General features: G+C 39.2%; 41 protein-coding genes and 3 pseudogenes (1 of these 44 only partly in view). 33 read left to right on the plus strand and 11 right to left on the minus strand.

Going from position 1 to position 57,671, the window contains the following annotated elements:
- Positions 1-1,055, minus strand: partial view of a phage tail tape measure protein gene (locus NMK50_RS07505; RefSeq protein ID WP_254769896.1) — the 5' portion only. The gene continues 913 nt to the left of window position 1, outside the view; only the first 1,055 of its 1,968 coding nucleotides appear in the window; the start codon lies at positions 1,053-1,055; its stop codon lies off the left edge, out of view.
- A gap of 24 nt (positions 1,056-1,079) precedes the next feature.
- Between NMK50_RS07505 and NMK50_RS10635 the strand changes: the two genes are divergently transcribed.
- Both NMK50_RS10635 and NMK50_RS07515 read left to right on the plus strand, forming a co-directional pair.
- Positions 1,080-1,337 carry a hypothetical protein gene (locus NMK50_RS10635; RefSeq protein ID WP_374112168.1) on the plus strand — a complete coding sequence of 86 codons (258 nt, stop codon included), beginning with the start codon at positions 1,080-1,082 and terminating at the stop codon, positions 1,335-1,337.
- A 639-nt stretch (positions 1,338-1,976) separates the two neighbouring features.
- Entirely contained in the window at positions 1,977-6,314 is a 4,338-nt protein-coding gene (locus NMK50_RS07515; protein WP_254769953.1) for an autotransporter outer membrane beta-barrel domain-containing protein, read from the plus strand.
- Between the two features lie 421 nt (positions 6,315-6,735).
- Here NMK50_RS07515 and NMK50_RS10440 read toward each other — a convergent pair.
- A pseudogene (locus NMK50_RS10440) lies at positions 6,736-6,930 on the minus strand (Arm DNA-binding domain-containing protein); the annotation flags it as partial.
- Between the two features lie 1,133 nt (positions 6,931-8,063).
- Here NMK50_RS10440 and NMK50_RS07520 point away from each other — a divergent pair.
- The 4 genes from NMK50_RS07520 (at position 8,064) to NMK50_RS07545 (ending at position 16,305) form a co-directional block, all read left to right on the plus strand.
- Complete coding sequence (locus tag NMK50_RS07520) at positions 8,064-10,370, plus strand: autotransporter family protein (RefSeq protein ID WP_254769954.1); 2,307 nt, start codon at positions 8,064-8,066, stop codon at positions 10,368-10,370.
- Positions 10,371-11,190: 820 nt separating this feature from the next.
- A complete protein-coding gene (locus tag NMK50_RS07525) occupies positions 11,191-11,517 on the plus strand; it encodes a hypothetical protein (RefSeq protein ID WP_254769955.1) in 327 nt (108 codons plus the stop codon).
- A 986-nt stretch (positions 11,518-12,503) separates the two neighbouring features.
- A complete protein-coding gene (locus tag NMK50_RS07530; protein WP_254769956.1) occupies positions 12,504-13,019 on the plus strand; it encodes an autotransporter outer membrane beta-barrel domain-containing protein in 516 nt (171 codons plus the stop codon).
- 184 nt (positions 13,020-13,203) lie between these two features.
- Positions 13,204-16,305, plus strand: coding sequence for an autotransporter family protein (locus tag NMK50_RS07545; protein WP_441296307.1), 3,102 nt, complete (start codon positions 13,204-13,206; stop codon positions 16,303-16,305).
- A gap of 392 nt (positions 16,306-16,697) precedes the next feature.
- Here the strand turns inward: NMK50_RS07545 and NMK50_RS07550 are convergent, their stop codons facing one another.
- The 3 genes from NMK50_RS07550 to parA form a co-directional block, all read right to left on the minus strand.
- Positions 16,698-17,099 (minus strand): flagellar protein FlgN, encoded by a 402-nt coding sequence (locus NMK50_RS07550; protein WP_254769960.1) that lies wholly within the window; start codon positions 17,097-17,099, stop codon positions 16,698-16,700.
- A 2,284-nt stretch (positions 17,100-19,383) separates the two neighbouring features.
- Positions 19,384-19,614, minus strand: a complete 231-nt coding sequence (locus tag NMK50_RS07555; RefSeq protein WP_254769961.1) for a plasmid partition protein ParG — start codon at positions 19,612-19,614, stop codon at positions 19,384-19,386.
- Positions 19,611-20,240, minus strand: coding sequence for a ParA family partition ATPase (gene parA / locus NMK50_RS07560; protein ID WP_254769962.1), 630 nt, complete (start codon positions 20,238-20,240; stop codon positions 19,611-19,613). The genes NMK50_RS07555 and parA overlap by 4 nt, the downstream gene beginning before the upstream one ends.
- A gap of 938 nt (positions 20,241-21,178) precedes the next feature.
- On the opposite strand from parA, the gene NMK50_RS07565 reads away from it, so the two are divergent.
- Positions 21,179-21,508, plus strand: a complete 330-nt coding sequence (locus NMK50_RS07565) for a protein tyrosine phosphatase family protein (RefSeq protein WP_254769963.1) — start codon at positions 21,179-21,181, stop codon at positions 21,506-21,508.
- Positions 21,509-21,744: 236 nt separating this feature from the next.
- On the opposite strand, the gene NMK50_RS07570 is transcribed toward NMK50_RS07565, so the two are convergent.
- The 6 genes and pseudogenes from NMK50_RS07570 to NMK50_RS07595 all read right to left on the minus strand — a co-directional run bounded on the left by NMK50_RS07570 (position 21,745) and on the right by NMK50_RS07595 (position 26,971).
- Positions 21,745-22,746 carry a bifunctional riboflavin kinase/FAD synthetase gene (locus tag NMK50_RS07570; RefSeq protein ID WP_254769964.1) on the minus strand — a complete coding sequence of 334 codons (1,002 nt, stop codon included), beginning with the start codon at positions 22,744-22,746 and terminating at the stop codon, positions 21,745-21,747.
- Positions 22,746-23,591 (minus strand): TIGR01459 family HAD-type hydrolase, encoded by an 846-nt coding sequence (locus tag NMK50_RS07575; RefSeq protein WP_254769965.1) that lies wholly within the window; start codon positions 23,589-23,591, stop codon positions 22,746-22,748. The genes NMK50_RS07570 and NMK50_RS07575 overlap by 1 nt, the downstream gene beginning before the upstream one ends.
- Positions 23,592-24,713: 1,122 nt before the next feature.
- Positions 24,714-25,183: pseudogene (locus tag NMK50_RS07580) on the minus strand (Arm DNA-binding domain-containing protein); the annotation flags it as partial.
- Positions 25,184-25,514: 331 nt separating this feature from the next.
- Entirely contained in the window at positions 25,515-25,709 is a 195-nt protein-coding gene (locus NMK50_RS07585) for a hypothetical protein (protein ID WP_254769966.1), read from the minus strand.
- Positions 25,699-25,929, minus strand: a complete 231-nt coding sequence (locus NMK50_RS07590; protein WP_254769967.1) for a hypothetical protein — start codon at positions 25,927-25,929, stop codon at positions 25,699-25,701. Before NMK50_RS07590 ends, NMK50_RS07585 begins: the two co-directional genes overlap by 11 nt.
- Positions 25,930-26,215: 286 nt before the next feature.
- Positions 26,216-26,971, minus strand: coding sequence for a hypothetical protein (locus tag NMK50_RS07595; protein ID WP_254769968.1), 756 nt, complete (start codon positions 26,969-26,971; stop codon positions 26,216-26,218).
- A gap of 304 nt (positions 26,972-27,275) precedes the next feature.
- Here NMK50_RS07595 and NMK50_RS07600 point away from each other — a divergent pair, with 304 nt between their 5' ends.
- The 26 genes and pseudogenes from NMK50_RS07600 (at position 27,276) to NMK50_RS07720 (ending at position 57,589) form a co-directional block, all read left to right on the plus strand.
- Positions 27,276-27,599 carry a TrbC/VirB2 family protein gene (locus tag NMK50_RS07600; RefSeq protein ID WP_254769969.1) on the plus strand — a complete coding sequence of 108 codons (324 nt, stop codon included), beginning with the start codon at positions 27,276-27,278 and terminating at the stop codon, positions 27,597-27,599.
- On the plus strand, positions 27,600-27,911 hold the full coding sequence (locus tag NMK50_RS07605) for a VirB3 family type IV secretion system protein (protein WP_254769970.1): 312 nt from the start codon (positions 27,600-27,602) through the stop codon (positions 27,909-27,911).
- Positions 27,912-27,916: 5 nt separating this feature from the next.
- On the plus strand, positions 27,917-30,271 hold the full coding sequence (locus NMK50_RS07610; protein WP_254771217.1) for a VirB4 family type IV secretion/conjugal transfer ATPase: 2,355 nt from the start codon (positions 27,917-27,919) through the stop codon (positions 30,269-30,271).
- Complete coding sequence (locus tag NMK50_RS07615) at positions 30,268-30,774, plus strand: type IV secretion system protein VirB5 (RefSeq protein ID WP_254769971.1); 507 nt, start codon at positions 30,268-30,270, stop codon at positions 30,772-30,774. Before NMK50_RS07610 ends, NMK50_RS07615 begins: the two co-directional genes overlap by 4 nt.
- Positions 30,761-31,729 (plus strand): TrbL/VirB6 family protein, encoded by a 969-nt coding sequence (locus NMK50_RS07620; protein ID WP_254769972.1) that lies wholly within the window; start codon positions 30,761-30,763, stop codon positions 31,727-31,729. Before NMK50_RS07615 ends, NMK50_RS07620 begins: the two co-directional genes overlap by 14 nt.
- Before the next feature lie 208 nt (positions 31,730-31,937).
- Positions 31,938-32,249: a type IV secretion system protein VirB7 gene (locus NMK50_RS07625; protein WP_254769973.1), complete on the plus strand. Its 312-nt coding sequence runs from the start codon at positions 31,938-31,940 to the stop codon at positions 32,247-32,249.
- Positions 32,239-32,907: a VirB8 family type IV secretion system protein gene (locus tag NMK50_RS07630; RefSeq protein ID WP_254769975.1), complete on the plus strand. Its 669-nt coding sequence runs from the start codon at positions 32,239-32,241 to the stop codon at positions 32,905-32,907. Before NMK50_RS07625 ends, NMK50_RS07630 begins: the two co-directional genes overlap by 11 nt.
- On the plus strand, positions 32,904-33,770 hold the full coding sequence (gene virB9, locus NMK50_RS07635; RefSeq protein ID WP_254769976.1) for a P-type conjugative transfer protein VirB9: 867 nt from the start codon (positions 32,904-32,906) through the stop codon (positions 33,768-33,770). Before NMK50_RS07630 ends, virB9 begins: the two co-directional genes overlap by 4 nt.
- Positions 33,763-34,887, plus strand: coding sequence for a type IV secretion system protein VirB10 (gene virB10, locus NMK50_RS07640; RefSeq protein ID WP_254769977.1), 1,125 nt, complete (start codon positions 33,763-33,765; stop codon positions 34,885-34,887). The genes virB9 and virB10 overlap by 8 nt, the downstream gene beginning before the upstream one ends.
- 23 nt (positions 34,888-34,910) lie before the next feature.
- Positions 34,911-35,978, plus strand: a complete 1,068-nt coding sequence (gene virB11 / locus NMK50_RS07645; protein ID WP_254769978.1) for a P-type DNA transfer ATPase VirB11 — start codon at positions 34,911-34,913, stop codon at positions 35,976-35,978.
- 71 nt (positions 35,979-36,049) lie between these two features.
- The gene (locus NMK50_RS07650) at positions 36,050-36,256 is read left to right on the plus strand and encodes an antitoxin VbhA family protein (protein ID WP_254769979.1); all 207 of its coding nucleotides are present in this window, start codon (positions 36,050-36,052) and stop codon (positions 36,254-36,256) included.
- Positions 36,257-36,266: 10 nt separating this feature from the next.
- Positions 36,267-37,901 carry a BID domain-containing T4SS effector gene (locus tag NMK50_RS07655; protein WP_254769980.1) on the plus strand — a complete coding sequence of 545 codons (1,635 nt, stop codon included), beginning with the start codon at positions 36,267-36,269 and terminating at the stop codon, positions 37,899-37,901.
- A gap of 392 nt (positions 37,902-38,293) precedes the next feature.
- On the plus strand, positions 38,294-39,922 hold the full coding sequence (locus tag NMK50_RS07660; protein WP_254769981.1) for a BID domain-containing T4SS effector: 1,629 nt from the start codon (positions 38,294-38,296) through the stop codon (positions 39,920-39,922).
- A 160-nt stretch (positions 39,923-40,082) separates the two neighbouring features.
- On the plus strand, positions 40,083-42,002 hold the full coding sequence (gene traG / locus NMK50_RS07665) for a Ti-type conjugative transfer system protein TraG (RefSeq protein ID WP_254769982.1): 1,920 nt from the start codon (positions 40,083-40,085) through the stop codon (positions 42,000-42,002).
- A gap of 106 nt (positions 42,003-42,108) precedes the next feature.
- Positions 42,109-42,468, plus strand: coding sequence for a hypothetical protein (locus tag NMK50_RS07670; protein WP_254769983.1), 360 nt, complete (start codon positions 42,109-42,111; stop codon positions 42,466-42,468).
- 117 nt (positions 42,469-42,585) lie between these two features.
- Positions 42,586-44,184 (plus strand): BID domain-containing T4SS effector, encoded by a 1,599-nt coding sequence (locus tag NMK50_RS07675; RefSeq protein WP_254769984.1) that lies wholly within the window; start codon positions 42,586-42,588, stop codon positions 44,182-44,184.
- Positions 44,185-44,493: 309 nt separating this feature from the next.
- Complete coding sequence (locus tag NMK50_RS07680; RefSeq protein ID WP_254769985.1) at positions 44,494-45,585, plus strand: BID domain-containing T4SS effector; 1,092 nt, start codon at positions 44,494-44,496, stop codon at positions 45,583-45,585.
- A gap of 327 nt (positions 45,586-45,912) precedes the next feature.
- Positions 45,913-46,155, plus strand: a complete 243-nt coding sequence (locus tag NMK50_RS07685; RefSeq protein ID WP_254769986.1) for a hypothetical protein — start codon at positions 45,913-45,915, stop codon at positions 46,153-46,155.
- Between the two features lie 50 nt (positions 46,156-46,205).
- A complete protein-coding gene (locus NMK50_RS07690; RefSeq protein WP_254769987.1) occupies positions 46,206-47,528 on the plus strand; it encodes a BID domain-containing T4SS effector in 1,323 nt (440 codons plus the stop codon).
- A gap of 295 nt (positions 47,529-47,823) precedes the next feature.
- Positions 47,824-50,583, plus strand: a complete 2,760-nt coding sequence (locus NMK50_RS07695) for a BID domain-containing T4SS effector (protein WP_254769988.1) — start codon at positions 47,824-47,826, stop codon at positions 50,581-50,583.
- Between the two features lie 491 nt (positions 50,584-51,074).
- Positions 51,075-52,645, plus strand: a pseudogene (gene murJ, locus NMK50_RS07700) (murein biosynthesis integral membrane protein MurJ).
- Between the two features lie 77 nt (positions 52,646-52,722).
- Complete coding sequence (gene trpS, locus NMK50_RS07705) at positions 52,723-53,793, plus strand: tryptophan--tRNA ligase (RefSeq protein WP_254769989.1); 1,071 nt, start codon at positions 52,723-52,725, stop codon at positions 53,791-53,793.
- A gap of 41 nt (positions 53,794-53,834) precedes the next feature.
- Positions 53,835-54,326 carry a universal stress protein gene (locus NMK50_RS07710; protein WP_254769990.1) on the plus strand — a complete coding sequence of 164 codons (492 nt, stop codon included), beginning with the start codon at positions 53,835-53,837 and terminating at the stop codon, positions 54,324-54,326.
- Positions 54,327-54,391: 65 nt separating this feature from the next.
- Positions 54,392-54,970: a NifU family protein gene (locus NMK50_RS07715; RefSeq protein ID WP_254769991.1), complete on the plus strand. Its 579-nt coding sequence runs from the start codon at positions 54,392-54,394 to the stop codon at positions 54,968-54,970.
- Positions 54,971-55,926: 956 nt separating this feature from the next.
- The gene (speD, locus tag NMK50_RS10640) at positions 55,927-56,184 is read left to right on the plus strand and encodes an S-adenosylmethionine decarboxylase (RefSeq protein WP_374112221.1); all 258 of its coding nucleotides are present in this window, start codon (positions 55,927-55,929) and stop codon (positions 56,182-56,184) included.
- A gap of 160 nt (positions 56,185-56,344) precedes the next feature.
- Positions 56,345-57,589: a coproporphyrinogen-III oxidase family protein gene (locus NMK50_RS07720; RefSeq protein ID WP_254769992.1), complete on the plus strand. Its 1,245-nt coding sequence runs from the start codon at positions 56,345-56,347 to the stop codon at positions 57,587-57,589.
- Positions 57,590-57,671 lie beyond the last annotated feature (82 nt).

A 57,671-nucleotide genomic window follows, 5' to 3' on the forward strand; every position in this document is an offset into this window, starting at 1 on the left:
AGCGTGCTCCCACCAAGAGTTGCTGCCATAAGTCCCAAAGAGCGCCATGAAGCGATTAAGCTTTGCCAATTGGTTTTAAGGGCACGACTCACACCGCCAATTTTGATCAAAGAGCCCATCAACTGAAGCAAACCAAGGCGTGTGCCAGCCATGGTAAAGCGCAACACCCGCAGAGCAATATTAAAAGCCATCAGGGTGCTAATCGTTTTGACAATCGCACTGGTTAAGGCGGGATGGGCATTGGCCCATGCCATCAAACCATTGATAAAATTGCCAACACTTTCCATCAAATTGTTGACATGGGGCAACAACACGTTGCCAATGGTAATGCCCAAAGCCACGATGCGGTTTTGCAAAAGTTCAAATTGCCGGATGGCACCGGTTGCTTGTTTATCTGCTTCTTGTTCTACGGAGCCTTTAAAAACTTTGGGGTCTTTAACAAATTCGAGCGCTTGGCTTAACAATTCTGGATTGCCAACCAATTTGGCAAAGTCACCGGTAAAATCACGCCCAGCAATGGCAATCAGGGAACGCATACCCTGTTCGGATTTGGCTAAAACATCAAAAAAGCGCACTAATGTGCCGGTTGCATCTTTGTCGAGGTCTTGGAGAAACTTTCGCCGTGACAGCCCGATAAAAGCATTGGCTTTTGCCCGTTGGAGGGCATGACTTACCGCACGGCCGGTAGCAAGAGGATCACGCGCCCCATTGACATGCACCGTGACATTTTGATGGTGATAAACGGATGCGCTCTGCTTGCTTTTGTCCGTTGCCTGCGTTGTCACAGGGCTGGTTTGCGGGTGACCTGTAAATTGTACAATCGGCTGCAAAGCTGTTTTGCCACCAAGCCAACTGGGCAAATGAAACATGTTGGAGATATCAATCGAACCAATCCATCCTTTGATGCGACCGGATAAAGATTTAAAAAAATCAGCCAACTTTGTGATGGAGGACAGAAAGCCATCGACAATCCCATTGGCTAGATCCTCTCCGGCCTGTTCCATACCCACCTTGGCTTCTTCTGAGAGCTTTTCGCGGGCAAAAAAACTGCCCAACCAGCTCCAAAAGCTGGAGAGACTTTGCTTAAACCCCTCCCAGACATTACCAAACCACTCGCCAACAGCGCTAAGCTCCTGTTTGAACTTTTGCCAATGTTCAGAGAAGTCAAAAGCAGCAGCAAGGATGTTTTTCCATCTTGTAATGGTTGCGGTAAAGGAGGCTTAATTTTCTCCAATTATCAACCAGTAGAAACCAAACAGCCAACGGAGATTTTCAAAGCAGAAGCCCTTGCCTCAATCATTGTTTTTTTCTCAGGTCTTGGCTTTTTTCGTAGGTGAAGGTTCTATCCCATAACTTGCAGCATCTTATTGGTGAAGATTGAGAGCCCTAAGCAATACCTCTTTTTAAATGCCATCAAGACATCAACCGCTTATCAAAAAACAGGCACTTATGGGAAACGGAGGAAATGTTGGTATACATAAAAATCACCGATAGGAGAACAAACGTGATGCGCTCTATTGCCCCCCAACACCTGAAAAGAGCAAAACCAGACAGATTTAGGAATCTTGTGATTAAATAACCCAACAACACCGGCAACAGTGCTGAAGATACTCTCTATCGCTCAATTTGATAAAATATCAAATTGCAAGAAAATTTAAATACAATTTAAGTATTATGTCATACTCTTTTAGCTGGAGATGTCTTCTCATTTTTACAACGAAAGTCTTTTAAAAATAACAAATTATAAACACGTATTTATAAAATTATAATAGTTATTTAATGTATTTTATAATTACTGTATTTTATTTATTAGATACCACTCTTATAATATAATCTTAATACTCAATTTGACAAATTAAAATAAATTCATTAACTGTTTCATTAAATGTAGTTAATTTTTATTTCAAGAGCCATTGTTATTCTTCCTGATAAGTTATAAGCGGAAAAAACATTGGGGGCTTATAAGCAAGGAAAACATGATGTCTAAAAAAACCCTTTTATCTTGCACTGCTGTAGCAGCGATTGTGCTTTTTGGTGCTCATAACAATGCACAAGCTGGATATATCTGTGTAGCTGGTATGATTGGTGGTCCTTGTGGGAACGACATTATAGACGGAGGTCCTGATTATGAATGGATAGGAGCAGAGAACGGTTATCACGTAATTGTTAAACATCTAACAATACGCAGTAGCGAAAATCCACACGAATACCAAGAATACGGCATTGTAACAGTTAATACAATGGATCCAGACAATAGCAAGGACAAAGATAAAAGCTTTGTTGATATATCGGATTCAACCATTATAAGTAAAACAACTGCTGTGAGAGTACAGAACTACGGTTCAATCATAATGAATACTGTAGACGTTACTGCTTCTGAAATAGGTTTAGTTTTTATCAATAGCAACAAAGATGAAAACCAAATACAAAATGTGAAAATATCAAGCGGTGAAAATGCCTCCCCTATGGAAAAAGCAATAATGCTTTTAAAAGGAAGTAAAATCGCTTTAAAAGATGTAACCGTTACTCAAGCACAGGTAGGTGTAGAAGTAACCGATACTTCTAAAGTAACGATATCTGGAGGATCATTTAACGCAAAATATCAAGCAATATACGCTGATAAAGGCTCTACAGTTACTTTAAATGATAATGTTAAAGTAACATCTGATAATTATGGACTCCATGTAAATGGTGACCAATCTCAAATCACAATGACGGGAGGCGAAGTCACCGGAAAACAAAATGCATTGTTAGCAGAAGAAGGTGGGCATATTGATGTCGCGAATGTTGTTTTGAAAACAGATGGCAACGGAATCGGGACAGAATCCGACGGCACAGGAAGTGCCATTGTCTTGCATAATAATGCAACCATTAAAGAGGCTAGAATCGGCCTATATGCACAAGCAGGTGGCACAATTAGCATGAATGGGGGAACCATTACCGTCTCCCAGATAGGAGCTTCTTTTGAGAACAGCAAAAATGATCAAAACAAGCTAGAAAATGTCGTGATAGCAAGCAGCAGTGATGATAAACCAATAATCACAGGCGTAAGTGCTGATAAAAAAAGCACGATTGCTTTAAAAAACATCACCGTTCAAAACGCAGAAAAGGCGCTCTTTGCTCATGATCATTCCCAAATAACACTAACGGGCGGCGGCTCCTTTGGCGGTGAGGTACTAGCTAAGCAAGGCAGCACAATTGCTTTAAATGATAATGTGACAGTGACATCTGAAAATAATGGGCTTCATGCCGATGGTGAAAAGTCTCAAATCAACATGACGGAAGGAGAAGTCACCGGGAAAAAAGCTGCATTGTTGGCAGAAAATAGCGGATATATTGATGTCACAGATATCACTCTCACCGCATATAACGAAGGAACAGGTGTAAGTGCCATTGGTCCTAACAGCATGATTAATTTGCATGAGAAGGCAACCATTAAAGAGGCTAAAATCGGACTTGAAGCAAAAGACAATGGTGTCATTCAAATGACAGGTGGGTCTATCACTGTTTCCCAGATAGGAGCTTCTTTTGAGAACAGCAAAAATGATCAAAACAAGCTAGAAAATGTCGTGATAGCAAGCAGCAGTGATGATAAACCAATAATCACAGGCGTAAGTGCTGATAAAAAAAGCACGGTTGCTTTAAAAAACATCACCGTTCAAAACGCAGAAAAGGCGCTCTTTGCTCATGATCATTCCCAAATAACCCTAATGGGCGGCGGCTTCTTTGGCGGTGAGATACTAGCTAAGCAAGACAGCACAATTGCTTTAAATGACAATGTGACAGTGACATCTGAAAATAATGGACTTCATGCCGATGGTGAAAAGTCTCAAATCACCATGACAGGAGGAGAAGTCACCGGGAAAAAAGCTGCATTGTTGGCAGAAAATAGCGGATATATTGATGTCACAAATGTTGTTCTCAAAACAGGGGATGAAGGAACAGGTGCAAGTGCCATTGGTCCTAACAGCATGATTAATTTGCATGAGAAGGCAACCATTAAAGAGGCTAGAATCGGACTTGAAGCAAAAGACAATGGTGTCATTCAAATGACAGGTGGGTCTATCACTGTCTCCCAGATAGGAGCTTCTTTTGAGAACAGCAAAAATGATCAAAACAAGCTAGAAAATGTCGTGATAGCAAGCAGCAGCGATGATAAACCAATAATCACAGGCGTAAGTGCTGATAAAAAAAGCACCGTTGCTTTAAAAAACATCACCGTTCAAAACGCAGAAAAGGCGCTCTTTGCTCATGATCATTCCCAAATAACCCTAACGGGCGGCGGGTCCCTTGGCGGTGAGATACTAGCTAAGCAAGACAGCACAATTGCTTTAAATAACAATGTGACAGTGACATCTGAAAATAATGGGCTCCATGCCGATGGTGAAAAATCTCAAATCACCATGACAGGAGGAACTATAAAAGCAAAAGAAGCTGCCTTTGTCACAAAAGATGGCGGATATATTGATGTCACAGATATTTCTGCGAAAGCACAGCACAATGGGATACGCTTTGATGGCTCCAAAAACGATCAGACTTCAGAAATTAACCTGACCAATACAGATCTTCTCGTCGAAGATGGAACGGGTATTGTTGCCAACAATTCGTCAAATGCTAAACTCAATCTCAAAGATTCAAAAATTAATGCCGATCAGTTGTTCGTGGGGAAAACCCATGATACACTAAAATCTGATCAAATCTTTACACTCACCGCTCAAAACTCTCTCTTACAGGGGGGAGCAAGAAATGATGAAAATGGCAGAACAACTTTTGATCTTAAAAACAACACAACGTGGTTCGTAAAAACCAGTACACAAGAAAAAGATGATGAGGGCAATCTGTTTGATATTGCTCAAAGAGCACGTTCTGATGTGTCTGTTCTTCATCTCAACGACAGTAAGATTATTTTTCAAAAACCAACAGAAAACCATTATCATACATTGCATATAGGTTCTGGAAAACCAGAAACACAAGCAGTCTATAATGCTACAGGAGACGCAGAAATTTACTTCAATGCCGAATGGAGTGATGGTGCAGCAATAGCCGATCAAAAAACCGATAGGCTGCTCATTCATGGCGATGTATCAGGAACAACAACAATTTATGTCACGGGAAATTTAAAGGGAGGAATTACAGCAAGCGACTTTAACCCTTCCAATACAAGCGGGGTTTCGCTTATTCAAGTTTCTGGAAATACCGATGAAAATTCCTTCAAATTAACCAGTGGTGATATCCAAACAATGGGTTCACCTTATAAATATAGGCTTGCCGCTTATGGACCAACATCCAGCTATGGTGTAGCAAATGAAACCCAAAACCTGTTAGGAGAAAATGATCATTTCTGGGATTTCCGTTTACAAAGATTTCTCTTGCCACAAGTCTCTAGCTATTTAGCCATGCCTAATGCTCTCTTCTACGCTGGTTTTATCGATATGGCGAAACAAAGCACTCTGTTAGCTGATCTGCGAACAACAGGATTGGCAAGAGAGGAGGAGAAAAAGAACAAAGGCTTCTTCTTGTCTTCATATGGAAGTATCGCAACTTTATCATCTCAATATGATTATGAAACAAACATCCGCTATGCTGCAACACAAGCAGGTTTTACTGCTTCAACACAATATGGGAAAAATGCAACCCTCTATTGGGGGCTTATTGGAACCTATGGGCAATTATCCCTCACCCCAAAGGATATAGAAGATGCAGACAAGAGTACGCTCAACAAATGGTCAATCACAGCTTACGGCAGTATAGAGCGTAACTGCGGTTTCTATATCGATACACTCTTCTCTTATGGAATCTGGAAAGGAAATATCGCCACGGCTCTTGCAAAAAACACCACGAAAGTTGATGATATAAAAATGCTCATTGCCTCAACAACAATTGGTCAAAAATTGACAACGCATATTAAAGATCTTACGTTTGAACCCCAAGCACAGCTTGTTTACCAGCGTCTTATCTTTAACACCTTTACTGATGCCGACAACCTTAAAGTGGATATCGGCGAACCGCACCAATGGTTGCTGAGAATTGGGGGACGTTTAACAAAAACCATTGTTGACACCCAAAAAGAGCGTGCTCTTTCCTTTTATGGGAAACTAAACTTACTTCAAACCTTTGGTGACGATCATACCATACAAATTAGCGATACTTTTCCCCTTGATCCAGTGGGACCTGCGATTGAAGGTGGGCTTGGCATCAATGTAAAATTGTCTCGCAGTTTAGCACTCCATGGTGATATAAATTATCGAAAAAAACTACAAAAAACCGGCATATCCGGAACAAACTTTTCTGGAGGTATCCGCTATCAGTTTTAAACCAAAGCGAGTAGTTTTAAGATAACACTATAAACTTTAAGACAAAGTGGCTCAGGTTTCGGTGGCTCAGGTTTCGGTGGTCTAGGCTCCGGTGATTCAGGTTCCAGTGGCCCAAGTTTCGGTGGTCCAGGCTCCGGTGGCCCAGGTTCCGGTGGCTCAGGTTCCGGTGGTCCAGGCTCCGGTGGCTCAAGTTCCGGGGGGGCAGGCTCCGGTGGCTCAAGTTCCGGGGGGGCAGGCTCCGACTGTAAATCTTAAAACAAGGCTGTAAATTGAATATGGGGCTGTAAAAACAAGCATCCTCTATCCTTCGTTTTCATCCCCTCTCCTGTAAACAGAAGAGCCACGTTTTTTGGCGCTTCTGTTGAAGAGGCATTAAGGAAATTATCTTTACTCGTCGATAAAAAGAAAAGGTAGCATAACACGCTGCCTTTAAAGAGATATCTCTCAGTGCACCCAAGCCCATTTCACAATGCCACCCGTGAATAGTATAGCGTAAAATCCACGAACCACCACCATATCTTTACGTTTATCAAGGTACAAGCCGGCCCTATCATATTCTTTACCGCCCCCCAATGTTGCAAGACACCTTGGTATTGAGACGATTCTTTAAAGGCATTTTTACACCTTTCTTCTCTCTCTTTTATCCACGCGATAATCTCACTTGTAATGTGCAAGGGGATGGTTTTGATTGATCCAACATAAGCAGGTGTGGAATGTTTTGCAATGAGAGAACCTTAGAATATTCGAGGTTCTCATTCAATAGGTGAAACAATGAATTATCGTTATCAATCAAAAAACTACAAAAAACCGGCATATCCGGAACAAACTTTTCTGGAGGTATCCGCTATCAGTTTTAAACCAAAGCGAGTAGTTTTAAGATAACACTATAAACTTTAAGACAAAGTGGCTCAGGTTTCGGTGGTTCAGGTTCCGAGGGGCAGGCTCCGGTGGCCCAAGTTCCGGTGGCCCAAGTTTCGGTGGCTCAGGTTCCGGTGGCCCAAGTTTCGGTAGCTCAGGTTCCGGTGGCCCAAGTTTCGGTAGCTCAGGTTCCGGTGGCCCAAGTTTCGGTAGCTCAGGTTCCGGTGGCTCAGGTTCCGGTGGCTCAGGTTCCGAGGGGCAGGCTCCGACTGTAAATCTTAAAACAAGGCTGTAAAAACAAGCATCTTGTTATTCTTTATTCTGTACACTTTATCAAAAAGGGCGACAACACTGTATTACCTTTTTCGTTTATAAATCCGAATCCCTCCATCATAGCCCTCTCTCTTTTACCAATAAAAAAGGCAAACTCTTTAAATTCCTTTGTTTTACATTGAATAAAGCACGATATCACTTTCCTTGCTTCTTCATACGCGCCCCTCTTTGACGCATTGCACATTCAAATGATTTTCTCAAAATTTTTGGTTGCTCATTTGGTAGTGGTGCATAAAGCAATTACTTTTATTACCCCAATCCCTTAGCACTTTAACGCCAACAAGCTTTAGGCAGTGTTAAATGTTCTAAAATATCATCTTTATGATCATTCAATCAATGGACACAGATTGATCAAGTGCGTTTTTTAAATACGTTTTTCTACTGGTTTACATAAGCATTTTTAAAATTTTCTGAAGAAGATTTTCAAACGATAGAGAACACACTACAACAACTTGTTTTGTTCTTTACAATAAATACATTATGATATAAATAGCGGTATCTGCACCACTAGGGGAATGAAGTAAACATTAAAGGCATATCAACATTAAGGGCATATTTATGTATAAGAAAAAATTTTTATTGTGTACAATTGCTGGAACATTCCTTTTCTCTCATTTAAATTCGACTTACGCAGATCCTCCCCTTCATGAGATTCCCGCTGTAGATGTTAAAGAGGGAGAGGAAACTTTTAACAACGCTATTATCCTTAGTAGGTATATTGCAGCATACGTTAGTGGGCCACAATCAGTTGCTACGATTACAAAATCAATAATACTATCAGAAATGAATGCGTTAAATGTAGAAAAAGGTGGACGCATTAATGCGAAAGAGATTAATACGTCGTCACTGATACAAGGATTGAGTTTCTCAACTGGTATAATGAATATTGAAGATTCAGTCATAAATGTCAAAGGCAACTACTTAGGATATGGTTTGGTTTTTTCTACTGCGCCAAAGTCTTTTTTAGAGGCAGGGGGGAAGGAATTTAACAAGGCAATTCTTAGCAATACAAAAGTCTTGGTAAGAGATGGTACTGGTATTTTAGGACCATATGCAGATGCTGATATTGAACTTAAAAATTCAGAAATTCGTGCTGATGTATTATTGAGCAATGCTTTTTCAAAAGAAATTACTCCCACTTTTCTTACATTAACAACTGATAATTCCATTTTAGAAGGACGAGTAAGGGGTGTGCAAAAAAACAAAACAGTCTTTACTCTAAAGAATAACAGTCAATGGCACTTAAAGATTAGTCAAAAGGAAATAGGTAGAGGTATTAGCATACTTGACTACAAGCTTCTTGATATTAATCAACGAGCGCAATCTAATATTTCAATACTGAATCTCGACAATAGCTCTATTATATTTAATGCACCAAATGCGCAAACCCAATATCATTACCAAACCTTGACTGTAGGAAGAGGAATACAAGCTGAAGAATCTGAGCCGCAAGAAACTCAGAGCTCTAATGAGGCAACAGTCTATAATGCGACAGGGGATGCAAAAATTTACTTTAATACTAAATGGAGCGATGGAGAACCAAAAGAACAGCAAAAAACTGATCGTCTTTTCGTTTATGGCAATGTGTCAGGTACGACAAAAATCCATTTCACCAGCCTTTCAAAAGATGAGGATATAGAAGCAGCAGAGCATTCTATCCCCATGAATATGCGTGGACTGTCGCTCATTCAAGTTGCTGGAAAAGTCGATGAAAGTGCATTCAAACTTGCAAACGGCTATGTCACAATGGGTGGATTACCTTACAAATATACGCTAAATGCCTATGGACCAACATCGAACCGTGGAAAAGCGAATATTACAGAAAGCTTCTTGCAAGAGGATAAAAATTTCTGGGATTTCCGTTTGCAAAAAGCCACGCTTGATTCTGAAGGAAAAATTAACGCCCTTGTTCCACAAGTAGCAAGTTATTTGGTGATGCCGAGCGCTCTCTTCTCTGCGGGATTTTCTGATGTAAACAATCACAATACATTGTTAGACAATATACGATCCAAAGCAGGTGAAATGCAAAATAACAAAAACAAGGGAATTCATTTCTCTTCTTATGGAAATAAAAACACATTGTCTTCCAACCGCGATCCATTACAATATGGCTATGGTGCTGACATGCACTATGCAGCCTTACAAGCAGGTGTGACATTAGCAGCAATAGAAGATCAAGATATCACCACAAATTTGGGTCTTATGGGGACATATGGTAAATTGGCTTTCACTCCAAAAGATATGGAAGGCGCTGCGAAAAGCACACTGGATAAATGGTCCCTTGCTGCATATGGTAGCTTCCAGCATAAAAATGGCACACATCTCAATGCCTTCTTTTCCTACGGAGCGTTAAAGGGAAATATCACCACCGCTCTTATTGGAAACACCACAAAAGTGGATAATACAAAAACATTGAGCGCATCTGCTACCATTGGACAAAAATTGGCAACGGATGTTGAAGGATTGACTTTCGAGCCACAAGCACAACTTGTTTATCAACGTCTCATGTTTGGCACTCTTTCCGATGTTGATGGTTTTGAAGTCAATATGGGCAATCCTCATCAGTGGTTAGTACGTATTGGTGGGCGTTTAACACAAATGGTCATGTCTACTGAAAAAAACAACACCTTTGCTTTCTATGGCAAACTCAATCTCCTAAAGGCGTTTGGTGATAACACTACGATACAGATTGGTGATACGTTCCACCTCAATACTATGGGATCCTCACTTGAAGGTGGTGTTGGTATTAATGCACATTTATTACAAAATGTTGCACTTCATGCTGATATTAATTACCAACATAAACTCCAAAAAGCCGGCATATCTGGAATGCGTTTCTCTGGTGGAATACAATACCGTTTTTAAAAGATTGTAATATGATTTTTTAAACTATAAAGCAGCGCTGAAATATAACAGCGTTGTTTCTGTTTGACGCATTACAAATAAGCATAATGCGTCAAAAACTATATATTTTTCATCAAAAAGAAGACAATCTTTTGAGAAGAATCTTTAAGAAACCTTTATTTATGCACAACCGCTTGTGCTTTATTTTGTTGTTATTTTAACCTCACGCATATCAGCAACACCTTTGATTTAAGTGCTCAAATGCGCTATTCTCCCGAGGAACTTAAATATCCCCAAAGAAGTTTGAACAACGATCTAACAGCAGCAACCAATAACCATCAAACAACACATTCTTTCTTTTGCTACAGTTGGAAAAAGTCCCTCTTTCAAGGAAGCAATTCAAAATGATTGAGATCTGATGAAAACTCAAATGAACACCTATTACAACGATTTTCGTCTTTATGGATCTTGTGCTCATCACAAGACATTGAAAAAATTTGGCAGTGCATATACAGACGCCTTAGCAAAACAATACAATCATGAGGTTTTGTATAGCATTCCAAGAGCAACAAATAAATAGCTTGAAAAGATGGTGTCTGATAGCATCAGATAATCCAACTCGTATTTCAGTCATAAACTTCGAGAGGGTATGGATAAAGTAGAAAAGATCATGAGCAGCTCTTTTTCAGGGATTGGACGCTATGGAACGCCTGATCGTATGGATGCGTTGCAAAAAGAACAGTGACTTTGTTTCTGCCCGTGCTATAGCAAACCAATATAATCATGATATAGAATACATACTTTTCGCCAATGCAATACTTGCTGAATGCAATAAAAACCAATGAAAAGTGGTAGAGAAGGTCTTATAATAATAAAGCAATGCAGCTACAAATGCTTTACAAAACACAATGAACGTGATGCCGATAACCAAAGACATATTGATGCGGAGTGCAAACAATGGGGAAGGCAAGACAATCGCAGCTGGAATGCACTGCAAAATAAAGCCGACCTACGACACAAAGCAATAGCAGTGAATAACGCTTTACAAGGACAAAACAAGGTGCTTTCCGATACCTTACGAGCAGAAGTAAAAAAGGCTTGGAACAACCGGTACGACAACAAAAATGGAGAGAGAAGGAAAACCTCAAATATCCTTTTCCTCACCTAAAGAGTATCAACCACCTCTCATTGGCTGCAACACAGAAAAAGAACGTACTGTCAATCAATTCCATCCTACTCGTGCACCACAACATGAGGATAAAGAAAATTCATCCTCGATCACAGATCATAAAAGTACTCTATCACCTAAAACAAATAAAAACACGCAACCGAATGTTGACGTCGATCAAAGTTCTATCAACTTATTGATTTTAAAGATAAATAATATTTTCAACTTGTATCATAACTCCGAATATTAAAAGATTCTTCCCTTTCAATGCTGCTTATATTCAATCAATAAAAATAACTTATTTGCACGTTCCAAGCAGTGCTGGTGTGTAGATAAAAAGCGTTAGAAAGGAGTAAACGCTGCTTATAAATCGTTCTAATACAAAAACTGTCGCAACATCAAAAGCTCATACACAGTATGATGGTGCTAGTTTACAACACCCCCTCTTCATCATCGAAAACCACTTTTAAAACTTCACCAGAAGCTTCTATGACTTTGCCCTCAAAGGTTGAAACTGCAAACCCAACCACCGCAAATACTGAAAAATCATCTAAGCTTATGGACGATAAAGAAACCGCAACTTTATCGTATAGTTCTCATGTTTCTGAAGCAAAAACGCTCACACCACAAATGGCACGCTTTTTGGTGATGTCTCATGCGATGTTCGCCGCTGGATTTGCCGATGTAAAGGCGCAAAATATATTGTTAGACAACATACGAATAACAATGTTTGAAGCAAAGGACCCTAAAGAAAAGGGGATTTTTCTATTGACTTATGGCAACAAACTGAAACGATTTGCCAATCCCCATCCATCACAAGAGAGCGCTCATGTGGATATTCGCTATGCAGCCTTACAAGCAGGCATTACATTAGCCGCGAGAGAAAATCAAAATATCACCACAAGTTTTGGTCTTATGGGGGCATACGGGAAACAGGCTTTCATCATAACAGACAGAGAAGGTGCTGAGAAAACGAGCGTTGATAAATGTCCCTTACGGCATATGGAAACATCCAACATGACAGTGGCCTCTATACAAATACATTTCTCTCTTATGGAATTTTCAAGGGCAATATCACCACTGCCTTCATCGGAAAGACTAAAAAAGCAAATGATACAAAAACAGTGCGTGTCTCTGCTAGCGTTGGTCAAAAATTACCAACCAATTTTCAAGGAATAACACTTGAACCACAAGCACAGCTTGTTTATCAACGTCTCTTGCTTGGCACGCTTTCACAAACCGATAACTTGAAAATGAACCGACGCAATCCTTCTCAAGGACTGTTGCGTATTGGTGGACATTTAACACAAAATAAAGGTCATGCCGTGTCCTTTTATAGTAAATTATACGTTATTGAAACTTTTGAACATAAGAAGACCATAGAAATGAGTGAAAGTTCTCCACCGACTGCTATGGGAACTGCAATTGACGGTGGGATGGGTATGGAACGCGTATTTATCGCAAAATATCGCGCTTCATGGCGCTATCAGTTATCAACATAATCTCAAAAAAGCGGGCATATTTGGAATAAATATCTCTGCTGGAATGCGTTATTGTTTTTAAAAATACTTTAATTCACATCTTGAAAGAGAGAGCGTGCCCTATATTTTTCTTTTTGTAATTTAAAAAGAAACATAATGGATTAAAAAATAAGAGGGGTACAGATATTGAGGAATATATTTAATGATAAACAAAACCTTCTTACTCTACACACTTTCTAGCGTTCTCTTTTACTCTTCCAGCCTTTCCTATGCCCTCTCTGTAACATCTCCATCATCGACTGAAAATCTTTCCTCTCCACAACCTCGTTCTAGGAGCTTAAGAACGTCCCCTGAACAAAATATATCGACAATCACACACTCTCCAACGACAATAGCTACGATGGGAATACCTGGATCTACGGAGATGAGAACTCCAAGTAAGAGATCGACAGATTCAAGAAGCAATACAATATCCAAAAATTCTTCTAAAGGAACTGAAGGGACTTCTTCTCAAAGCCATAAGAAAAAAACACCACCTCAGAGTTCAAAAACTGTTAATACAACCTCTTCTGGATCAGAGCTTCAGTTTGCTCGAATGAGTACAGAAACACCCAATACTGAAACAAATTCTATAGGAAGTGGAACGCCATATCCACCTGTACCTAAACTCTCAGAAAATGAAACAACAACGGGAGGCGGGAAATCGAGGAGACGCCAAGGCGTCTCCCTTTCTTCCACCTCCCCTGTCACGGGAGAAAATTCAATACCCCCTTCGATGCCCCCACAATCAGTGTCAGGAAGTTCAGTATCGGTACCAAAAATACCTGCAAAACCAATACTTGCACAGCAAGAAGCTGCACAACCAGTGCCCGCAAAACCACTACCTGTACTGGAAATACCTGAAAGACCAGAGCTTCTACAACGAGAAACTGCACAACCAACACCCATGAAACCAGCATCTATACAAGAAAGGCCTGTAAAACCTGAGCTTGAAAAACTGGTACCAGAACAACCAGAAAAGCAGCCTGAACAACCAAAACAAATTGAGAGCTTTCAATCTGGTGTTGTAGTGCGAGGCGGTGAAACTTTAACCCTGCACAATCCTAAAATTTATGACAAATATCTTGCTGTAAATGTAGAAGGAGAAAATTCACTCCTAAAAATGAATGGGGGAACAGTGACTGCGGATTTTGTTGCGCTTAATACATTAAGAGGTGGAGCGATTGATGCTACGGATATTCTTGTAACAGCACAAACAGCTGGTTTATTCAGCGGAAATGGAACAATTAAGCTTACGGATTCGACCGTACGTGTTATGGGCCATTATAGCGCTTATGGTGTGGTTCTCAAAGATGATCTATACTATAGATCCAAAAACCAGAATATCCATAATGCTGAAGAAAAAGCCGACGCTCCCCAAGAAGAGCAAAACGTTGCTAACAGAATATTTTTGGAGAATACAAAGCTTTTTGTTGAACATGGTGCAGGCATTGCTGCTTATGGATCATCCATCAAAAATGAAATCAGCCTCAAAAATTCACAAATCTATGCTGATATTTTGTTAAAAAATGACAGTGGTCCTGCCTCTCCCCTTATGTTAACTGCAAATCACTCCCTTTTGGAAGGACGCGTAAGAGCGTTAGAAGCGAGCAAAACAGTTTTTGATCTAAAAGACAATACCACATGGCTTTTAAAGGCAAATAAAAATATCATAAATAATGATAGTAACATAGATTCACCCGTCTCTGAGCAATTTTCTCTTGATCGAAAGTCATATTCTAAACTTTCCATGCTAAACCTGACAGACAGCACGATTATGTTTGAAAAGCCAAGTGAGGGGGGGCATTACCAGACTCTCTTTATAGGCTATAATGAACAACAAGAGGATAAAAATCCCAATGTACCAGCAGTTTATAGTGCTACAGGTTCCGCAGCAATTCATGTGAACGCAAAATGGAGTAGTCTTTCTCCAATAACAAAACAAAAAACCGATCGAGTTCTGATTGATGGTGATGTATCAGGCACGACCATGGTTCATGTGAATCTTTTGGAAAAGGATAAAAAAAGAGCCGATAGCCGTTCTGTTTGGGAAGAACACATGGATTCACTCCCTTTAGAAACGCATGGGATTTCAGTCATTCAAGTTTCTGGAAAAGCGAATGAAAATTCCTTCAAGTTAGCCGGAGATTATATGACGATGGGTGGTTTGCCTTATAAATATACGCTCACGGCCTATAAACCGGGAACATCTCATGCAAGCCAAAACCTCTTTGGAAAAAATGATCAAAATTTCTGGGATTTCCGATTACAGAATGCCTATCTTGATAAGGAGAGAAAGATCAGGGCGCTTTTGCCACAGGTCGCAAATTATTTGGTCATGCCCAACGCTTTATTTTCTGCTGGACTTACCGATGTCAACAATCAAAACACGCTTTTAAACAATATGCGTTCAGTCATGTTTGAAGCAGAGAATAATAAAAAAGGCGCTCTCTTCTTGTCTTCTTATGGTGAGAAAGTCACCTTATCTTCCAACCGTGATCCACTACACTATGGCTACGATGCCGGTGTGAACTATACTGCTTTGCAATTAGGTACCGTCTTGGCCGCACTAGAAGGCAAAGATATCCAGACACATGTTGGTCTTTTCGCAACATATGGGAAACTTGACTTCACACCAAAGGGTATGGAAGATTCTGATAAGACGATGCTTGATAAGTGGTCGCTCACAGCTTATAGCGGAATCCAGCACAGCAGTGGTATATATGTAAACGCACTTCTTTCCTATGGCGCGCTGAAAGGAAATATTACGACAGCTCTTGTTGGCAATGCCGCAAAATTAGATGGAACTAAAACAGTAAATGTCTCTGCTACCATTGGTCAACAATTAGCAACGGGTTCTAAGGGGTTGGTGTTTGAACCGCAAGCACAATTGATTTATCAAAATCTCTTTTTCAAGAGACTCTCAGATGCCAATGGTTTAGAAGTTGATATGGACAATCCACGTCAATGGTTGGTACGTATTGGTGGGCGTTTGACACAAGCTATCACCACAGAAGAAGAAACCAATGCTTTTTCTTTCTATGGTAAATTGAATATCCTCAAGGCTTTTGGTGAAAATGAAACAATAAAAATTGCGGATACATTTTATCTTGATCCTACCGGTTCTTCAATCGAAGGAGGCATTGGTGTTAATGCCTCTCTCTCTGAGAATATTGTTCTCCATGGTGATATTAGCTATCGGCAGAAACTTCAAAAAGCCGGTGTCTTTGGAACCAGTTTTTCTGGTGGAGTTCGTTATCATTTTTAAAAGAAAAGCCAGTATCAATTTTAGTAAAAAACAGCAAAAAGCAGCACAACGTGCTGCTTTTTAGCATTAAATTTCTTTTTCTCAAAACACTCTTATAACAATACTAAAATGATAACGATGCTAAAAAACATCCACTAACAGAGAAAGACTTTTTTCATTACAAAAGAGGAATATACACTTTCCCTCTCTCCCAAATCACGCTCTTATCGTAAGGAGCAGATTTTTTTTGCAAGATAAAAATCAAAATTGCAAGAAATTATGACAGTAAATATAAAAACACTGAAAGGAGATGACCCCCATACATCCGACAGAACCGACACGCTCCGTCATTCTTTTCATCCCTGAGAACGTTCAAGCATTTACCAAACGATATTGACCGAAAAAGAATCTGATCAATCTGTTTCTTTTATGCCGCCAGCACCCTGCATAGCTTGCGAAAGATTGTTTACTGCGGTCAAATGGCTTTGCAGCAATTCGCTATTACGATTTAATTTTTGCTGTAAGTCGGATAATAAATTCTCAACCTCTTGGACAATCTCTTCATTCATGTAGCGTTTTATATCACTCATAGATTTATTCAAATCACGCAGACCACGTATTTTACATAAATTTATTTCTTCATAATCTGGAACACTACTGCTTTCCAGCATATTGCTTTCATAATCGACCACTTGTGCCAACCCATTAACAGCAGCTACAAATTTTGTCATTGCCCATTCACGATCAATAAGATCATTATTCAGGACTTTTGCTTTTGATGCAAAACTATCATCACCGTATTGCATTACAGACATTTTTATTTCCCCTTCCACAATCTTGTTCACTCTTGTTCTCAAATAAGGGAGATCAAACAGCCTCTCTTCAATGTTGATACACTCAATTGCATTCATTGTGCGACTATTGCCCCGACAAAAAGCACGATAACCGTTAAAAGCGTATATCTCTTCAATTCTTAACGCATGATATGAAAATATTTTTTCTTTGCTCCAAAACCACCATTGACGCGATACCCATTTGCAAAAACGCTACAAATCCTCAAACCAACACGTAATGGATATCAGAAATCTTTAATTTGTTTTGCCTCTCTTCAACAAAAATGACAACGTGTTGATGCCAACAAAAATTTGTAGTATATTAACGCGCTAACGCGTTAAGCTCCTTAAAGATTTCAACTTTCACCCTTCTCATTTTTTAATTTCACTACGCACGTGACACGTGCATACTTTTTTGTACACACAGGACCAGCCACATCCTTTCAGAAAGATGAACTCTCTTCACTTGGCTTCCCCTGCTCACACAAGCAGTATTCCACAACGTAAAATAATCAATGATGACCCTTTTTCAATTATCATTCGCTTTTCTTTGCAATAAACGACTATATAAGATTTTATCAACTCTTTCAAGAGCTTCTAAACAACACACAGTTCTATGGTTTTTCAACATCATCTCTCTCACAACACTTGTATATTGATATTTTTCGTTTTTGATTGACAATTTATCTTTTTGCAGATTATTTCACTCCATAACATGAAGCACACTGATAAATATCGCTTCTAGATATTTAAATGATACGTACAAAAAAGTGATAAGAATAATAACTTCCTCTGCTAAACAAAGCTTCTACTATAAATTTGCTTTTTATTTCCTCTTCAAGATGAAATTCTATAGTCGTTCTTCTCTTTCACTGATTATATTTGCTATTGCTTCATAAAAAAACAACTTGAGCCCATCTTCTTACAGTGTAAAATCAATCAGAAAATCTGTATAAAAGAATTGTTAGCACACGAACTCAGTATAAAAAACAACATATTGATTTATAAGGGTAATTTTTCATTTTGCATGTTGAATGAGAGCCTCAAATATCCTAAGATCCCCTTATTCAAACCTTGTTTATGTTGGATCAATCAAAATCATCCCCTTGCACATCACAAATGGAATAAGCGTGTGGATAAAACAGACCATGGATTAGCAAGAAGAACCGGATTTTTATAAAATACCTTACAAAACACCAACCATACCGCAACTGGCTCTGCGATTTCTTATCCTTACAGGTACTCGACCAAATCCTTTGCGTCATTTTTATAAAATCAGATTGAAAGCAAAAAAGCGTCAAAGGAAAACAATTTCATTTATAAGCAGCTATATGCAGCGTTTTGTTGATGAAAATTGATTTTGCACGCTTGAAAGGTGCAAAAACTATAAAAATTTTGATAAAAAACCAACACTTCTTTCCATGACCCATAGCATAAAACAAACAAGTACTCTCCTTTTTCTCTACGTTAAAAAATGAAGAAACCTTCCTATCTCAATAGGATAACAAACGAATTTCTTAGAAAGAGAAGTTATATTAACTGACCATTTAAGACACCACTAAATTTGACAAGAAAATTCTTTTTTAATAGCGCGTTCAACTTTATTGTTCTATATTCGGTTGATACAAAAGAAAATGAGAAACAAACAAACAGAGCATCGTATTTTAGACACGAATGCACCTTCTCTCTCCATTCTAAAGGACAAAATTGTACGATACGACAGAAAATAAAGAGGCTCTCTTAAAATTAACCAGTGTATTAAACTGCACAACTTGATTTTGCAAGTATCATCATAATCTAAAATGCATTGATCAATTGACTTTCTCACCTCTTTCATGACACGCATCACCATACGCGGTTATGAAAATTTTACATGTTATGCATTCCATCAACACTGAGAATGCTACATAACAATCGGTGACATTCTTCCACGCCTTTTTATTATTCAATAATCATGCACTTTAAGGAAAAGAGTTTTATGGAAACTAAAGTGTATGAGAATCTAAATCATACAAAAATGTCCCCTTTCACAAAGCGCTTAATATTGGTTTCCGCATAATAAAAGGGGCAGCATTATATCCACCATCCCTATAATCTATAATAAAGAATGAGATAATACTACGCAATTTACGCAATCCAGTTCTCAATGCAAAGAAACAGAACAATATAAAGAAAATTCATAAGATATCCGACCCATATTGATACCTTCTTTGCTTTTTAGAAAGATAAAGTCAATCAATGGAAGCTTATTATTATCTATTGCTTTTTATAATTTCCCATATTTTTCTGAAAGCAATTCACGCACCTCATCTGCTATTTTTGTTCCACGACTTGCACAACTCACCTTAATCAAGCGATGTAAACTTTCTGGAACATCAATAGTAAGGCGCTTCATAGCACCATCCTTATTATCTTTATGGCTTTCTACCCACGCATCAGCTGTTAAAGGAATTGATGTATGCGTTGGCTTCGTACCAATCTTAATTTTTTTATTCATTGTGCTAACTCCTTGATTTCCGCTGCAACGGCTTCAATCTCTGCTGCTGCGGGTCCTTGCTTATCAACTTCATAAACGACCTTCCCCTGTGCTGCGGCTTCCGCAAACACAACACGCTGTGCAACGCTCGCAGAAAGAACATGCTCTGAATACACTCCAAGGGACTCCCCCACATCACGCCCTATTGCCGTATTGACTATCTTACGATTAATAACAAAAGCAGATTGCAAATTTTCTTTATAGACACGTGCTTCGCCAATAAGTTTGACAATTCCATCAGCCGCCCAAATATCATATGGACTGGGTTGAACAGGAATAAGAACCAAATCTGAAGCCATAAGAGCACTACGCGCAAGATCCGTCACCCGTGGAGGGCCATCAATAAAAATATGATCATAATCACAACCAATCTGTGTGATCTCTTTGTGAACCGTTGCCCGTGGCAAACCAACCACTGGAAATAAAGGAGCCTCTTCACGGGCCGCAGCCCAATCCAATGCACTTCCCTGTGGATCAACATCAATCAGCAACACACGAGCTCCACTCCGTGCAAAGCTGGCAGCAAGATTCACGCTCAATGTGGTTTTCCCTACCCCTCCTTTTTGATTCAAAAGTCCAATGATCATGCATAACGCCTTTCAGTATTATCGTTTTTACGATTATACTGAAAAGAACAAAGGAGGCAAGCACCCAAAGTATATAAAATAATCCCCTTCCTCTCTTATAGATAAAAACGACACGCCTGCCTGTACCCTCCCGCATTGAAGACCATCATCCTTCCCTTCTAACCGCTGATACAACCGACAAAAGAAAAAGCAGAGCACTCCAAAAACGCATCATCAATTGAGATTCACATTTTTGGATTTCTCAAGCACAAAAAGGAACAAAAGAGGCAAGCACAAAAACTATGCAAAACAATCCCCTTCCTCTCTTATAGATAAAAACGACACGCCTGTACCCTCCCGCATTGAAGACCATCATCCCTCCCTTCTAACCGCTGATACAACCGACAAAAGAAAAAGCAGAGCACTCCAAAAACGCATCATCAATTGAGATTCACATTTTTGGATTTCTCAAGTAATACTTTTCATGAAAGACTTCGTCGTTCTACCACACCCCAAAAATTTGAAAAAATCCTCTAAAATCAAGTTTTCCTCTTTTTATTCAGAAAGATACAAAGTGAATGATAATGGAAAAAGGGTAATCAACAATTATTTGAAGTTATCTTTTTGATAATGTCGCGTGACGATGTTGAGAAAGTATTTTTCGTGTACTATGTAATCAGCAACATTGGTTTTCTCCTAAGAGCGCATTTTCTGCAAAGACAATAAAGACAATGAGGCAATATATCCAATGCTCAGATAATAATCAGCGGAGAAGATGAAGTATAAAACAAAAAAAATACCTGTAAAATCCCTGTTATTTTTCCAACCAACTTTATTCTCCTCGACAGATGACGCATTTCTGTTAAAGTCTTCTCACAAAAAGTTTCATGCTGCTCGTGCTTTTTGGTAATCAAACATGAAAACATCATAAAAAGAGAGCGTATCGGAGAGTAACAAAAATGAACTTACAACAAATTGGCCCTGATATTTTTACCAGCGGACAAATCAGTGTTGAAAACATCAAAACACTAGCACAAGCTGGCTTTAAAACGATTATTTGTAACCGCCCCGATCAAGAAGATCCTGATCAACCTGATTTTTCTATCATTAAAGCAGCAGCACAAGAATATGGGATAACAGCCTATCATATTCCTATCGTGCCCCCTAGCATAAAAAAAACAGATATTGAAACCATGAAAACAATCTTAGAAACAGCATCAACACCTCTTCTCGCCTATTGTTACAAGGGAACACGCTCCCTACATCTTTACCGTTTAGCCTGCCTTTAATCATCTGTCTTAACGGATCATAAAGAAACAAGCAGTAAACTTGCAAATGATCATAAAAGCCAAAGAACTTCATAAGTTTACGAAAAAAATCATGCTGAAATCAGATCTCCAGACCGTTGATTCTCCCTCTCAACAACGAAAAACGCATATACTCCATGATGTTTTAGAATATATCTTCGTGCTCATAGTCAGCGTGAGTGCTCTTTTTGCCGCTCTGCTCTCCTTTTTTGATCAACTTAGACCCTATCTTTAAAAGTAAGCAGCTGATCCAACTGCGACACGGGTTGTACTGTTGCCAAAATTGCTTTTGCTGCTTTTTCATCGCGTCGCATTTGCGCAATCAAAGGCTCAAGCCCATCAAATTTTTCTTGCCCTCGTAAAAACTGGAAGAAAGAAACGGTGCAACTTTCTCCATAAAGATCACCATCGAAATCAAATAAATAAGTTTCCAGAAGCGGCGCGCCATTTTTAACAACTGTCGGACGACAACCAAAACTTGCAACCCCATCATGCAAAATACCGTTAGCACGACGCAAACGTACCGCATAAACACCATGTACCAAACTAGCTTGAAGAGGCAACATCTGATTAGCGGTAGGAAATCCCAACAGGCGCCCTAGTTTTTCACCCTGAATAACATTTGCACACACGCGATAATGATACCCTAACAAATGGGCTGCTTTTTCGACCATTCCCTGTGAAAGCAGCTTACGAATAGAACTTGAAGAAATGATCACCTGTTGTTGCTCTTGTGTGTGAGAGACACAAGGAACGTACACAACCTCAAAACCGCATTCTTTTCCCCTTTGACAAAGAAGCTGCGCATCTCCACTTTTCTGATGACCAAAGTGAAAATTTTCACCTGTTACCACAACGGAAACATCAAAAACTTGTTTTAAAATCATATGGATAAATTGGTCTGCTGCAAGAGCAGCAAAATCTGTATCAAAGGGCTGTTCAATCACCCCATTAAATCCCATGATTTCAAAAATTTCAGCTTTTTCAGCTGCTTGTGTCAAACGATCAACAGGGGCTGAAGGGCAAAAAAAACTTCTTGGATGTGGCTCAAAGGTTAAAACAACCGCGGGTTTATTTTTCAGACGTGCGAAATCGAGTGCTTTTTGAAGCACTTCCTGATGACCACAATGAACACCATCAAAATTTCCAAGTGCCAACACAGCTCCTCGCCAAGGCAAAGGAAGCCTATCAATCCCCTGAAGACGCAAAAAATCAGACATTATTGCAGGGCCCACATGATGGCTTGAGGCTTATAACCATGACGTTCAAGAAAAGAGTACAAAGCTTGTTTATCCACGACACCATTTTGCATATAGTCATAACGATGAATTCCCCCCATAATATAAAGGGTATCAAGACCAAAATGAATAGCCCCTTTAATATCGGTCAAAAGACCATCACCAATAGCTAACACCTGACTTTTTTCTGCTGTTCCACGAATTTTTTGCAATTTTTCAAAGGCACATTCATAAATAGGCGCATAAGGTTTACCAGCAATACGGACCTCCCCCCCTAATTGTTGGTAAAGACACGCCAACGCACCAGCACACCAAAACTCCTGATGCCCGTAATGGACGATTACATCAGGATTAGCACAAATGAAAGGCAAATTACGCGCTCGCATACGGTGAAACATCTCCTCATAAGCAGAGGGTTCTTTATCAAGATCTTCAAGAAAACCACTACAAACAACGACAGAGGCTTCCCATTCCTCAACCAACTCACATTCTAATCCTTCAAACAACATCAAATCCCGCTGCTGACCAATAAAGAAAACTTTACGCGGTGCAGCGCGAATAAGATCGCGCGTCACATCCCCTGAAGTAATAATAGCATCATAATAATCACTATGCACATTCATGTCTTGTAATTGAGCAATAACATTGTCCCGTGGTCGCGGTGAATTGGTCAATAAAATGACACTTTTTCCCATCTGTCGAATTTTGTGCAAGACTTGCAATGCGGGTTCAAATGCATGCACACCGTTATGCACAACACCCCAAACATCGCAAAAAACAGCATCGTAATCGGCTATAACAGTATCAATATGGGTAAGTTCATTCATCTTTCACCTGTTTATACATGGCCATTTATCAAATCCTCTTTCATATTGTAAAACTCCTTATCGAAAGAGTGTTCTTCTGTCATCTGCTTTCTCAACATTCTCTTTTTTCTCTAAAGTTTCGCAAACTTTAATAAAGAAAATCATTTTTTGTACGTACAAATTTTGATTATCAAATACGATCTCAATGATACATGAAAAAAGCATGAATTATAACAGAATATCTTTTATCATTTATTGATCTTTATTTTTTTGGATATTAAATTGTTAGGAATTCTCTCTCTAAAAGACAAACAGAGAGCGATAATTTTTGCATTTTCTTCATTGTTTAAAGAACAATTCTTTACGATAGAAAAAAATTCTACTTCTAATACACAAAATATATAAATAATATATAATCAAGAAGCGTCGTATATTGTTCAAAAAATGGAGTACACATATTAACAAATGCGCTCTTCCTGTAACATTCATTGATAAAAATCTTGAAAGGAGACAATGGGCTTATGATCCTCAGTCTTCCATTCCCTCAACAATATCAGCAATCTTGGTACTGTATTCTACACCCCCTGTATAGAAACACAAGATATGCAAACGGATAATAACACGATTCTAAAATTTTAAGAGTATAATACATTTTGAACAACAAATCATAACTCTTCAATGATATCCAATAAGAACCGTTATATGTTTTAAGTCCTGTTTGTAACGAAAAATATACTTTCCGCATAAAACGATACCCCTTGAATCGAGAAAGAGGAGAAGAGAAAAGCGTTCATTTGATAAAACATTGCGAAAGCGAAGAAAAAAATTCAAAGGAAGCACAGCAAAATTTCTTTCACATCACACACGAAAAAAGCGGTATTGAAGGACACACTCTTCACTTTTCTCTTAGAAAGAGCTAAACTGGCTAAAAGCATATGAAGAATGATAAAAAATAAATTTCCCATACTCTTTATTGTTTTAGTGAATATGCTTAAAATCTAAGCTAAAATTTAAAGTCTTAAAAACAGGACGCGCTTTCACAATCGCATCAAATATAGAGACTATTCTGGATTTTAGCACTCCATTTCTCAAGAACTCTTATAACACTACGTGTCCTACATTTATAGGCAGTCCCAGCTTTTGGATGGGAGTAAATGGAGTGCGTATATCGATTTGGATAATTTCTAAAACCGGTAAAAGCCCCTCATTGAGGAAGAATATAAAAGACGTAAAAGTGAAAACCAACTCCAGCTTTACCACCATTTTTGCGTTCAGCCTCACCGCTTTCAAAAGCATCTAGAGCAATAACTTTTAAAGAATGCAGATTACGCATTGCTTCACGCTTTTGTTTGTCAGATTCTTAAATAAGATCATAGCCCTCGTGTAAAACAGAACGCCATTGGGTTGCACATTCACGGGCTTTTTTTAAAAGGAATATTTCTTAAAGCACCCAAACCCATTTCACGATACCGCCCGTGGATAGTATAGCGTAAAAACCATTGTGGCACCACCATCTTTACGCTTATGAAGGTACAAGCCGGCACTATCATACTCTTTACCGGCCCCCAATGTCGCCGATAACCCTTGGTATTGAGACGTTTCATAACAGCCATTTTTACGCCTTTCTAAACGTTTTTTATCGACACGCCAGCCCCACTTATGACATGCAGAAACATAATTTCACTTGATTCAACAAAAGAGAATTTAAGATGAGAGAATCTTACAATATTCGGGGGTCTCATTCAACATGTAAAACGATAAATTATCGTTATAAAACAAAGCATTGTCTACTTTTAGCCGCACCTGATATTACGTTTACACTTTTTGCGTGATATTCGGCAAGAAAATGCATCATCACTTCAGAACTTCTACAAAACACGGTTAACTGAAAAACGGCTGAGCCCTATTGGCCTTTTCCTTCTTTTCATGATTTCATTACAATTTTTAAAGATCAAGGGGGGTAAATATCCTTTTTTCTTCTCCACTCTTCTCAAAAATCAAATTGGCTAAACCACAATTTCCCTCACGCTTTTTGCCTTGCACTTGTACTTTTCTACATCGCAAATTGTCAATTTTTATCATCTGCCATACTGATCTTTTGTCATAATCACCATTTTTTCTGAAAACCTTAAGCGCCAAGATTAATTCCATTCACAAAACATTGGGCGTCATAAACATGTTTTATAACATACCCTTGCTGATAAAGAATATTTTTATCGATTGTTTTGTTACAAGCTAAGCAAGAACAAAAAGACCCTATGACAGCTTCATTCCATGATGTTAAGACAAATTGCTGTGTTTCATAAATTTCACTCCCTATCATTGAAGATAATACACAATTCTTTTTTTCATCTTTCATCGATGGGCATCCTTATTTAAAAGAACATCGCTCGTTGCCTGTATAATAACTGAATAAGAGGATCGGTTTTTGATAGAAATCGAAACAGAGGACTCTAGCAATAATTCTCAATGCGAAGTCGTTTTGAGAATAAAACTCCCTTATAAGAGAAACCAAATCACTCCATCTGTGTGCGAAACAAACATAAAGATTCTCACGTTTTTTTTCGATTGACTCTTTGGTTTATTTCAATTTCCTTTATAAAGTTCACAATCGCAACATCAGGGAAATATATCTATCACTCTCCTTACAAACTGGCAAAGGGATTGTAGGATCCATTATCTCGCCTCCACTGTAAAGGTTCAGTGAACTCACTCGACCAAAGACCAATTTTCTTATTGCGTGCTGTTTCTTCCGCAGTACGATACTGTATTGGAAGAGGGTTTTTATGCTCTTTTGAAAGCACGAAGATACCTTCTGTAAGACCTGCTTCAGCTAAATCAACCCCATCAACAAAACATTGTGCATACGAAATACCATTGTCTATAAGAACCTGCTGACAAGATAAATTCTGACCAAGTGTTTTGGTAACAAGCCAAGCCGTTGTAACCGCGCCACAAGGCCATTCTTGATCGTTAAGTTTTGCCCTTTGACGTGGTGCACAAGTATCAACACCATAGAGATGAATATCACGAACAATCTGTTTACGCCAAGATTGTGCAACAGGAGTCAACAGTTTAAATGTAACCCCACTGGTCACCAATGCCTTACCTTGGAAAACAGTGGTGTTCTTCAATAAAATATTGTTTTGCAAAGGAAGATTCGGTTCAGTTTTTGTTAATTGCTGTTTGGCGATCGTTTCCATGGGCTTGCTCTCTTGCAAAGGCAAACCAACAACACCCTCTTGCAAACCAACAATATCTTGCATTATAAATGTTTTGAAAACATCAATATCGACTTTATCTTTATATTGGTACATCCCCCATAATAGAGAACCCATGATATAAACAATAACGATGAATCTAAAGTGCATGCGTTTAATACATTTGCTCAAAAAATTCATTATTTCTTTGTCCTTTCATATTTTTACCAACACCCTTCTTAAATCTTGAAGAAGAATTTTAAAGGAGGTCTGTTGCACATTAACTCTGCAAAGACATACAACTTAAAATTGCCATTTTTATGTAGAACAATCTTAAGATGAGAACTTTTATCTCTCGGCAAGAGCTAAAAAGAGAAAAAACCACTCTTAAAGCTTTTATACACGAGAAACAGAGGAGCAACTTATCAGCTGTAAAGCAAGAGAACTCTTCAGGAGAGATGAAAGCGCATTAGGAAATAAATAATTCTTTTTAAAGAGAGGTCAAATGACAGACAATAGATCAACAAACATTATGTTTATCGTTATTATGCTGCTTTTAACCACCATCGTTGTATGGGATCCTTCTTATGCCGCTGCTGCTGGTACTGATACAGGTGGACTAGGGAAACTTGATGGTGTTTTACAAAATATTGTTACGATGATGACGGGAACAACGGCAAAGCTCATTGCAATTATATGTGTTGTTGCGGTGGGGATTGGCTGGATGTATGGCTTTATTGATTTACGCAAAGCCGCGTACTGTATTATCGGTATTGGTATTGTCTTTGGTGCATCTGCTCTCGTTGATAAATTAACAGGCGGAACATAAATGAACGAAGATACCCTTTTCCTTGCTTGTACGAGACCGGCCATGTTTGCCGGTGTGACAATGGAAGCAATGGCTCTCAATATCATGGCGACAACAATTCTTTTTGTTTTGACCAGTGATTTTACAATGTTTGGTTTAGGGGTTGGTATACACTTTGTTTTGCGTGAAATAACAAAACATGATCACAACCAATTTCGCGTCTTGTTTGCATGGCTGAATACGCGAGGAAAACAAAAAAACGTCGAGCGATGGGGAGGAGGATCAGCTTCCCCATTACGCCTTATCCGCAATTATAAGGAACTCACTCAGTGAAACAAATGTCTATCATGAAACGAGAAACTTTTCCTGAAGACTATATTCCCTATATACGTCATATCAACCAGCATGTTATTGCCTTAAATTCACGTTGCTTAATGACTGTCATAACGCTTGAAGGAGTCAATTTTGATACTGCAGATATCGATCAATTAAATTCCTTACATAATCAATTAAACACTCTTTTAAAAAATATTGCCGATGAGCGTGTTGCTTTATATTCTCACATCATTCGTCGTCGCGAAACAGTCTATCCAGAGGGGCGTTTTTCTTCATCTTTTGCCGCAACATTAGATGAAAAATACAAAAAGAAAATGGTTTCGCAAGAACTTTATAGAAATGATCTGTTTGTTTCACTTCTGTGGAATCCGGCGTCAGATAAAACAGAACAACTGGCTTCATTTTTTCAACGTTTATCAAAAGCGAAGAAAACGCAATGTGAACCGGATGAGGAAGCCATCCGTAAAATTGAAGAATTAAGCCGCGATTTTATAGAAGGTTTGGAGGCCTATAAAGCACGCCTCTTATCCCTCTATGAACATGATGGTCTGTTATTTTCTGAACAAAGTGAATTTCTACACCAGTTGGTAGGAGGAAGACGCGAACGTATTCCTCTTACCTTTGGGACTATTGCCTCAACGATTTATTCAGATCGTGTTATTTTTGGTAAAGAAATTATTGAAATTCGCCATGAAAGCAATGAACGCTTTGTTGGTATCTTTGGCTGGAAAGAATATCCCTCTAAAACACGCCCTGGCATGACGGATGAATTGCTGACCGCCCCCTTTGAATTCATCCTCACACAATCCTTTGTCTTTAAGAGTAAAGCGGCTGCTGGGACCATTATGAGCCGCAAACAAAATCAAATGATTAATACAGCAGATCGTGCGAGCTCACAAATTGATGCGCTTGATGAAGCGCTTGATGATTTAGAGTCCAATCGTTTTGTTTTAGGCGAACATCATCTCTCTCTCGCTGTTTTTGCCAATCATCCTAAAATATTGGCTGAGAATCTCTCAAAAGCACGCTCTGCTTTAACCAATGGTGGGGCCGTTATTGCTAGGGAAGATTTAGGATTGGAAGCAGCATGGTGGGCACAATTGCCTGGAAATTTTAGCTATCGTGCGCGTTCTGGAGCGATTACCAGCAGGAATTTTGCCGCCTTATCACCGTTTCATTCCTTTCCCCTTGGGCAGCTTGAGGGCAATGTTTGGGGATCTGCTGTAGCATTATTAAAAACGCAAGCAAGTTCTCCATATTATTTTAATTTTCATTATGGCGACCTTGGCAATACCTTCGTTTGCGGTCCCTCTGGATCGGGTAAAACGGTCATTGTGAATTTTCTTCTTGCCCAGTTACAAAAACACAACCCGACAATGGTTTTTTTTGACAAAGATCAAGGAGCAGAGATTTTTGTGCGTGCTGGAGGTGGAAAATACAAACCTTTGAAAAATGGGCAGCCTACAGGTATTTCCCCTTTAAAAGGCTTGGAATATACTGAAAAGAACAAAGTTTTTCTTCGCAATTGGGTGTTAAAACTTGTCTGTCCTGAAGAACAAACAGTGACAGAACAAGAGCGACAAGACATCGCCAAAGCCATAGATTCCTTAGAAACTTTGCCCCGTTCCCAACGCTCTCTTGGTGCTCTTCAACTGTTTTTTGATAACACCTCAAAAGAAGGCATTGCCATACGTCTACAACCTTGGATTAGAGGCAATGCCTTAGGCTGGGTTTTTGATAACGATCAAGATGATCTTAACTTAGACGCCCAATTTATTGGTTACGATATGACCGATTTCTTAGACAATGAAGAAATTCGGCGTCCCTTGATGATGTATCTGTTTCACCGCATTCTCGATCTTATTGATGGGCGACGCATTATTATTGTCATTGATGAATTCTGGAAAGCCCTTGAAGACGATTCCTTTAAAGCTTTTGCGCAAGATCGTCTCAAAACGATCCGCAAACAAAACGGTATGATGCTCTTTGCAACGCAAAGCCCGAGAGATGCTTTAAATTCAACAATAGCACACACCATTATTGAGCAATGCCCCACGCAAATATTTTTTCCAAACCAAAAAGCAAATTACAACGATTATGTTGAAAATTTCAAACTAACGGAACGTGAATTTGAACTGATCCAATCAGAATTAAGCAGAGAATCCCGTCGTTTTCTTATCAAGCAGGGACAAAATTCTGTTGTTGCCGAACTCAATCTACGGGGATTAAATGATGAGATCGCCATCTTGAGTGGCACAACCAAAAATATTGAACTGATGAACCAAATTATCAATGAACATGGAAGCGACCCCAACATATGGCTACCCATATTTCACAAAAGGAGAGAAAATCAATGAAAAAATATCGCTTAATTACCCTCTTATCTTTGTCTTTTATCTCTCATGCAATAGCAGAAAGTACGGAAAATGTTGAAGATTATTATAAAAAAGCTCTCGAAAACACAGAAAAATTAAATGCTGTAAAATCAGAAACAGCTGAAACGATTCATGAGCATGCAGCTTCAGCGATAAAAAAAATTAAAGAGTTCAATGAAGAACTGACACAATTACAAGCACAAACACAGTCACAAGGGCAAGACGCACAAGCACAAACAAAATCTAATACAGAAAAAATACAGGATCTTCAAATAAAACTTTCTGTTCTTCAAGCAGAACTTCAAGCGGATGCTTTAAAACTCCAGTCTCTGGCTATGATTCAAGCAAAAGATACAAAAACAAAAGAGGAAATCCATGAGGAGAAAGTAAAAAAAGAACATGAAGAGCTTTTAAAAACACTCAAAGAAAAACTTGAAAAGTCTAATATTCCATCAAATCTTGGGAGGCTCGATGAAAGACTTTAGTTCTTCACCATTTGAAAGCATTTCTGGATATATTTTAAAGCCCCTCAATGATGTGATGGATACCACCGTCAGCAATTTATCTGGTGCTATTTCGGCACCACTTAATCTTGCTTCGATCATTTTCATCTTTCTCTATGGCTATAATGTCATGACGGGTCGTGTTGCCCTTTCCATGCATAGTCTTCTCAACAACGTCGTTAAAATTGTTGTTGTAACGACCATGGCAACCAATGCAGATACCTTTAATACTTATGTTAAAAATGTCTTTTTCGAAGACTTAGTAAATGCCATTGGCAATGCACTAAACGGCAACGACACAGGTTCCAATGTTTTTGATTACATTTTATTGCAGGCGTCTACACGCTATCAAGAAGTGTTATATAAAGCGTGGTTCCTTGAAAGAATCTTGGTGGGACTTCTTGGCTTTTTAATGATTTGCGCTGTTATTGTTTTTTGTATAGCGGGCTTTATTGTGCAAATGTTTGCGCAAGTTGCACTGGTGATGATTATAGGTCTTGGACCGCTGTTTATTAGTTTATACTTATTCAATGCAACCAGAAAATTCACCGATGCGTGGATTACAACATTGGTCAATTTTACTGTTTTACAAGTTTTGGTAATCATGCTGGGAACAATTATGTGCAAAATTATTCTGCACGTTCTGGGTGGCTCATATGATTCGATTTATGTTCTCTTTCCCCCTGTCGTTGTCATCTCGATCATCGGAGCCATTCTCTTCCGCGCTCTTCCTGGTATTGCCTCTGCTCTCTCCGCAGGCGGACCATACTTTAACACTGGAATCTCTTCAGGAGGACAGATTTTTGCAATGCTCTCCAATGGAGCAAGAGCGACTAGGAATACAGCTTCGCAACTCACAAACGCAGCAAAAATGGCTGGTGGTAGTGGTGGTGCCCAGGCCGCAAAAATGGGAGCACGAAGCCGTGGTCGATTTTAATGTTCAACACCTTAAAAAAAACAGCAAAATTTTTGTTTTTGCACCGCGCGCGCTTGCAAGCGCGCGCACCACACCCCCATTGCGTAAAAGCTTTTATATTCTTGATTTTACCAGACCAATGAAACCCTTTCTTTCCATGCTTTTGTGAGATGAATCCAAGCAAAAGCGCCAACAAATTTGTATTCCAAAATATTTGTGAGTTCAAAAAATGAAACGAAAAATAATTTTTTTTGTGATCCTCGCCATGACCCTTACCGGCTGTGCGTCACTAAGTGGCCCCAAAAAACCACCACGCTGTAATGGAAAACAGACCCGTGTATTAAATAAGGATAAGTGGGATTGGAACGATCAGAATAGACAACAAGGGAAAATGGTAAAGCCTATCACAACGCCCATTATCCTGAATACCCTAGAAAGCGAACAAGCGACCGTGGACGTAACACTTCAGCAAGCTTCGCTCAATTCCATAAAGCAAGAAACGCTCTTTGATAAAACGGTGGAGGATACGCGTGAAAAGTGATGCACTTGAAGAATATATAAAAGAAGCACGTTCATTCGATATTGATCGCATGTATGGTATGCGCATACGGATGAAAATTGCCATGGCTTTAACAGTGCTTTTTGGATTAATGACCATCGCTTTAGCCTTGGCTGTAGCAGCATTAACCCCCTTAAAGTCCGTAGAGCCCTTTGTTATCCGCGTTGATAATTCAACAGGCATTGTTGAGACAGTAAGTGCACTCAAGGAGTTGCCCAATGACTATGATGAAGCAATAACACGCTATTTTGCTGCCAAATATGTTCGTGCCCGCGAGGGGTTTTTATCATCCGAAGCAGAAAATAATTTTAGCTTGGTCTCTCTGCTTTCTTCACCCGCTGAACAAAACCGTTTTGCCAAATGGTATGCCGGCAACAATCCAGAAAGTCCACAAAATATCTATCAAAATATGATTGCTACGGTCACGATAAAATCAATTTCCTTTTTAAGCAAAGATCTTATTCAAGTGCGTTATTACAAAGCGGTCAAAGACTCCAATGACAAAGAGACGATTTCCCATTGGGTTTCGATCTTAAACTTTTCCTATATTAATGCACAAATATCCACAACAGACCGCTTAATCAATCCCCTTGGTTTTCAAGTATCGGAATATAGAACCGATCCAGAGGTGATACAATGAGCCAATTTTTAAAAACAATCTTTTTAGCTTTCATCGTCGCAATAAACGGTTATACAACACCCCTCTTTGCCGAAATAGCACCTGTAAGTGCACGCAAAGACAATCGTATTCGCTTTGTTAATTACGACCCTTTCAATGTTACCCAAATCATTGGCTCTATTCGTTCCTCAGTACAACTTGAATTTGCCGATGATGAAGAAGTAACCTATGTCGGTATTGGCAATTCTGTTGCTTGGCAAGTTGCACCAGCAGGCAATCTTGTTTTTTTAAAACCACGTGAAGTTCAGCCTGTCACCAATTTACAAATTGTCACCACCCGCCAAGATGGTAGCAAACGCTCTTATCAGATAGAACTCCAAGTGCGAGAAGGTGATGTTTCGGCAGGCAATGAGACCTATTTTCTCGTCAAGTTTCGCTATCCAGAAGATGAGGCCTTGCGTAAGAGATTAGCGGAAGCAGCAAAAGCCGAACAGCGCGAAGCAAATTTTGTCAATGATATTCTCAATATTCATGAAGATTTCGGACCACGCAATTGGGCTTATGAAGCACAAGGATCTGTACTCATTGAACCAAGTTCTGTTTATGACAATGGAAAAACAACAACCTTTACATTTGTAGGCAATAGCGAAATCCCTGCCATTTATCTTGTCTCTTCTGATGGACAAGAATCTCTGGTTCCCAAAACCATTAAAGGCAATAAGGTTATCGTTCATGCGACAGCTGCGCAATTTACTTTACGCCGTGGCAATGACGTACTGTGCATCTTCAATAGAAGGTTTGTTCCTGAAGGTATCAACCCCGAAACGGGTACAACATCCCCCTCTGTACAACGTAAAGTGCATATAGGAAACAGCCATGAATGACAAACTGGATGAAAAAGACCTCAATGATCGTGATACAATAAAAGGCGCTCGCGGAAAAAACCAACAGAACAAGATCGGAAAAGCAGCTGTTCTTATTCTTCTTTTCGGTGTCTGTCTTTATTTAGCATATTCAACACTTTCTACAGAAAAAAAACAATCTGTTGAGCTTCCCAAAAAAGGGATTATTAAGCAAACAGAGATTTTCCGCCCTGCTGAGCTAAAACCGGTCCCCCTTCAACAAAGTGAACAAAAGGGTACTCTGTTACCCAAGGTTGAGCTCCCAACACCGACAATCACTCAATCAAGGCCTGATGATAAACTTTTAGAAGCAGCACAACGTGCTCCTGTATTGGCTTATGCGAATAAACAGCAAGGAACAGCAATAACAAACAATGGTATTTTAGCGAATCCACTTGAAAAAAAGCCTGATGAAACAGCACAACGCTTTAACAATCTTCTCAAGCCCACAACCCTTGAAGGTATTCGTGCTTCAACACTTGGCAACCGCAACTACATCATTGCCATGGGTTCTTCTATTCCCTGTATTTTAGAAACAGCCATTAGCAGTGATCAACAAGGGTTTACCAGCTGTATCGTCTCTAGGGATATTTTGTCAGACAATGGTCGCGTTGTCCTCCTTGATAAAGGCACACAAATTGTTGGCGAATATCGCGCTGGATTGAAAAGAGGGCAAAATCGCCTCTTTGTTCTCTGGAATAGAGCGAAAACCCCAGATGGGGTCATTATCACATTGGCTTCACCTGCTACGGATTCTTTGGGGCGTTCTGGTATGGATGGCGATATTGATAATCATTGGTTAGAACGCATTGGCTCTGCGCTTCTTGTCTCAATTGTCAAAGATGCAACAAGTTATGTAAAAAACCGTCTTTCAAAAGATACAGAAAAGCAAGAATCTGAAACAGCCTCTTCGGGACAAAATATTGCAAAGATTCTCACAGAAAATTACACTAATATTCCTCCCACATTGACCAAAAATCAAGGGGAAATGGTCAATGTTTTTGTGGCCCGCGATTTAGATTTTTCCAGTGTTTATAAATTAAAAATGATTGAAAACAAAAAACAAATTATCAACCGGACTCTTTCAAGAAACTTTTAGAAAAATTCTGTGGTACCCTTAAAATGATCCCTACTATACAACCATTAAATGATGAAACGGTCGCAATTGTTTTAACAAAACTTGAGCCAATCCGTGCTTTTTTGAAAGATGAAAGTCTTTTTGAAATTGTTATCAATCGCCCCTATCAAATCATGACGGAAGGGTTTGAAGGATGGAAAACCATAGAGGTACCAGCCCTTTCGTTTAATGAACTTATGGGGATTGCTAAAGTTGTCGCATCCTACTCTAAGCAAAATATATCGGATAAAAATCCAATCTTATCAGCAACGCTACCCGATAATGAACGTATTCAAATTGTCATCCCTCCAGCGGTCGAAAAAGACACCATCAGTATCACAATTCGCAAACCATCATCACGCAATTTTTCCCTAGAAGACCTTGCTAGTAAAGGTCTCTTTTCCTTGTGTGAACAGGTATCATTCACACCTTTAAAGGATTATCAATCGCGTTCTCATGAACTTAAAAACACGGAACATGATTTGATAACGGCTTATTGCAACAGGGACTTTGCTTCCTTTTTAAATCAAGCTGTACAACATCAAAAAAACATTCTGATTTCCGGAAAAACCGGTTCGGGAAAAACAACACTTTCAAAAGCACTGATTGCCAAAATTCCCAGTAATGAACGTATTATCACCATTGAAGATACACAAGAACTGGTTGTCCCACAACAAAACCATGTTTCTATGATTTATTCAAAAGATGGGCAGGGTTTAGCCTCTATTGGTCCCAAAGAATTGCTTGAATCTGCTTTACGCATGCGTCCTGACCGCATTCTTTTACAAGAACTTCGCGATGGCACGGCCTTTTATTATATCCGCAATGTCAATTCAGGGCACCCAGGTTCCATTACCACGGTTCATGCCTCAACGGCCCTGTCTGCCTTTGAACAAATGACCCTTTTGGTCAAAGAAAGTGAAGGTGGAAGTGATTTAGAGCGTGATGATATTCGAGGACTCTTGATCTCAATGATTGATATTATCATTCAATGTAAACGGGTTAAAGGGAATTTTAAAGTCACGGAAATCTATTATGACCCGTTCAAACAACGCAACATCTTTGGGGAGTAACGGCATAAAGAACCCTCTCCTGTCAAAAGACCTTTTAAAGCAACTGTTGAAAAGCGATAAAGGAAGAACAAATGGCAACAAACAAAACAGAAGATCTTTTATCTCATAGGGCGGAAGAATTAGAAAAACGCCGTCAAGCAGTTGATGCAACGATTAACAGCCATGAAATTGAGGGAATAACACTCCATCCTAAAACACTGGAAATTTTAGAACAATACGCAAGGGGAGATCTTTCCCTCAAAGAATTTAACACTCTTATGGACAACGCTATACTATAAGGAAAGAACAATGCCAAAAGCAAAAGCAAAAACAAAAAATATACAGACACCTTCTCCCCATCATTATGTTTATCCTAAAACGACAACACTAAAAAATAAATATGGAATAAAGGACTTAAAATCTTTTCTGGAGAAATGTTCGCATGATACAACACAAGCAATGGTCAATCTGCGTGAAGAACCCCTACCAGACCATTTTGATAGCACTTATCTCTGCCATATTCACCGACAGTTATTTAAAAATACATTTGAATGGGCTGGACATCTGCGCCATATCCCCTTTACGTTTTCAGATGGCACCATAGCTGCCATGCCCGAAATGAAAAGAACGGGTTGGGAAAATCCTTTTGCTATCGGAGATGAGGTCCAAGAAGGTTTACAAACATTAGAGCAAACACTTGTAGAAAAAAACAATCTGCGAGATTTGACGCGTGAAGAATTTAACTCTGAAGCAATAAGCTTATTTAACTCTCTCAATCAACTTCATCCTTTCAGAGAAGGCAATGGACGCACACAACGAGTCTTTTTTGAAAAACTCGCTCTTGCAGCAGGGCATCAGCTTGATTTCTCACTTGTCACAAAAGAACGCATGATGCTCGCCAGTGTTGCTGTGGCAGAAAAAAATGATCTAGAACCTATGCGCCATTTGTTTGAGGATATCTCCAATCCAGAAAAAATTCTTCTTTTAAAAGAATTTATGGGAAACATGAAAGCTCTTGGACGCAATGTAAATGACCGCCCTGTTGTGGTTGCAAAAGAAGGTGAAATCTATACGGGCACTTATAGAGGTGCTGGTTTTGAAAGCTTCGCGTTCAACGTCAAAGGTGCTTACATCATTGGCAACAAAGATCATCTCCCACCAGAACAATTAAAAACATTAAAACCCGGTGATAAATTTACCTTTACAGTTCCAAAAGCACAAGACCTTGAAAACACGCTCATTCCCAAAGAGGCACGAGCCCCTTTGACGAAAGCTGAATATGCCGAAATGATTAGCCAAGATGCTTGTGTCCATAAATGCCGCGAACAAATCCAGAAATGCGCAAAAATCGTTTATGGAAGCTCAAAAGCATTAAACACACAGATAGTAGAGCTTATTAAAAATCCAAATCTTGGTCAACAACTCACTAAACAGATTGCGGAGTATCCGCAATCTGTTGCTCATCTTGCCGGTTTCGACTTCCTATGCTTTAAAACGCAAGCACGTGCCAATGCTGAAGAGTGTGTTGAAACACTCTGTCATACCATTGAAAATTTTGCGCACGCTGTAAAACATGCTAAACAAGAAATCACAAAAGAGCATCAAACAGAACAAAAACGTTGCGGACAAACAGTAGCAATACCAAGTCAGAACTTACAAAATCTCTTCACTTTACCAAAAAAATTGCAGCAAGAAACCTTACAAGCTTCTCCCTTTCTTCAAAAAGAACTCTGTGGTTTTGTAAAAGATGTCAATGAACGTCTTTCACTAAACGAACAGAAAGCCATCAAAAACAATGATCATGCAACAGTTGCGAAAAGCCTTGGTGTCTCAGAACGTAAAGCACAGGAAATTAGCGAAATAACGAAGCAAGCCAGCGAAATGTATCAACAATCGCAAATACGTACAGTCAATCGTTCAAAAGTGCTCACTATGGCTAGCTAAACACTTGTGAACTGTTTCTACTTCATTTGAACAGCTATAGTGAGAAGATACTCTAACGAACGAACACACTCTCCCATGAGAAAAAACAGGTCATAGTGTCAAGAAAAAAGAAAATATTTCACGCTAGAGGGCATCATTTTAAGCCTCTACGAACAGAACAAAACATAAGACATAACAAGTCATAACTTTAAGGTGAGAAAGATGATAAAAAGATCACAAAGAGGAAGCGCATACAGAACACGCAAGATCTTTACGCTTAGAAGAAACAAAATGTATTTAAAACACTTTTTCTGTTAGGAGAAGAGACAAAAAGGGACATGTCACATAAAAAATTTAATGCCCCTATGGACAAGCCATCTTATTGAATCAAGTTTTCTTATAAGGAGGTCATTATGCCAAAAGCAAAGTCAAAAATGAAAGGAATCCCCTCTCCTCATCATTATATCTATCCTGGTACCCATGTACTCAAGAATAAATATGGGGAAACGAATTTAAAAGTCTTTTTGGAAAAATGTTCGGAGGATAGAGAACAAGCAACGAAACTTCTGCGTAAAGAAGCGCTGCCAGAACATTTTGATTTTTCTTATCTCTGCCATATCCACCACCAGTTATTTAAAAATACCTTTGAATGGGCTGGAAAGATCCGCACTGTTCCCTTCACATTTGCAGATGGCACCACAGCCTCTATGCCAGAAATGAAAAGAGCAGAATGGAACAAAGCTTTTGTAAAAGATGAGGAAATCCTTGAAAACTTACAAAAATTAGAGAAAATAATTGCTGAAAAAAACAATTTGCAAGGCTTAACGCGCCAAGACTTTATCTCTCAAGCGGTAGGAATATTTCTCTCTCTCAAAAATATACACCCCTTCGTAGATGGCAATGAACACACAGAGCAACTTTTCTTTGAAAATCTTGCCAAAGCAGCGGGGCATCAGCTTGACTTTTCGCTGGTAACACAAGAACGCATGATGGCTGCCTATACACAAGCAGCACAATATGGCAATCCAGAACCTATGTGGCATCTCTTTGAAGATATCTCCAATCCCCCCAAAATACGTATGTTACAATCCTTCATGAAAAACATGAAAGAACTTGGGCGCGATGTTGATGATCATCCTGTTATGACAGCAAAAGAAGGTATCACTTACCTTGGCATCTATAAAGATATTAATTTTGATAGCTTTATGCTCGATGCACAAGGAACTTACATCATCGGCAATAAAGAGCAGCTTACGCCAGAACAAATAAAAACCTTAAAATCCGGTGATACAATACTTTTTACAGCTCCAAAGGCGCAAGAACTTGAAAATACCTTTATTCCCAGAGAAACACTAGCGCCTCTCACAGAAAGTGAGTTTGCACAAAGGGTTGCAAACAGTGCCTATATTCAAGCAGCTCGAGATCAAATTCAACATTTGTCAAAAATTGTTTATGGCAGCTCAAAAACATTAAACGAACAGATGGAAGATATTTTTAGAAATCCAGATTTAGGACGAAAGATTGCTCAGCAGATTAAACGCACTCCTCATTCTATTGCTCCCCTTTCAGGTGTCGACTTTTTTTTCTTTAAAACACCAACGCGTGCAAGAGCTGAAGAGCATATTAATCCGCTTTGTGCCGCTGTTATGGATTATGCGGAGGCTATAACTTATAAGCGTCATGTCATCACCCAAGAACATCATATCGAACAAGCACGCTGTGGAAAAGCGATCGAAAAGCCGAGTAAAAACTTGCAAAACCTGTTTTGCTTATCACCAGAAAAACAAACAGAAATCTTATCTCAATCTCCTCATTTATACCAAGAACTGCGTATTTTTGTACACAATTTAGATCACCGTTTCTCATTAGAGGAATATAATGCAATCAAAAATCATGATTATGTAACACTCGCGAAAACCATCGGTGTATCAGAACAAAAAGCAAAAGAAATTACCAACACTGTTGAGAAGGCCAAAGCAGTCCATGAGCGAGTTTCTCTCCGCAAGCTCAATCGTTCAAATGTGCTCGCTATAGCCAACTAAGAAATGTAAAATTTGCATCTCCCTTTGCACATTGACGGCTAGGAGATCTTTCTCACCTTCTCCCACATATGAAAAAGGAGATCCGTTGAGGCTCTATCACCACTTTTTAAATGTATCGTTTTACAGCACACCCGGATAAAGACACTGGAAGTAAGAGACAATGCCATACACAAAAACACAACTTACGCTTATTTTAATGCCAATCCCTTTAGGAATTTTAACAATATTCCTCGTTCCTCATTTGTTGTTGTTGATCACAAATGGTCTGACAAACCATCAAGTTTATTGGTATCTTCGCTCAGAACCCTTATTGGTGTTAGGACTGGTTACTGCTGTTTCCTTATTTTACACGCTCTTACAAAAACTACACCTACGCAAAGCGATTACACATGTCTCAGCTGTTTTTTTTGCAATCATTGCTTTTTACTACATTGGCAGTGAGATAACACGCTTAAGTCCCTATGTTGGTCAAAACGGGATAACGTGGAATTATGCTCTCAAATTTATGGACCCCATGGTTACCTTTGGCGTTATTACTGGCTTTATTTTTTTAGCAATTCAAATTTTTATAAGCTCTCCAAATAATAACAAAGTCAAGCGTGCCAAAAAAGGCATTTTTGGTGATGCTGAATGGATGAATTTACGAGAGGCCGGAAGAATCTTCCCTGCCAATGGTCAAATTGTTGTTGGCGAAAGATACCGTGTTGATCAAGATAATGTGTGCAATATTCCTTTTGCACCTGGCAATAAAACCACCTGGGGGAAAGGTGGAAAAGTGCCTTTACTTGCCTTTAATCTTGATTTTGGCTCAACCCACATGATTTTTTTTGCCGGTTCTGGTGGCTATAAAACAACAAGCACGGTGGTTCCGACCTGTTTAACCTATCCAGGCTCTATTGTTTGCCTTGACCCTTCCACGGAAGTTGCCCCAATGGTCAGATTTGCTCGGAAAAAAATGGGCAATAGAAATGTTATTGTTCTTGATCCCAATTCCATTTTAACAAAAAACTTTAATGTGATCGATTGGCTTTTAGATGACAGTGTACCACGCACACAACGGGAAGCCAATATTGTGAGTTTTGCCAAATTGCTTCTCTCTGATAAGAAATCAGAAAATTCTTCGGCGGAATATTTTTCAACACAAGCGCATAATCTTTTAACCGCTCTTCTTGCCCATGTGATCTTTTCAGATGAATATGAAGAAAGTGAACGCAATTTGAAAACATTACGGGGGATATTGTCTCAATCAGAAACGGCTGTTGTCAATCAACTCCGTATCATTCAAGAAACAACGCCTTCTCCTTTTATTCGTGAAATGGTTGGTATTTTTACAGAAATGGCAGAGCAAACCTTTTCAGGGGTCTACACAACCGCATCAAAAGACACCCAATGGCTTTCTTTGTCCAATTACGCTGATCTTGTTTGCGGTGATAACTTTGCATCTTCGGATATCACAAATGGCAAGACAGATGTTTTTCTCAATCTCCCCGCGAGCATTTTGAACAGTTACCCAGCAATTGGGCGGGTCATTATTGGTGCCTTTTTAAATGCCATGATTACCGCTGATGGAAATTATAAAAAGCGTGTTTTATTTGTCTTAGATGAAGTTGATCTTCTTGGTTATATGAATATTTTAGAAGAGGCACGCGATCGTGGTCGTAAATATGGCACATCCTTGATGCTTTTTTATCAATCCACGGGTCAATTAGTCAATCACTTTGGAGAAGCAGGAGCCCGATCATGGTTTGAAAGTTGTTCATTTGTTAGTTATGCCGCCATTAAAGATCTCCAAACAGCCAAAGATATTTCAGAACGCTGTGGTCAAATGACCGTTGAGGTAACCGGCACAAGCAAATCGAGAGGTTTGTCTTTGGGAAAGAGCTCTTACAATTTCAATTATCAACAAAGAGCTCTGATTTTACCGCACGAAATTATTCAAGAGATGCGTCAAGACGAACAAATTATTCTTATGCAAGGGCATCCCCCTTTACGATGTGGCCGAGCGATCTATTTTAGAAGAAAGGAAATGTTAGCGGCTGCTGAAAAGAACCGTTTTGCTCCACAAAAAAAGAAAAGCTGAAAAACACCCTCTTATGAGGAATAACAGCATAAAAAAAGAAAGCCAAGCGTTCTCTTTCATAAAAGGCCATTAAAAAAGGATTTTTATAGAGCCCAACAAGGAAAAAATGATGGAAAAGATCTTAGTTGCTGCGTCTGTCCATGCGTTCCCAACATCAGCGTCCCTTGTGAATACCCTCAAACAAAATCAACGGCGATCACGCTCAGCTATCCATTCCTTAAAAGCTAATCAAAGAGCTTTTGAAGAAGACGACTTGGAAAGGAAAAGGACTAAAGAAGATGTCAATGATGACACCGACAATCAAAAAGAAGAAGGCTATCAAAGAAAGCGTTTTCTAAACAAATCAAAAAAGACAACGTCCATGCAAACAATTCGAACACACCATCAAATCCCATATAAAAAAATTACAAAAACGAAGAGCAACAATTGCTACAGTCATCACACAGATCTTAAGACAGAGAATTAAGAGAATAAAACTTTTTCCTCAAAAATTTGGAATCGCAAAAGAATACGCAAAGGGGGAATTTGAATACAAAGCGTTTAGCACGCTTATCCACCAACCCCGACTCATAAGGAAAAAAAGATGCTGGAGCAAAACTATCTGTATAAAAAGAGTAATACACTAAAAAATAAATATGGTATCAAAAATCCACACCAACTGTATACACGCAGTGCCCATGATACAGCCAAAGCAGCGGTAAATTTTCGCTTTGAACCACCACCACGAAAATTTAATGCCAACTACTTGAAAACGATTCATTGGAGTCTTTTCCATGAAACTTTTGAATGGGCCGGCTATATGCGTGATCAATCCTTTACCTTTGCAGATGGCACAACTGCTCGTATGCCAGCAATGCGCCCCAAAGGTTATGAGGTCCCCTTCGCTATCGGTTCACAAATTCAAAAAGAACTAAAAAAATTAGAGCGAAATCTTCATGCCAAGAACAATTTACAAGGTTTATCACGCCAAGAGTTTGCTATCGAGGCCGCTGAAGTTTTTATGGCACTCAATCATGCCCATCCTTTCCGAAAAGGGAATGGACGTGTCAATCGCATGTTCATGGAAAAGCTTGGAGAAGTGGCAGGTTATAAAATTGACTTTTCTTTTATCACAAAAGAACGCATGAATCTTGCCTGTATTGAAGCTATGCAAAACGGCAACCCACAGCCAATGAGAGATCTTTTTGAAGATATCACCCATCCCCAAAAATCTCTAGTTTTAAAAGAATTCATTTACCAGATGAGACATTCTGGACTCCATGAAATCAACAATCGCCTTGTTGTTGCGGCAAAAGAAGGTGTCACTTACGATGGTATCTATAGAGGTTCTTCAGCAGAAGGTTTTGTTATAGAACTGGAAGACGCTTTTGTCGTGGGCCACAAAGATGATCTCTCACCAGAGCAAATCAAAAGCTTATACAATGGCGCCCGCATCTGCTTTGAAAAAACAAATGTTCAAAACTTACGAGAGTCTCTCATTCCGAAAGAAACATTAGCGCCTCTCTCCAATGAAGAACTTTTTGATAGGCTTCAAGATCATCCCTCTATTGAAAAATGCCGAAAACAAGTTGAGCATTTGTCAAAGCGTGTTTTTGGCAAGCAGCACGCTTTAAGAGCACAGCTAGAGATCACCAATGCCGATCCAAGTTTGGGGGAACAGTTTGCCGATCAAATAGCGCAAAATCCTCAATCCATTTGTAAACTTGCGGGAAGAAAATTTTGGTGCATAAAAAGCCCATCGCGAAGACGAGCTGAAGAGCATCTGCCGCAGCTTTGTGAAGCCTTTAAAAATTATGTAACAACAGCACAACAGACAAAGGATGAAATTCTCGAGCAACACGCAAAGGAACAAAATCGCTTGGGCAAATCTGTTGAAAAACCCTCAAGAAACCTACAAACCCTTTTTTCTTTACCAGCGGAACAACAAAGAGAAGCCTTGTCTCATTCTCCTGCACTACAACAAGAACTGCATAAGTATGGGCGCCAATTACACAGTCGCTTGTCATCAGAAGATCATAAAGCCATACAGGACCAAGATATCACTAGACTTTCTTGCCTGCTTGGCACCTCAGAAAGCAAAGCCAAAAACATTGCCAAAATCGTAGACCACACCAAAGAAGCACAATGTCAAGCACGCACCCTCAAAATCAGTCGCTCTTCATCCCTCGCTCTTACCTGCTAACAATCAACAGAATGTTGAGCGTTTACCCTGATCTCTTGGCGCAACTCATTTCCTCTCGATTGCGCCAAGAGTGTTCTAAAACATTACAAAAAAGTTCCAGCAAAACAAACCCCGTAATTTTATTTAAGTTATTGATAAAATATCACAAAAAAACTGTATAAAAGACACAAACATAAATTACACTGATCAACGAATAGCGCGGAATCTTTGGAAGCCATTCAAATGAGCACCTTTTGATAAAAGCTGTACCAGCATGAAGGTGGAGAGTGCACCAAAGAGGTTTTCTAAAATTTTTGAAAGGAAACATGCATGAAAAAACATCAGCCAAAACACTATTCTCCACCATCTAACCCAGAAGCTCTCTATGCAGCGGTTGAGAAGCCGAAAAAAGAGCAGGGCTCTCATAAACCAGAAGAAACTGTCTATGCACCCCAACACCCACCGCAAGATGCTAATCCCTATGCAAGACCACGCAGTGAACCAACCCCTCAAAGACCTGTAGACCCTTACGCAGTAACTGATCTGTCAGAAAATAATTGGCGATCATCCCTCCAAGAACCAAAAAATTGGTATACAAGACAGCATGATCGTAAACCAGAGCCAGAACACCTGTACGCAGAAATTGATGTGAGTGGAAATGGAGGACGCAATCCTACACGACCACTAGAAACTGTCTACGCACAGCTTAACATAGGAGGACGTGGCGGGCCAAGTTCTGCTCCACAAGAAGAGCATCTTTACGCCGATCTTGACTTCGGCAGAAATGGAGGACGCAATCCTACACAATCAGTAGAAACTGTCTACGCAAAGCTTGGCATGGGAAGTGGGGGACCAGACGCCGAACATCGAGAAAATCCTATCTACCAAAGTCCGGAGGCAAAAAGAAGAACAACACCTCCTCAGACAGAGAAAGATTTAGTGACTTCAGCAATTGCAAAAGATAAAGGATTCCAAGATAGTCTAGTAAGCGTTCAAGAATGGTGCGAAATTGTTTTTGGTAACGGGCATGCTTTGAACAAACAACTTGCTCAGATCCTTGACAATCCTAGCAAAGGACGTGACATCTTACAAAGTCTAATGGAAAATCCTGAGTGCTATTGTAAGCTTGCCGGTCAAAAAACGTTTGGCATCAAAAGCCAACACCGCAAACAAGCTGAAGAGGGTTTTGGTTCCCTTTGTGATGCTTTTGAAAGACATGTAAAAACTGCAGAAAAGCTACACAGAAAATTTACACATGAGCATAGACAAGACAAGGGTGTTGAGAAAGGACAAGAGAGTCCTGAACACAGACATCATCGTCATCACCATCGTCACCACAGAAGAGACTCTGATTCTCCAGAACGTGAAACGCAATCACGCGGTAGGCAGCAGAGAGGAGGAGGAATGGCTTTTGCGATGTAAGAGGGTATAAAAGAGAAACGCATAAATTTCTGCTTTTTATCTGATTTCTTGACGCAATCGAAGGGAAAAGGTTGCGTCAGGGGTTGTTGTAAAATGTTATCAAAAGTCATCAGAAAAATCTCATGATTTTAGAGATTATGGATAAAACTTTATAAAAAATTTGTATAAAAAACATCAATATTTCTTAACAGAGTCTCTTAAGAGTGCCGAGAGACATAAGTCTTTACAAGCCATGCAAATAGGTATGCTGTGTATAAAACCATCAAACTATCAAGATGGTGTATTCACCAAAAAGGTTTTCTGAAACAGTTTTGAAAGGAAACATGCATGAAAAAAAACCAACCGTCTCCTCCACGCCGTTCAGTACAACAGCTCATCAAACTCTACGAACAAACTGCCTCAGAGCGCACTGCCTCAGAAAACTTTTCCACAAAACCTGCCTCACAAAGCAACAAACCGCCTTCTTCTTTAGAAAAAAAACAGCAACAACAACCTATAGGAACCATGCCAACGAGCAGTGAAGACGTTTTATCAACATCCGTTCCGTCTCAACCCCCCCCCCACTCATGAGAAGCGATCTCTCTGAAGGAAGCCACACTCTAAAAACCATAGACACCGCAATGGCCCAACAAGGAAGAAGGCTTTCTCCTATCCTGGAAGAAGATGAGGGCGCATTTCCCGTTTTCAGAGAAGAAGAAACTCTCTCCGTAACAGAAGCTCCGCAAAAACCACAACGTACAACAAGCTTGCAGAGAAACAGCACATCTTCTCAAGAAAGAGGAAGGCTTTCTCCTATACCAGAAGAAGATGAGGACGCATTTTTCTTTTCCAGTGAAGAAGAAATACTCCACGCAACAACTGTTTTGCAAAAACCACAACATGCAACAAGCTTGCAGAGAAACAACACATCTTCTCAAGAAAGAGGAAGCCTCTTTGCGACAGCAACTTTACAAAGGCCAACAAGGGTTTTGTCAGAAGAACAAATAATGAAGCTCCTTCCCCACAGCCAATTGGTAAAAACATATCATGAAAAAATTGAAGGTTTGTGCCAAATTGCTTATGGCAAAAAAGATGTTTTACAAGAAAGAATGGAGGAAATTCAAAAAAATCCTACGATAGGAGAAGGACTCCCATGGCAAACTGCAACGCATCTTCAGAGTATTTCTAAACTTTCCGGTATCAATTTCTTGGGCATAAGAAATAAAGCACGCAGAAATGCGGAAGAAAGCCTTTCTGCTCTGTGTAACGCTCTTGATTGTTATAGAGAGGCCGTAATATATGCAAAAGAAGACTTGACGATAACTCCAGACACAATCCTCATGCATTATGAACAATCTATGGGTCGTGAAGCACTCGCTGAAATTCTACAAAACCCAGATCATCTTGAAAGGACGCAACAAGCACTGTCAAACGCAGAAATCTCTACCATGATTCAAAAAAATCCCGCAGTCAAAAGGCATCATGCACAAATTCAATATTGGAGCGAAGTTGTTTTTGGCAATGCGAATCTTTTTACAGAAAAAATAGAAGAGATTTTTCACAATCCCGCTATAACAGAGGAGTTCACATGGCAACTTGCCGCCTTTCCTCAATCTTTACATCGCTACTCTGGTATCAACATGTGTGGCTTTAAAAACACCACACGCAGACATGCTGAGGCAGGCCTTTCCCATCTCATTGACGCGGTTGACAATTTTGCAAATGCAGTCCATTTGCAAAAAGAGCAGCTTACAGCAGCGCATCAAAAACAGCTTGAGCCATCTTCTCAACAAGCGAAAAACTTACAAAGACACCGCGATTTAGAGAAACCTTCTAGAATCCCTGAATATTTATCCTCCTCCTCAAATTATGAGATCAGTGGAACCTCCAATACACATGAAAAAAGACCAGACGTTCGTCACCAAAAAATTGCATGCTCAAAAGCGATGGCTCTCGCCAACTAAGCATATCGAAGTTTTCGCTTTTCATCCTGTTTTTTAACGCAATTTCCACAAAGCAAAAGAGGCAATAAAATGAAAAACTTTGATCAGCATTTTCCTTAGATTAGCTCTAACTGGTTCATAGAATAGCATATTCGATTACAAATATTGATTATCATTTGCATAAGGAATGCAAAATCTTTTGAAAGCATTTCACTTGACCTCCTCCATAAAAAGCGATGAAAAAGCATCAAAATAAAGATGGAGATGGCCATGAAGAGGGGAAAGAAGTATTGTAAAAATTTGAAAGGAAACATGCATGAAAAAAAGAGCCCCCTCCTCTAAGATAGAACAGCTGATGGCAAAATTTGAAGAATCGCAAGAACAATCTACCGCGGCGCCAATTGCCCCACAAGTTCCCCAAGAGCAGCAAGAAGCACATCTCCAGCAACACCCATCAGAAACCGTACAGGAAAGTGTTATTCAACCAAGCACATCACATGCGGAAGACATGCAAAAAAACACCCCTTCTCAAGAAAGTGAGGTCCTCTACGCAACACCAACCCCACAAAGACCACCGCGACCACCGCGTGCGCACGAGAGAGGGTTAAGCAGCACAACCACACAAAACAGCCAAACATCACGCACAAAAGTTTCTCCCCAAAGACCATCACGGGCAAGAGACAAAGAATTAAGTAGCACCTCTTCTCAAGAGAGCGAAATTCTCTACGCAACGCCCACTCGGAGAAAAACACCACGTGCAAGAGACATGCAAAAAGACAGCACCTCTTCTCAAGAGAGTGAAATGGATTCTCATCTATTCCAATCATGGGAAGACATCGAGAAGGCATACAGCTCCTTTTTCCAAGAGAGTAAAATTCTCTACCCAACAAATTCTGGGCAAAAACCATCACGGGCAAGAGACATGCAAAAAGACAGCACCTCTTCTCAAGAGAGCGAGACTCTCTACGCAACACCCACTCGGCAAAAAACACCACACGCAAGAGACATGCAGAAAGACAGCACCTCTTCTCAAGAGAGCGAGACTCTCTACGCAACGCCCACTCGGCAAAAAACACCACACGCAAGAGACATGCAAAAAGACAGCACCTCTTCTCAAGAGAGTAAAATGGATTCTCATCTATTCCGATCATGGGAAGAAGTCGAGAAGGCATACAGCACCTTTTTCCAAGACAGTGAAGTCTTCCACCCAACAAATTCTGGGCAAAAATCATCACGTAGAAGAAGCATGCGGAGAGACAGTACCTCTTCCAAAGAGAATGAAATAAGTCCTGAGGAATTACAAATATGGGAAAGAAGCATGCCATTAACCGAAAGAAGAACCTCTTCCGACGATAGTTATAGCGCCTACACAGTAGCTGTTCCGAAAACACCACCGCTCAAAAAACATGAAATGTATCTTTCAGAAGAGGAGATACTCTCAAAAGTAAGAAACCATACGTTGGTCATACGCGCTAAAGAGACAGTCAAAGAATTGTCTCAGACTGTTTATGGCAACTCAGATATTTTTGGACAGAAACTTGCAGAAATTGACAAAAATCCCGCTTTGGGAGAAGGACTTTCACGGCAAGTTGCAGCAAGACCTAAACTTGTTGGTCCGCTTGCTGGTCACAGCTTTTGTGGCTTGAAAAGTAAAGCACGCAAAAACGCTGAAAATAACGTTCCTGAACTCTGTCGTGCCCTTGGAATTTATACCGATGCTGTAAAACACGCAAGATATGACGCTTGTCTTGCACATAATTCAAGAAAAAGAAAACATCAAAAGTCAATAAACCAAGAAGAAATGGCTGAGAGTTTACAAAATTCGCGTAAACCTGAGCAAGAAATAACTCTCCTTTCACAGGAGGAGATTACCCACAGAATGAGCGGTGATACATCAGTCAGATATTGTCATGCAGAAATTGCCTATTGGTGTACCGTTGTTTATGGTAACCCAAGTGTTTTGCAGTATAGGATTGAAGAAGTTGAAAAAGCTCCTGCTATAGGAGAACAACTTGCATGGCAAGTGGAAAATCATCCTCTTTTATTTGGTAAACTTGCTGGTCGCAACGTCTGTGGCTTGAAAAACAAAGCACGCAAAGAGGCTGAAAATGCTCTGCCATGTCTAAAAGATGCCATTGAGGCTTATACAGAAGCTTTACAACATGCCAAAGAGAACATCATAGAAAGCCATCAACAAGAACAACAACGCTATAGACTGTCTAGAGATCTCAATCAAGACTTACAACAAACGCTCATCCCGAAAAAAGAGGTACCTCATCTCACGAGAGAAGAAACCCTTGAAAAGGTTAAAAATCACACATCAGTTCAATCCAGCAAAAAAGCAATCGAAACTTTGTGCAAGGTTGTTTATGGTCGTTCACATATTTTAGAGGAAAAGATTGAAATGATTCTTAAAAATCCTCTTGAGGGGAAGAATCTTGCATCTCAAATTATGACATCCCCTCAATCTATTGCTAGGCTTGCTGGTTTGGGTATGGGGAGTATAATGAATGACGCACGCACATGCGCTAAAGAGAATATTTTTTCTTTACATCTCGCAATTAGGCATCATACACATATGGTTGAACGAACAGAAAAGGACATTTTGCAAGACCATCATGCGAAACAAAAACGCTGTGAAAAATCGGTAGAAATGCCTGGGGAATGGTTTGGAGCTCTATGTTCCCTGACAAAAGAACAACAGCAAGAAACCTTATCACAATCTTTTGAACTGAGAAAAGAAGTGAAAGCTTATAAGGAAAAAATCGATACACGCTTATCAGAAAGTGAGCATGAAGCGATCAAGGGAAACAATGGCGAAAAACTTGCTAAAATGATTGGCATATCAGTCAGAGAAGCACAGAAAGTTATACAAGTCGTCAAGTCCTTAGAAGAGCTACAACAGAGTATTACAGTTGCTGAACACAAAGCACAAAATTTGCATCTTGAAACCCGTGCCTCATCAGCAATAAAAGCAGAAAAAGTTACACAAACCATCGAGCAAGAAAAAGCAATACCAAAAAATGTTCAGCCACGTAAAGTCGAGCATGCAAAAACAGCAATGATGCATCTATAAGCGCTCACTCTTTCGTTCTTTTTCATTCATTCTCAAGCGAGAGAATTATTTAAGCTCTCTGTTCTTTGTTGTTTTTTTTCATCAAAGAAAAAGAGGGCTTATCATAAATTTTAAAGAGCAAAACAGAGAGTCTAAAAAACAAAGAAACGCTCTCTGTGTGATAAGAAGAAAAAATGCAATAAAACATCAACAGAAAGAATGATCAGCCTCACCCGCTTTCTTTACATTCTTTTCTCTTCTGTTTTCTCTATTCGGTTTAAGAAAAAATATATTGTTTTATTGGTGCTCTAAAAGCTTTAATGCAGAAGCCACAAGAACATTTTAAAACTCTCCATGCACTTTTATGATAGAAAGAAAAACAGCAACATAAAGTACTTTAAAAGAGTATTTATTAACACTATTGTATTAAGACGCTTATCGGATTTTTATAATCTCATGACTTATAATGATTTTTTACCACCTGTCTTTTATGACAAACGCGATATATTTTTATGATTTTAATTAAAAAATTTGCAACTGTTGCTTCAGGAACTCTTATGAGCCGTATTTTTGGCTTTATCCGTGAAATGCTGATGGCAGCAGCTCTTGGAACAGGTCCCGTTTCCGATGCATTCAATGCGGCTTTTCGTTTTCCCAATACATTCCGCCGTTTTTTTGCTGAAGGCGCCTTTAACGCAGCTTTTGTTCCTCTTTTTTCAAAAAAATTACTGAAAACGGGAGCGAAGCCGCTTGCAAATTCGCAGAAGAGGTGTTTGGCATTCTCTTTTCACTGCTGTTACTTTTAACCATTGCCATGGAATTCAGTATGCCTTTTTTGGTACGAACGATCATAGCTCCAGGCTTTGCAGAGGATGCGACAAAATTTAACGCCACGATTCATTTTACCGCGATCATGTTTCCTTATTTAACCTGCATGTCTTTAGCGGCCATGATGGGGGGCATGTTAAATGCCCTACGGCGCTATTTCATTGCGGCCGTAGCCCCCCTCTTTTTAAATATTATTCTTATTGGCGTGCTTGCCTATGCTTGGTTCTATAAACTTGATGCTTGGCATATCGGCTTAAATCTTTCTTGGGGTGTCTTAGCAGCAGGAATTCTCCAACTCTCCTTAATCGCTGTTGCTTTGCGTCGCAGTGGCATGAAAATTCTCCTTCGCCGCCCCCATTTCAGTCCCAATGTTCGTAAGCTTTTAACTTTAGCACTCCCTGCTGCCATCACAGGAGGGATCACGCAAATCAATTTGCTCATTAATACCAACATTGCTTCCAGCCAATCGGGTGCTGTATCCTCTTTGATGTATGCTGATCGTCTTTATCAATTGCCCCTAGGCGTCATAGCAATTGCCGTTGCAACTGTTCTTTTACCAGAATTAACAAGAGCTCTGCGCGGCAAAAAACATGAAGAAATGCATGATTTGCAAAACCGCTCTATTGAACTCACCCTATTATTAACGCTTCCTGCATCGGTTGCCTTTTTGCTGCTCTCCACACCCATTGTCAGTTTGCTTTTTGAACGTGGACAATTTACCAGTGAATCAACACACCATGTTGCACAACTCCTTGGACTTTATGGATTAGGGCTTCCAGCCTTTGTCCTCATTAAGGTGTTTATTCCCAATTTTTTTGCCCATGAAGACACAAAAACACCGATGATTTTCACCGGCATTTGCGTTTTCATCAATATCAGTCTTGCTTTAACATTATTCCCCCTTTTATCCGCCCGCGGCATTGTCATTGCCGAAATCACCTCTGGATGGATGAACACCTTGTTGCTTTGTGCTGTCCTCATCAAACGCGGCTATTGGAAAGTTGATGCACAACTGATAAAACGCATTGCCTGTCTGATATTTGTCACTGTTTTAAGCACGATAGCCCTTCAATATCTCCTGAATAGACTTGATTTTTTATCTTTCCCCCTCTCCTCACAAGCATCATTTTTCTTGCGCGCTAGCACATTATCAGGGATAATGCTGGCTCTCTTCTTGGTCTATTTTAGCGTCTATTTTTTAATTGATACGCGTTCTTTTTTTCTCACCCTCAAAAATTTTAAAAAACGGCTCTAATATTTTATCTTGCTTTCAGAAAGACGTTTTGACACAAAACGTAAAAGAAATAATTTTATTTAAGAAAGAACACTTCTATGGAGACCTTCACACCGCTTGTTTTTTCTGGTGTACAACCGAGTGGAAACTTACATCTTGGCAATTATCTTGGCGCCATCAAACATTGGGTTGAGCTACAAACATCTCATCATTGCCTCTATTGCGTTGTTGATATGCATGCACTCACAGTGAATCCAGATCCCCTTACTTTGATTGAATCCACCAGAGCCGTCACCGCCGCCTTTTTAGCAGCTGGAATTGATCCGCAAAAACACATTATTTTTAACCAATCGCGTGTTTTCCAACATGCCGAACTTGCATGGATTTTCAATTGTATCGCCCGTATTGGTTGGCTTAAACGTATGACGCAATTTAAAGATAAAGCAGGAAAAGATCGCGAGAAAGCATCCCTTGGGCTTTTTGCTTATCCAAGTCTGATGGCCGCTGATATTTTACTCTATCGTGCCACTCATGTTCCAGTAGGTGAAGATCAAAAACAGCATGTTGAACTCACACGTGACATTGCACAAAAATTCAATAACGACTATTCTGATCGTATTGCAGAATTAAATTTTGCTGTTTCAATGCCAATGGATGAAGAAGAAAAATCAGGCTTTTTCCCAATACCAGAAGCGCTAATAGGAGAGACAGCGATGCGCATTATGTCGTTGCGCGATGGTACAAAAAAGATGTCCAAATCAGATCCTTCCGATTTTTCGCGCATTAATTTAACCGACGATGCGGATCTTATTGCCAAAAAAATCCGCAAAGCAAAAACGGACTCAGCCCCTCTTCCCGATACATTAACAGCTCTAGAAGGACGACCAGAGATCAACAATCTTCTTGGTATTTATGCGGCCTTTGCTCACTCAAGCAAAGAAAAAGTCCTTTTAGAATTTTCAGGACAACAATTTTTACTGTTCAAGACAGCCTTAGCAGACCTTGTTGTTCATAAGCTTGCACCAATAACAGAGGAACTGCGTCGCTTGCATCAAGACAATGCTTATATTGATTCTGTTTTGCATGATGGTGCACAACGTGCCGGTGCATTAGCAGAAAAAAATATGAAAAAAATCCGTGAAATCGTTGGATTTTTACACGATACATGAAACAATAAGGTTTCAATGATCAAGAATATAGAGAGCACCCCATGGTTTCCAAAAGAAAAAATCCGAAAAAATCTCATAAGAAAAAAATTTTAGTCATTATTGATGAAACACCAGAATGCCGCCGTGCTGTTGCATTTGCCGCACAACATGCGCAAAATACCAACAGGACATTGGTATTGCTCTGTGTTGTGGACAGTATAGAATTTCAACATTTTCTGGGTGTCAATAGCATTATGCGCACAGAATCAACGCAAATTGCTGATAAAATATTGCGAGAAATTGCCCATGATGTACACAAAACCCACGCTTTAAAAACAGAAATCATTATCCGTGAAGGTGAAGGAATTGATGAAATTTCTAAACTCATCAACGAAGATAAGGATATTGCACTCATTGTTTTAGCAGCCAGTGCACACGCAGAAGGACCAGGACCACTGATTCAACTGATCGGAAATCGGGGAACGGCATTTTCAATTCCTGTTACCATCATTCCAAGCAGTGTTGCCGATGAAGACATTGAATCAATTGCTTAAACAGGATGAGAGATAACAATCCTCCTCATCCCTTATCTCAAAGACCTTATATAAAAGGAGAGCATATGTTTATTCAAACTGAAGCCACCCCCAACCCTACAACGCTTAAATTTTTGCCAGGTCGTGTGGTTCTTTCCGAAGGTGTATTAGAGTTTCGTGACCATGCAGAAGCGGATAAAAATTCTCCTCTCGCTGCGAAACTGTTTAATATTCCAAATGTCAATGGTGTTTTTTTAGGTTACGATTTTATCACGGTAAGCAAAAAAGAAGGCGAATGGCAGCATCTCAAACCCGTTATTTTGGGCACAATTATGGAGCATTTTCTGTCCGGTGAACCGGTTGTCACCACCAATGCCTCTACACAAGCACAAACCCACGCCCTTAACGAAGAATTTTATGATGAAAAAGACGCTGATATTGTCATAACAATTAAAGAGCTTCTCGAAACCCGTGTTCGCCCCGCCGTTGCCAATGATGGAGGAGATATCACTTTTCGCGGTTTTGAAAACGGTATTGTTTACCTCAATATGCGCGGTGCATGCGCCGGATGCCCTTCCTCAACCGCAACACTCAAACATGGAATTGAAAATCTTTTACGGCACTTTATTCCAGAAGTTTTAGGTGTGGAAGCAATGCCACAATAGAAAACGAGATCAAAACAGCGATAAGCAAACACAAGCGTGAGGAGAATACTCCTGCGCTGTCACAAAACCAAATCCCAAAACCACATCACACCATCTATAAAGACCACGAAAAAAGAAGATTTTGAGCACTTGATTATTGGCACTTTCTTTACAAAATCAAAGAAAAAGAGCAAAATGACCTATTCTCCACAAAAGCATCATACAGACGAAATTCTAAAACTTTCTATTGCGATAAAAAATTGATTTATAATGATAATTTAGTGTTTTATATGTTAAATAAGATTCTCAAAGACTCTTAAGATTTTTTCATTTCTATTCCCCTTAGATTAAATGAAAAGAAACATTCCCTTGCACCAAAAGGAGAGATATGTGAACAAAAACCGTTTGAGAAAGGCATGAAAACGCCTTTTAATGAATCGCCTTCATGCAAGAGCTGTTGCAACATTGAGAGCTAGCAAAGAAAATAATGATACTGACCTGTTACTTCATAAACGTAGAAAATATAACTAAAATATATAGTTTATATATGTGATTTTATTAAGAAGTTGATCGTATAAATAAATGCTAAATTATAACTTTTCTTATTACCTCTGTAAAATTAAATAATTTTCTATTGTATACTCTCTACGTTAGTGTAGTGCGCTTCATGTTGTGTACACAATAAGTTAAATATTAAATTTGGGAGATAATTATGGAAAGTGCATATGAATTATTTATAACGGAATATTTAGAAGAAGACATTCATACTACCAGCCTAATACTCTAAAATTATATTGGAAGAGGTGTCTAGCCTCTTCCAATATAATATGAATTAACGGGGGAATTATAATGGATAATGAAGGTTATCATTATTTTCTGGATGGAGTTGTAAATGATCTAAAGCTCTTGAGAGATGAAAAAACCTTATATTCTTTCTTAAAGTAAGAAAAAACACAAAAATGAATATTCTAGGATTCATGTCACACAAATTTACAACAGAGGAACAAAGTGTGACAGGTTTTTTTTTATTGAGTGAATCACATTTATCATTCCATACATATCCAGAGAGTAATTACATAAGTATTGATTTATATACTTTTGGACAAGGTTACAGCTCTGCAATTGAAACTATCAAAGCTCAATGGAAACATACTGGACAATTATTTGTTAGATCCTTCAAAAGAGATAAGCATTTGTTGAGGACCAATAGCTCTTCAGCTTGTAACTTAAATTAAGAATGAAGGTGGTCATGAATATCAAAAATAATGGTTTATTTAAGTTTGATTGTCAGATTCCTGTGTATAATTTTTCTTTCCAAGTCAAGGAAGGTGTATTATCGATAAGCCAGTATCTGATGTTATTGTAAATAGTAATGACGTTCTTGATTCAAGAGCTTTGTATTTTCATATTCCTTTTTGTGAAACACTCTGTACTTTTTGTCCTTTTACTAAAGGTGGTTATAAAGGCGAAACTCTAATTAATAATTACACGGATGCTTTAATTAAAGAAATAGAATTAAAAGCAAATTTTATCGACTACCACACTGTTCCTGTTCGTGCAATTTTTTTTGGAGGTGTAACTCCATCTTTATTGTCTCCATCTAATATTTTAAAAATAGGAGCAGCTATACATAAGCATTTCAAGATAGCATCTCATTGTGAATTTTCTTTTGAAATTGAAATAAAAAGTCTTACCGAGAAAAAAGTAATTGCTATGAAAGAAATAGGAGTTACGCATCCACGGTTTGGTCTTCAAACTTTTAACCCCGAATGGAGAAAACTCTTTAATCTTACATCTACATACGAACACATTAAGTTTGCAGCTAGTATATTAAATGCGAATTTTAAGTACGTACTTTTTGATATATTATACGGTATGAACGGACAGGATGAAGAAGAGATAATTCAAGATCTTGAAATGGCCGTATCTCTTGGTACGTCTAATATAGATATATACCCAATTGACAATGTTGTGACTCAAGCAAAATTACATAAAGCTATCGAAAATCGTGGTTTAGGTCTTACTACAGCAACAAGAAAATTTTCTATGAATATGCTAATAGATGCTTACATGAGAAATAAGGGATTTATGCCTCATAATGGTCATGGTTATATTCGTACCTCAAATGTGTCCTCTGATATAGTTACGGATGAATATAGTTTTGTATATCATGAGCATGTTTATGGATATTCAAATTATGACTTGCATGGTTTTGGAGTAAATGCCATATCATCAATACGTGAACACGTAATAACAAATTTTTCTAATCGTAATGCTTACATTACAGCCGTTAATAGCGAAAAAATGCTAGCAAATGTTAGTAAGCACTCTCCAATTCTAGATGAGATAAAGCCAATCATCCTACGATTACCTTATCATGGTGTAGTGAGAAAATCTTTAATAAAAATGGACTTTGTACCTAGTAGTATTTCTGCTAAACTAGATGTTCTTTTATCGAATAATCTTATAGTGGAAGATGATTATTCTTGGCAACTTACGAAACTAGGCTGGTATTGGTATACTAATATTATGTTTTGGCTTATGCCAGAAGAAGATCAACGTATTTTAAAGGCATTTATTGCAAAAAAACTGGATAAAACAGGTAGATTTATAGCTAAAAAAGAGCTTATGTATGTATGATAATTTCTTGCTTTAGCAAGAAATTTAAAGCATATCTTCTTTCCAAAGTAATGAGTGTGCTTTGCTGTCTGCAGGCTAAAAT

Source organism: Bartonella harrusi (genome assembly GCF_024297065.1).
Lineage (GTDB): Bacteria > Pseudomonadota > Alphaproteobacteria > Rhizobiales > Rhizobiaceae > Bartonella > Bartonella harrusi.

What these genes read in the sequence shown, in the direction of transcription:
- NMK50_RS07515 (WP_254769953.1), top strand. Translation starts at nt 1,977, where the DNA reads ATGATGTCTAAAAAAACCCTTTTATCTTGCACTGCTGTAGCAGCGATT.
- NMK50_RS07520 (WP_254769954.1), top strand. Translation starts at nt 8,064, where the DNA reads ATGTATAAGAAAAAATTTTTATTGTGTACAATTGCTGGAACATTCCTT.
- NMK50_RS07525 (WP_254769955.1), top strand. Translation starts at nt 11,191, where the DNA reads ATGAAAAGTGGTAGAGAAGGTCTTATAATAATAAAGCAATGCAGCTAC.
- NMK50_RS07530 (WP_254769956.1), top strand. Translation starts at nt 12,504, where the DNA reads ATGTCCCTTACGGCATATGGAAACATCCAACATGACAGTGGCCTCTAT.
- NMK50_RS07550 (WP_254769960.1), bottom strand. Translation starts at nt 17,099, where the DNA reads ATGTCTGTAATGCAATACGGTGATGATAGTTTTGCATCAAAAGCAAAA.
- NMK50_RS07555 (WP_254769961.1), bottom strand. Translation starts at nt 19,614, where the DNA reads ATGAATAAAAAAATTAAGATTGGTACGAAGCCAACGCATACATCAATT.
- parA (WP_254769962.1), bottom strand. Translation starts at nt 20,240, where the DNA reads ATGATCATTGGACTTTTGAATCAAAAAGGAGGGGTAGGGAAAACCACA.
- NMK50_RS07565 (WP_254769963.1), top strand. Translation starts at nt 21,179, where the DNA reads ATGAACTTACAACAAATTGGCCCTGATATTTTTACCAGCGGACAAATC.
- NMK50_RS07570 (WP_254769964.1), bottom strand. Translation starts at nt 22,746, where the DNA reads ATGTCTGATTTTTTGCGTCTTCAGGGGATTGATAGGCTTCCTTTGCCT.
- NMK50_RS07575 (WP_254769965.1), bottom strand. Translation starts at nt 23,591, where the DNA reads ATGAATGAACTTACCCATATTGATACTGTTATAGCCGATTACGATGCT.
- NMK50_RS07590 (WP_254769967.1), bottom strand. Translation starts at nt 25,929, where the DNA reads ATGAAAGATGAAAAAAAGAATTGTGTATTATCTTCAATGATAGGGAGT.
- NMK50_RS07595 (WP_254769968.1), bottom strand. Translation starts at nt 26,971, where the DNA reads ATGAATTTTTTGAGCAAATGTATTAAACGCATGCACTTTAGATTCATC.
- NMK50_RS07600 (WP_254769969.1), top strand. Translation starts at nt 27,276, where the DNA reads ATGACAGACAATAGATCAACAAACATTATGTTTATCGTTATTATGCTG.
- NMK50_RS07605 (WP_254769970.1), top strand. Translation starts at nt 27,600, where the DNA reads ATGAACGAAGATACCCTTTTCCTTGCTTGTACGAGACCGGCCATGTTT.
- NMK50_RS07610 (WP_254771217.1), top strand. Translation starts at nt 27,917, where the DNA reads ATGTCTATCATGAAACGAGAAACTTTTCCTGAAGACTATATTCCCTAT.
- NMK50_RS07615 (WP_254769971.1), top strand. Translation starts at nt 30,268, where the DNA reads ATGAAAAAATATCGCTTAATTACCCTCTTATCTTTGTCTTTTATCTCT.
- NMK50_RS07620 (WP_254769972.1), top strand. Translation starts at nt 30,761, where the DNA reads ATGAAAGACTTTAGTTCTTCACCATTTGAAAGCATTTCTGGATATATT.
- NMK50_RS07625 (WP_254769973.1), top strand. Translation starts at nt 31,938, where the DNA reads ATGAAACGAAAAATAATTTTTTTTGTGATCCTCGCCATGACCCTTACC.
- virB9 (WP_254769976.1), top strand. Translation starts at nt 32,904, where the DNA reads ATGAGCCAATTTTTAAAAACAATCTTTTTAGCTTTCATCGTCGCAATA.
- virB10 (WP_254769977.1), top strand. Translation starts at nt 33,763, where the DNA reads ATGAATGACAAACTGGATGAAAAAGACCTCAATGATCGTGATACAATA.
- virB11 (WP_254769978.1), top strand. Translation starts at nt 34,911, where the DNA reads ATGATCCCTACTATACAACCATTAAATGATGAAACGGTCGCAATTGTT.
- NMK50_RS07650 (WP_254769979.1), top strand. Translation starts at nt 36,050, where the DNA reads ATGGCAACAAACAAAACAGAAGATCTTTTATCTCATAGGGCGGAAGAA.
- NMK50_RS07655 (WP_254769980.1), top strand. Translation starts at nt 36,267, where the DNA reads ATGCCAAAAGCAAAAGCAAAAACAAAAAATATACAGACACCTTCTCCC.
- NMK50_RS07660 (WP_254769981.1), top strand. Translation starts at nt 38,294, where the DNA reads ATGCCAAAAGCAAAGTCAAAAATGAAAGGAATCCCCTCTCCTCATCAT.
- traG (WP_254769982.1), top strand. Translation starts at nt 40,083, where the DNA reads ATGCCATACACAAAAACACAACTTACGCTTATTTTAATGCCAATCCCT.
- NMK50_RS07670 (WP_254769983.1), top strand. Translation starts at nt 42,109, where the DNA reads ATGATGGAAAAGATCTTAGTTGCTGCGTCTGTCCATGCGTTCCCAACA.
- NMK50_RS07675 (WP_254769984.1), top strand. Translation starts at nt 42,586, where the DNA reads ATGCTGGAGCAAAACTATCTGTATAAAAAGAGTAATACACTAAAAAAT.
- NMK50_RS07680 (WP_254769985.1), top strand. Translation starts at nt 44,494, where the DNA reads ATGAAAAAACATCAGCCAAAACACTATTCTCCACCATCTAACCCAGAA.
- NMK50_RS07685 (WP_254769986.1), top strand. Translation starts at nt 45,913, where the DNA reads ATGAAAAAAAACCAACCGTCTCCTCCACGCCGTTCAGTACAACAGCTC.
- NMK50_RS07690 (WP_254769987.1), top strand. Translation starts at nt 46,206, where the DNA reads ATGGCCCAACAAGGAAGAAGGCTTTCTCCTATCCTGGAAGAAGATGAG.
- NMK50_RS07695 (WP_254769988.1), top strand. Translation starts at nt 47,824, where the DNA reads ATGAAAAAAAGAGCCCCCTCCTCTAAGATAGAACAGCTGATGGCAAAA.
- trpS (WP_254769989.1), top strand. Translation starts at nt 52,723, where the DNA reads ATGGAGACCTTCACACCGCTTGTTTTTTCTGGTGTACAACCGAGTGGA.
- NMK50_RS07710 (WP_254769990.1), top strand. Translation starts at nt 53,835, where the DNA reads ATGGTTTCCAAAAGAAAAAATCCGAAAAAATCTCATAAGAAAAAAATT.
- NMK50_RS07715 (WP_254769991.1), top strand. Translation starts at nt 54,392, where the DNA reads ATGTTTATTCAAACTGAAGCCACCCCCAACCCTACAACGCTTAAATTT.
- speD (WP_374112221.1), top strand. Translation starts at nt 55,927, where the DNA reads ATGTCACACAAATTTACAACAGAGGAACAAAGTGTGACAGGTTTTTTT.